At 64.9% G+C, this 57671-nt stretch carries 50 protein-coding genes and 1 tRNA gene (1 of these 51 running past the window's edge); 25 read left to right on the top strand and 26 right to left on the bottom strand.

Annotated elements, in window-relative coordinates:
* On the top strand, positions 1–204 hold the 3' portion of the coding sequence (locus ACDC67_RS03545) for a RibD family protein (protein ID WP_376690663.1). The gene continues 714 nt to the left of window position 1, outside the view; only the last 204 of its 918 coding nucleotides appear in the window; the start codon falls outside the window, past its left edge; it ends in the stop codon at positions 202–204.
* Here ACDC67_RS03545 and ACDC67_RS03540 read toward each other — a convergent pair.
* The 5 genes from ACDC67_RS03540 to ACDC67_RS03520 are packed head-to-tail and all read right to left on the bottom strand — an operon-like array spanning position 196 to position 4479.
* The gene (locus ACDC67_RS03540; protein WP_376690662.1) at positions 196–1137 is read right to left on the bottom strand and encodes a lysylphosphatidylglycerol synthase transmembrane domain-containing protein; all 942 of its coding nucleotides are present in this window, start codon (positions 1135–1137) and stop codon (positions 196–198) included. The two genes, ACDC67_RS03545 and ACDC67_RS03540, sit on opposite strands and share 9 nt — an antisense overlap.
* A complete protein-coding gene (locus ACDC67_RS03535; protein ID WP_376690660.1) occupies positions 1134–2003 on the bottom strand; it encodes a class I SAM-dependent methyltransferase in 870 nt (289 codons plus the stop codon). Before ACDC67_RS03535 ends, ACDC67_RS03540 begins: the two co-directional genes overlap by 4 nt.
* A complete protein-coding gene (locus ACDC67_RS03530; protein ID WP_376690658.1) occupies positions 2000–3076 on the bottom strand; it encodes a glycosyltransferase family 4 protein in 1077 nt (358 codons plus the stop codon). Before ACDC67_RS03530 ends, ACDC67_RS03535 begins: the two co-directional genes overlap by 4 nt.
* Positions 3073–3471: a 6-pyruvoyl trahydropterin synthase family protein gene (locus ACDC67_RS03525; RefSeq protein WP_376690656.1), complete on the bottom strand. Its 399-nt coding sequence runs from the start codon at positions 3469–3471 to the stop codon at positions 3073–3075. The genes ACDC67_RS03530 and ACDC67_RS03525 overlap by 4 nt, the downstream gene beginning before the upstream one ends.
* A 33-nt stretch (positions 3472–3504) precedes the next feature.
* A complete protein-coding gene (locus tag ACDC67_RS03520; RefSeq protein ID WP_376690655.1) occupies positions 3505–4479 on the bottom strand; it encodes a zinc-dependent alcohol dehydrogenase in 975 nt (324 codons plus the stop codon).
* A gap of 125 nt (positions 4480–4604) precedes the next feature.
* Between ACDC67_RS03520 and ACDC67_RS03515 the strand changes: the two genes are divergently transcribed.
* Positions 4605–5330, top strand: a complete 726-nt coding sequence (locus ACDC67_RS03515; RefSeq protein WP_376690653.1) for a CDP-alcohol phosphatidyltransferase family protein — start codon at positions 4605–4607, stop codon at positions 5328–5330.
* Entirely contained in the window at positions 5327–5926 is a 600-nt protein-coding gene (locus ACDC67_RS03510) for a YceI family protein (RefSeq protein ID WP_376690651.1), read from the top strand. Before ACDC67_RS03515 ends, ACDC67_RS03510 begins: the two co-directional genes overlap by 4 nt.
* A 34-nt stretch (positions 5927–5960) precedes the next feature.
* Here ACDC67_RS03510 and ACDC67_RS03505 read toward each other — a convergent pair whose 3' ends face one another.
* The 5 genes from ACDC67_RS03505 to ACDC67_RS03485 all read right to left on the bottom strand — a co-directional run bounded on the left by ACDC67_RS03505 (position 5961) and on the right by ACDC67_RS03485 (position 12632).
* Positions 5961–7151 carry a GGDEF domain-containing protein gene (locus ACDC67_RS03505; protein ID WP_376690650.1) on the bottom strand — a complete coding sequence of 397 codons (1191 nt, stop codon included), beginning with the start codon at positions 7149–7151 and terminating at the stop codon, positions 5961–5963.
* 166 nt (positions 7152–7317) lie between these two features.
* Positions 7318–7393 (bottom strand) — tRNA-Thr (locus ACDC67_RS03500).
* A 96-nt stretch (positions 7394–7489) separates the two neighbouring features.
* Complete coding sequence (ppc, locus tag ACDC67_RS03495) at positions 7490–10192, bottom strand: phosphoenolpyruvate carboxylase (protein WP_376690649.1); 2703 nt, start codon at positions 10190–10192, stop codon at positions 7490–7492.
* A gap of 51 nt (positions 10193–10243) precedes the next feature.
* Positions 10244–10813 carry a CIA30 family protein gene (locus tag ACDC67_RS03490; RefSeq protein ID WP_376690647.1) on the bottom strand — a complete coding sequence of 190 codons (570 nt, stop codon included), beginning with the start codon at positions 10811–10813 and terminating at the stop codon, positions 10244–10246.
* Positions 10814–10919: 106 nt separating this feature from the next.
* The gene (locus ACDC67_RS03485) at positions 10920–12632 is read right to left on the bottom strand and encodes a diguanylate cyclase (protein ID WP_376690645.1); all 1713 of its coding nucleotides are present in this window, start codon (positions 12630–12632) and stop codon (positions 10920–10922) included.
* Between the two features lie 217 nt (positions 12633–12849).
* Here ACDC67_RS03485 and ACDC67_RS03480 point away from each other — a divergent pair, with 217 nt between their 5' ends.
* The 3 genes from ACDC67_RS03480 to ACDC67_RS03470 all read left to right on the top strand — a co-directional run bounded on the left by ACDC67_RS03480 (position 12850) and on the right by ACDC67_RS03470 (position 16947).
* On the top strand, positions 12850–13983 hold the full coding sequence (locus tag ACDC67_RS03480; protein WP_376690643.1) for an alanine racemase: 1134 nt from the start codon (positions 12850–12852) through the stop codon (positions 13981–13983).
* Positions 13984–14436: 453 nt separating this feature from the next.
* Complete coding sequence (locus tag ACDC67_RS03475) at positions 14437–15642, top strand: right-handed parallel beta-helix repeat-containing protein (RefSeq protein ID WP_376690641.1); 1206 nt, start codon at positions 14437–14439, stop codon at positions 15640–15642.
* Between the two features lie 264 nt (positions 15643–15906).
* The gene (locus ACDC67_RS03470) at positions 15907–16947 is read left to right on the top strand and encodes a TIGR00341 family protein (RefSeq protein ID WP_376690639.1); all 1041 of its coding nucleotides are present in this window, start codon (positions 15907–15909) and stop codon (positions 16945–16947) included.
* A gap of 97 nt (positions 16948–17044) precedes the next feature.
* On the opposite strand, the gene ACDC67_RS03465 is transcribed toward ACDC67_RS03470, so the two are convergent.
* Positions 17045–18109: an OmpA family protein gene (locus ACDC67_RS03465; RefSeq protein ID WP_376690638.1), complete on the bottom strand. Its 1065-nt coding sequence runs from the start codon at positions 18107–18109 to the stop codon at positions 17045–17047.
* Positions 18106–18585, bottom strand: a complete 480-nt coding sequence (locus ACDC67_RS03460) for a DUF4398 domain-containing protein (RefSeq protein ID WP_376690636.1) — start codon at positions 18583–18585, stop codon at positions 18106–18108. Before ACDC67_RS03460 ends, ACDC67_RS03465 begins: the two co-directional genes overlap by 4 nt.
* Positions 18586–18756: 171 nt before the next feature.
* On the opposite strand from ACDC67_RS03460, the gene ACDC67_RS03455 reads away from it, so the two are divergent.
* Positions 18757–20220 (top strand): winged helix-turn-helix domain-containing protein, encoded by a 1464-nt coding sequence (locus tag ACDC67_RS03455; protein ID WP_376690635.1) that lies wholly within the window; start codon positions 18757–18759, stop codon positions 20218–20220.
* A gap of 9 nt (positions 20221–20229) precedes the next feature.
* Here ACDC67_RS03455 and ACDC67_RS03450 read toward each other — a convergent pair whose 3' ends face one another.
* The 3 genes from ACDC67_RS03450 to ACDC67_RS03440 form a co-directional block, all read right to left on the bottom strand.
* Complete coding sequence (locus ACDC67_RS03450; RefSeq protein ID WP_376690633.1) at positions 20230–21318, bottom strand: efflux RND transporter periplasmic adaptor subunit; 1089 nt, start codon at positions 21316–21318, stop codon at positions 20230–20232.
* Between the two features lie 17 nt (positions 21319–21335).
* Positions 21336–24416 (bottom strand): efflux RND transporter permease subunit, encoded by a 3081-nt coding sequence (locus tag ACDC67_RS03445; RefSeq protein WP_376690631.1) that lies wholly within the window; start codon positions 24414–24416, stop codon positions 21336–21338.
* Between the two features lie 212 nt (positions 24417–24628).
* A complete protein-coding gene (locus tag ACDC67_RS03440; protein ID WP_376690629.1) occupies positions 24629–25543 on the bottom strand; it encodes a hypothetical protein in 915 nt (304 codons plus the stop codon).
* A gap of 174 nt (positions 25544–25717) precedes the next feature.
* Here ACDC67_RS03440 and ACDC67_RS03435 point away from each other — a divergent pair, with 174 nt between their 5' ends.
* From ACDC67_RS03435 to ACDC67_RS03410, 6 genes are all read left to right on the top strand, one after another.
* Positions 25718–27466, top strand: coding sequence for a thiamine pyrophosphate-binding protein (locus ACDC67_RS03435; protein WP_376690627.1), 1749 nt, complete (start codon positions 25718–25720; stop codon positions 27464–27466).
* Positions 27467–27487: 21 nt separating this feature from the next.
* Complete coding sequence (locus ACDC67_RS03430; RefSeq protein ID WP_376690625.1) at positions 27488–28405, top strand: bile acid:sodium symporter family protein; 918 nt, start codon at positions 27488–27490, stop codon at positions 28403–28405.
* Positions 28402–29337 carry an SDR family oxidoreductase gene (locus ACDC67_RS03425; protein WP_376690623.1) on the top strand — a complete coding sequence of 312 codons (936 nt, stop codon included), beginning with the start codon at positions 28402–28404 and terminating at the stop codon, positions 29335–29337. Before ACDC67_RS03430 ends, ACDC67_RS03425 begins: the two co-directional genes overlap by 4 nt.
* Positions 29334–30119: an SDR family oxidoreductase gene (locus ACDC67_RS03420; RefSeq protein ID WP_376690622.1), complete on the top strand. Its 786-nt coding sequence runs from the start codon at positions 29334–29336 to the stop codon at positions 30117–30119. The genes ACDC67_RS03425 and ACDC67_RS03420 overlap by 4 nt, the downstream gene beginning before the upstream one ends.
* A complete protein-coding gene (locus ACDC67_RS03415; RefSeq protein ID WP_376690620.1) occupies positions 30119–30844 on the top strand; it encodes a sulfite exporter TauE/SafE family protein in 726 nt (241 codons plus the stop codon). The genes ACDC67_RS03420 and ACDC67_RS03415 overlap by 1 nt, the downstream gene beginning before the upstream one ends.
* A 147-nt stretch (positions 30845–30991) precedes the next feature.
* The gene (locus ACDC67_RS03410; protein ID WP_376690618.1) at positions 30992–31819 is read left to right on the top strand and encodes a MipA/OmpV family protein; all 828 of its coding nucleotides are present in this window, start codon (positions 30992–30994) and stop codon (positions 31817–31819) included.
* 48 nt (positions 31820–31867) lie between these two features.
* On the opposite strand, the gene ACDC67_RS03405 is transcribed toward ACDC67_RS03410, so the two are convergent.
* The 8 genes from ACDC67_RS03405 to ACDC67_RS03370 form a co-directional block, all read right to left on the bottom strand.
* Positions 31868–32131 carry a Txe/YoeB family addiction module toxin gene (locus ACDC67_RS03405; protein ID WP_376690616.1) on the bottom strand — a complete coding sequence of 88 codons (264 nt, stop codon included), beginning with the start codon at positions 32129–32131 and terminating at the stop codon, positions 31868–31870.
* On the bottom strand, positions 32128–32370 hold the full coding sequence (locus ACDC67_RS03400; RefSeq protein WP_376690615.1) for a type II toxin-antitoxin system Phd/YefM family antitoxin: 243 nt from the start codon (positions 32368–32370) through the stop codon (positions 32128–32130). Before ACDC67_RS03400 ends, ACDC67_RS03405 begins: the two co-directional genes overlap by 4 nt.
* Before the next feature lie 204 nt (positions 32371–32574).
* Entirely contained in the window at positions 32575–33084 is a 510-nt protein-coding gene (locus ACDC67_RS03395; RefSeq protein ID WP_376690614.1) for a DUF421 domain-containing protein, read from the bottom strand.
* 182 nt (positions 33085–33266) lie between these two features.
* Positions 33267–33854 carry a DUF2569 domain-containing protein gene (locus tag ACDC67_RS03390; RefSeq protein WP_376690613.1) on the bottom strand — a complete coding sequence of 196 codons (588 nt, stop codon included), beginning with the start codon at positions 33852–33854 and terminating at the stop codon, positions 33267–33269.
* Between the two features lie 461 nt (positions 33855–34315).
* The gene (locus ACDC67_RS03385) at positions 34316–34705 is read right to left on the bottom strand and encodes a hypothetical protein (protein ID WP_376690612.1); all 390 of its coding nucleotides are present in this window, start codon (positions 34703–34705) and stop codon (positions 34316–34318) included.
* Between the two features lie 26 nt (positions 34706–34731).
* Positions 34732–35313 carry a beta-class carbonic anhydrase gene (locus ACDC67_RS03380; RefSeq protein ID WP_376690611.1) on the bottom strand — a complete coding sequence of 194 codons (582 nt, stop codon included), beginning with the start codon at positions 35311–35313 and terminating at the stop codon, positions 34732–34734.
* 202 nt (positions 35314–35515) lie between these two features.
* Positions 35516–35860 carry a DUF6122 family protein gene (locus ACDC67_RS03375; RefSeq protein ID WP_376690610.1) on the bottom strand — a complete coding sequence of 115 codons (345 nt, stop codon included), beginning with the start codon at positions 35858–35860 and terminating at the stop codon, positions 35516–35518.
* A 6-nt stretch (positions 35861–35866) separates the two neighbouring features.
* Positions 35867–37306: a sensor domain-containing diguanylate cyclase gene (locus ACDC67_RS03370; RefSeq protein ID WP_376690608.1), complete on the bottom strand. Its 1440-nt coding sequence runs from the start codon at positions 37304–37306 to the stop codon at positions 35867–35869.
* A 93-nt stretch (positions 37307–37399) separates the two neighbouring features.
* Between ACDC67_RS03370 and arfB the strand changes: the two genes are divergently transcribed.
* The 3 genes from arfB (at position 37400) to ACDC67_RS03355 (ending at position 40464) form a co-directional block, all read left to right on the top strand.
* Positions 37400–37822 (top strand): alternative ribosome rescue aminoacyl-tRNA hydrolase ArfB, encoded by a 423-nt coding sequence (gene arfB, locus ACDC67_RS03365; protein WP_376690606.1) that lies wholly within the window; start codon positions 37400–37402, stop codon positions 37820–37822.
* A 102-nt stretch (positions 37823–37924) separates the two neighbouring features.
* Positions 37925–39238: an amidohydrolase family protein gene (locus ACDC67_RS03360; RefSeq protein ID WP_376690604.1), complete on the top strand. Its 1314-nt coding sequence runs from the start codon at positions 37925–37927 to the stop codon at positions 39236–39238.
* Positions 39239–39246: 8 nt separating this feature from the next.
* Entirely contained in the window at positions 39247–40464 is a 1218-nt protein-coding gene (locus ACDC67_RS03355) for an amidohydrolase family protein (RefSeq protein WP_376690602.1), read from the top strand.
* A gap of 9 nt (positions 40465–40473) precedes the next feature.
* Here ACDC67_RS03355 and ACDC67_RS03350 read toward each other — a convergent pair whose 3' ends face one another.
* The gene (locus ACDC67_RS03350; RefSeq protein ID WP_376690600.1) at positions 40474–41253 is read right to left on the bottom strand and encodes a PhzF family phenazine biosynthesis protein; all 780 of its coding nucleotides are present in this window, start codon (positions 41251–41253) and stop codon (positions 40474–40476) included.
* 84 nt (positions 41254–41337) lie between these two features.
* Here ACDC67_RS03350 and ACDC67_RS03345 point away from each other — a divergent pair, with 84 nt between their 5' ends.
* From ACDC67_RS03345 to ACDC67_RS03325, 5 genes are all read left to right on the top strand, one after another.
* Complete coding sequence (locus ACDC67_RS03345) at positions 41338–42588, top strand: threonine/serine exporter family protein (protein WP_376690598.1); 1251 nt, start codon at positions 41338–41340, stop codon at positions 42586–42588.
* A gap of 149 nt (positions 42589–42737) precedes the next feature.
* The gene (locus ACDC67_RS03340; RefSeq protein ID WP_376690596.1) at positions 42738–44813 is read left to right on the top strand and encodes a hybrid sensor histidine kinase/response regulator; all 2076 of its coding nucleotides are present in this window, start codon (positions 42738–42740) and stop codon (positions 44811–44813) included.
* Positions 44810–45184, top strand: a complete 375-nt coding sequence (locus ACDC67_RS03335; RefSeq protein WP_376690595.1) for a response regulator — start codon at positions 44810–44812, stop codon at positions 45182–45184. The genes ACDC67_RS03340 and ACDC67_RS03335 overlap by 4 nt, the downstream gene beginning before the upstream one ends.
* Positions 45181–47952 (top strand): two-component system response regulator, encoded by a 2772-nt coding sequence (locus ACDC67_RS03330; protein WP_376690593.1) that lies wholly within the window; start codon positions 45181–45183, stop codon positions 47950–47952. Before ACDC67_RS03335 ends, ACDC67_RS03330 begins: the two co-directional genes overlap by 4 nt.
* Positions 47949–48221 (top strand): polyhydroxyalkanoic acid system family protein, encoded by a 273-nt coding sequence (locus ACDC67_RS03325; protein WP_376690591.1) that lies wholly within the window; start codon positions 47949–47951, stop codon positions 48219–48221. Before ACDC67_RS03330 ends, ACDC67_RS03325 begins: the two co-directional genes overlap by 4 nt.
* Positions 48222–48308: 87 nt before the next feature.
* Here the strand turns inward: ACDC67_RS03325 and ACDC67_RS03320 are convergent, their stop codons facing one another.
* Both ACDC67_RS03320 and efpL read right to left on the bottom strand, forming a co-directional pair.
* Complete coding sequence (locus ACDC67_RS03320) at positions 48309–49418, bottom strand: prephenate dehydrogenase/arogenate dehydrogenase family protein (protein ID WP_376690590.1); 1110 nt, start codon at positions 49416–49418, stop codon at positions 48309–48311.
* Positions 49419–49421: 3 nt separating this feature from the next.
* A complete protein-coding gene (efpL, locus tag ACDC67_RS03315) occupies positions 49422–49988 on the bottom strand; it encodes an elongation factor P-like protein EfpL (protein WP_376690589.1) in 567 nt (188 codons plus the stop codon).
* A gap of 179 nt (positions 49989–50167) precedes the next feature.
* On the opposite strand from efpL, the gene ACDC67_RS03310 reads away from it, so the two are divergent.
* The 4 genes from ACDC67_RS03310 (at position 50168) to ACDC67_RS03295 (ending at position 57454) form a co-directional block, all read left to right on the top strand.
* Positions 50168–51502, top strand: coding sequence for a diguanylate cyclase (locus ACDC67_RS03310; RefSeq protein WP_376690587.1), 1335 nt, complete (start codon positions 50168–50170; stop codon positions 51500–51502).
* Positions 51503–51527: 25 nt separating this feature from the next.
* A complete protein-coding gene (locus ACDC67_RS03305; RefSeq protein ID WP_376690585.1) occupies positions 51528–53801 on the top strand; it encodes a penicillin acylase family protein in 2274 nt (757 codons plus the stop codon).
* Positions 53802–54767: 966 nt separating this feature from the next.
* The gene (locus ACDC67_RS03300) at positions 54768–55826 is read left to right on the top strand and encodes a DUF547 domain-containing protein (RefSeq protein ID WP_376690584.1); all 1059 of its coding nucleotides are present in this window, start codon (positions 54768–54770) and stop codon (positions 55824–55826) included.
* Between the two features lie 44 nt (positions 55827–55870).
* Positions 55871–57454: an FMN-binding glutamate synthase family protein gene (locus ACDC67_RS03295; protein WP_376690582.1), complete on the top strand. Its 1584-nt coding sequence runs from the start codon at positions 55871–55873 to the stop codon at positions 57452–57454.
* Positions 57455–57671 lie beyond the last annotated feature (217 nt).

Below are 57671 nucleotides of genomic sequence, written 5' to 3'. Positions count from 1 at the left end.
GACACGATCTCGCGTTTCCTGCACGCCGGCGCACTAGACCGCCTGCAGCTGCTGATCGCCCCGCTGATCATCGGCTCGGGCCGCAACGGCATCGACCTGCCCGCCATCGATCGTCTCGACGAAGCCCGCCGTCCGCGCATCCGCAGTTTCCGGCTCGAGGACGAACTGCTGGTCGACGTCATCCTGCGCGAGCCTTCAGCCTGACTGCCGGCAAGTCGGCGCGCCCGGCGGGCGCCGGGCCAGCACGACCGCCCCCGGCAGCGCCGCGACCAGGTTGACCGCACCGTAGGTCATCGCCACCGCCACGCCCTGTTCGCCCGGCAGGCCCAGCGCCAGCCACACGGCTGCGGCGGCCGCCTCGCGGAAACCCCAGCCGGCCACCGAAAAGGGAATCAGCATGGCCAGCAGGATCGGCAGGCCGACGGCCAGCAGCACGGCAAAGTCGAGACCGACACCGATGCCGCGCGCGGCCAGGGCAAACACCAGCGCATAGCTGCACACCACCGCCAGCGAAGCCGCGAGCTGCCGCGGCCAGGCCGACGGCGCCAGCAGGGCCCGATGCAGGTCGGCGCGAAGATCGCGCCAGGCCTGGGGAAAGCGCCGCGTGGCACCGTAGACGACGACGGCCGACAGCCCGATTACTGCCACCGGCGCCAACCAGGCGCCGACACGCTCGGGCCGAAGAGCGACCAGCACCTCGCGCCAGGCCGGCATCAGCAACAGCACGCCGACGGTGCCCAGCGCGACGACGAGCTGGCCGGAGAAGCGCTCGATCAAGACCGCCCGCCAGGCCGGTCCGACCGCGCCGCTGTGGTGCGCGTGGCGATGCGCCCGCAGGGCGTCGCCCAGCATGCCGCCGGGCAGGACCTGGTTGACGAACATCGCCAGGTAGTAGTCGGCCAGCGCCCGCGTTCGAGACAGCGCCAGGCCCAGCCGGCCCGCGGTGAACCGCCAGCGCCAGGCCGACAACAACACCTGGACGACCGTGACCGCCAGGGCGGCTGCCAGCCAGCCCGGCGACAGGGCCGTGACCTGGGCCGCCACCCGCGCGGGATCGAGCCACCAAAAAAGTGCGGCGAGCACCGCCAGGCTGATCGCCCAGCGCAGCGTGGGACCCGGCCGGCGCTTTTCTCTCACGGCACCTCCGGCAGGGCCAGAACGTCGACATGCCCGACGCAAAGACCGATTCGTCCCGCCTCGAGCCCGGCCAGGCGACGATCGCGCCAGGCCGCCACCCGCGCCGACGATTCGGGCGACTGCTCTCGTGCGGCCTTCGCCCAGTCGTTGATCAGGGCCGCGGCCAATGGCCCGGTTTGAGGCTCACCCGCTGCCAGTCGCCAGTCGGCGCGCTCGGTGAAGACCCGCAAGCCGGCCGCAGTCAGCGCTTCGGGCAGCGCCGCTGCGGCGGCCGGCCCCAGCGCCCTGCCCAGTCCCTTGGCGCGAAGCTGGTGGGCATTGAACTGCCGGACCATCCAGCGATCTTCCTCATCGATCAGCGCCCGACCGTCGGCGTCCACGAAACCGCGCCGGCCGTCGACGGTGAGCGCAAACAGGGCCGCCGCGCCACGCTCGGCGATCTGAGCGATCCGGGCGGCCAGCTGCTCCAGCCACAACGCCGAGACCAGGTCGAACAGGGCCGAGGCGGTCACCAGGTCGACCCCCTCGAAAAGCTCGGGCGACAGTTCGGCGAGGTCCGCGCATCGGGTCGCGACCCGGATCGGGCGATCGTCGAGTGAAACCGGGGCGGCCAGGGCGTGTGCGCGATCGAGCAGTTGCGCGTCGTGGTCGAGCAGCAGCCAGTCCTGCGGCCCGGGCAGTCGGGGAGCCAGCCAGCGCAGGTTGCTGCCCGTGCCGGCGCCGAGGTCGAGGACGCGCAGCGGCACGCGGCTCCCAAGGCGCTCAGCCACTAGACCGGCGAGCTCGTCCGAGCGCGCGGCGTGGTCGGCCGCCTCGCGCAGCGCCAGCCAGTCGCCGTCGAATCGTGAATCCGCGTCCGGCATCATGCCGGCGCCTCCCGCAACGCCGCCGAGAACGCGCTTCCCGCCGCAGGCCAGTCGCGCAACCCATTGCGCCGGGCGACCGCCGCGCGCGTGAGGCGCTGGCGAAGCCCGCCATCATCGAACCAGCTCTGCAAGGCCGCACGAAATCCTTCGACATCACCCGGCGCGCACCGAAGGCAGCAGTCGGCGGGCGCGGTATCGGCCAGCGCGCCGCCGGTGGTCGTGATCATCGGAAGGCCGCGCGCCAGGGCTTCGGAAACAACCATGCCGTAACCCTCGTAATGCGAGGGCAGCAGGCACAGGCCCGCGCGGTGGTACTCGGCCGACAGGGCCCGTTCCCCGCACTCCCCGACGCATTCGATCCGCGCGCCCAGGCCGGCCCCGTCGATGGCACGGCCCACCCGCCCGGCGAACTCGGCGTCACGGCGCGTCGAGCCGACGAGCACGCAGTGCCAGTCGCGGTCGGCCAGCGCGGCCAGCGCCTGCACCAGCATGTCCTGGCCCTTGCGCGGCGTCAGGCTGGCCACGCAGAGCAGTGTTTCGCGCCCGCCGGGCTCGCGGCCGGCCAGCCGATCGGCGACCGGTCCGGCCAGTGAAGCCGGCTCGACGCCCGGCTCGACCACGGCGGGTCGACGTGCATCCAGACCCAGCTCGCCCAGGCGCCGCGCGGTGAACGGGCTGGTCACGATGACCCGGCGGCAGGTCGCTAGCGCGCGCGCCTCGCTCTCCAACAGCCGTTCGCGCAAAGCCGGGCTCAGCCCGGTTTCATCGGCCAGGGGATGGTGCACCAGGGCGGTAAGATCGAGGCGCCTCGCCTCTGCGGAGACCGCCTCGGGTGCGCCGCCGAGCGCCAACCCGTCGATGACCACGGCCTGGCCGTCCGCGGCGGCTGCCAGGGCCCTTCCCATGGCCCTTCGGGCCGTCTCGTCGGCATCGGGAAAACGCCCCTCGAGCCCAATCACCTCGACCGACCATCCCAGCGCGCGCAGCGCGTCGACGATGCGGGCATCGTAGAGATAGCCGCCGGTGCGCTGGCCCGGATCACCGGGCACGATGACCATCAGGCGATCGCTCAAATGTCGGCCTCGTAGCTGGCACGGGCCAGGTGGGACTCGCTGAGTTCGACTTTCAGACGCGTCAGGCCCGGCCCGGTCGGACCCAGGCGCCCCTCGGCGATGGCTGCCGCCAGGCGGTCGAAGACCACGCGGGCCATGAACTCCGTCGTGGTGTTGCGCCCCTTGAACTGTGCGAGCTCGTCGAGGTTTTCGAAATTGAACTCCGACAGGATCCCCCCGAGCACCTCGCCGGCCAGCCCGATATCGACGACCAGGTCGTCGTCGTCGAGCTCGGGCCGCATGAAGCTGGCGTCGACCACGTAGGTGGCGCCGTGCAACTTCTGTGCGGGACCGAAGATCTCGCCGCTGAAGCTGTGGGCGATCATGAAGTGATCGCGAACGGTCAGTGTGTACATCCTGGATTCCTCGGGCTTTGAACGTTTAGCGGGTCAGTCGTAGTCGATGCGGTGGCACAACACCTCGCCCGATCGGGTGAGCAATCTGGGCAGGTCGTCGGGTAGCGATTCGAAAGCGCTCGAACCCGAAACCAGGCAATCGAGCGCGGGATCGGTCAACAGCGCCAGCGCGGTTTCCAGGCGGCGCCGGTGATCCCAACGCGGCTGCCTGTCGGGCGGCAACTGGCCGACCTGGCTGGCAACCAGCGACAGTCGGCGCGAATGGAAAGCCTCGCCCAGGGGCACGGCCGGGTGATCGTCGCCGTACCAGCTCATCTCGACCACCCGCGCCTGGTTGCCGGCCAGGCCGAGCGCCGTTGCCAGCCCCGATTCACTGCCGCTTGCATGCACCACCAGGTCGCAGTCGCCGCGCGCCGCCTCCGGCATGGCGAAACCCACGCCCAGGGCCTCGGCCACTTTCGATCGGTCGGGCTGCAGGTCGATCAGGGTCACCTCGGTGCCGGGTATACGCCCGGCCAGCCACGCAACGAGGCAGCCGACCACGCCACCACCGACCACGGCAAGACGGTCGCCGGGACCGATTCGCGCATCCCAGGCGCCGTTGAGCGCGGTTTCCATGTTGGCGGCCAGCACTGCGCGAGTCGCCGGCAGCCCCTCGGGTAACGGCATCACGGCCTCGGCCGGCACGACAAAGCGATCCTGGTGCGGGTGCAGGCAGAAAACCTCGCGGCCGAGCAGCCGATCCGGCCCTTCCTCGACCAAGCCGACCGCGCAATAGCCGTACTTGACCGGGGCCGGGAAATCGCCCTGCTGGAACGGCGCGCGCATGCGACGGTATTCCGATGCCGGTACGCGGCCGTTGAAGACCAGCGCCTCGGTGCCGCGGCTGACGCCGGAGTGCAGCGTGCGCACGCGAACACAGCCGTCGGCCAGGACCGGCAGGGTCTCGCTAAGGATCTCGCCGCGGCCAGGGTCGACGGTCCAGAAGGCGCGTGCGGTTTCAGTCATGAGTAAGCGTCAGTACCTGCATGGCAACATCATCACGATACCGCAGTGAGGGCAATGTTGACGCCGGCAGCAGCTCGAATATGCGAGCATAATCAATCAGACTTCCCCAGCGAGGGCGAACGTCGATGCGTACACCGATCATCCTGACCGACCTGGCCGGCGGCGCCCTGGTCACCGCAGCGTTCACCTTCTTCCTTGCCGGCATCCCGGCCGCGACGACAAGCCTGCTTGCCGCCGCCCTGCTCGCCTACGCCCTGCTCTGGGCCATTCTCTTTCTGGCCACGACCGACAGGCTCCGCCTGGGCTGGGCCGATCGCGTGACTCTCGTGCGCGCGACGATCGTATGCGCACTGGCCGGCGCCCTGCTCGATCCGGGCCTGTATGTCGAGCGCGCCGGGTGGATCGTGGGCCTGACCCTGGCGGCCCTGGCGGCCGACGGCCTGGACGGCTGGGTGGCCCGGCGCCTGGCCGCGACCAGCGACTTCGGCGCGCGCTTCGACATGGAAACCGACGCCGCGCTGATCCTGGTGCTATGCGCCGGCCTGTGGCTGTCCGGTCAGGCGCCGGCCTGGGTGCTGGCGATCGGACTGATGCGCCCGGTCTTCGTCGCCGCAGGCCTGGCGTGGCCCTGGCTTTCGCAACCGCTTCCCGAGCGCTGGCGCCGCAAGCTCGTCTGCGTCGTCCAGGTCGGTGCGCTGCCGGTCGCCCTGCTTCCCTTCCTGCCCGATGCGCTGCGGTTGACCCTGCTGGCTGCTGCCCTGCTGGCGCTGGGCATCTCCTTCGCCATCGATATCCGGTGGCTGTACCGCAAACGCAAGACAACGGGACCATCCCCACGGAGGGCAACATGAACCTGCCATCGACGATTCATATCACCTTCGCCGCGCTGCTGGCCGGCCTGACCACCGCCGCCGTCGCCGAACCGGCGAGCTACGAGATCGACGAAGACCACTTCTCGATCGGCTTCATGGTCGACCACATCGGCTACGCCGACACCCTCGGCCAGTTCCTCGAGGCGGAAGGCCGATTCGTCTATGACGAGGCCGCGAACGAACTGAACGAAGGCGAGGTCATCGTCCGGGCCGATAGCGTGTTCACCAATCACGAGCGCCGTGACGATCATCTTCGCGGCGACGATTTCCTCAACGCGTCCACCCACGCAACCATCCGCTTCGAAGCGACCGAGTGGATTCCCGACGACGACAGTTCCGGCACGCTCGAGGGTGAACTGAGCTTGCTCGGCCAAACCCGTCCGGTGTCGCTGCAGGTCACGGTCAACAAGTCCGCACCTTATCCCTTCGGACATGGGCAGCACACGCTCGGCATCTCCGCGCGAACCACGATCGAGCGCAGCGAGTGGGGCATGAGCTACGGCGTCGAGGACGGTCTCGTCGGTGACGAAGTCGAACTGATCTTCGAGTTCGAGGCGATCCGGCAACAGGACTGAGGCGCGCGGCGCTGCGCGCGGCGCGAACTTATCGTCAGGCCCCTTCCGCTGGCCGATCGACACTCGCCGCGGCAACGACCCGGTTTCTGCCCTGCTCCTTGGCCCGGTACAGCGCCGCATCGGCTCGCCGCAGCACTGCTTCGAGGGATTCGCCCTGGCGTCCGGCCGCGTAACCGATACTGACCGTTGCGCGGATGACGCCGTCCGGCAGCTCGACCCCAAAGCGGGCGATCGCCCGGCGCAGACCTTCGGCTCGACGAAAAACCACCTGTTCGTCGCTGTCGGGCAACAGCACGAGGAATTCTTCGCCGCCCATCCGTCCAACGACCGCGTCGGGGCCGGCCTGTCGGTTCAGTTCGCCGGCCAGCCGTTCCAGCACGAAATCGCCGACTTCGTGTCCGTAGCGGTCGTTGATCGACTTGAAGTGGTCGATATCCAGGGCCATGACCTTGAACGTCGGCCGCTGACCGTAGTCATCGGCCCAGCCTTCGACAACCTCCATGATTCCCCGGCGATTGAGCAGGCCGGTCAACCAGTCACGGCGCGCCTGGTCGGCGTGCCGGCACGCCAACAGCGAATACTGCAAAGCCAGAAAGCCGACAGCCAGGGCAAGCATGAACAGCATGGAGCCGACACTGAACGTGACGCCGTGGTAGGCCGCAGGAATCCGGGCCGTCGTCGGTAACAGTTCCATCGCACTGCCGTATGACCAGACGAGCAAAGGCAGGTAGGCGCCGGTGATCCAGCGGAGCGCGCCGTAGATGCCGGCCATTTCCCGTCGCGGAGGTTTGGCCAGAACGGCAAACAGGGCGATCAGGAAGATCACCTGGCCCGAGGCGGTCGTGACGATCCGCCAGCGAGCGTTTGGATACCACCACTCCCACGCCAACAGGCTGACGACGGGAATACCGATGATCAACACGATCAACCACCAGCGCACCGGTCGATCGGCAAACCGCCAGAACCCGAACAGGATGCACGCGGAGCTGAGGCCGAAGCTCAGGTGGTTGGCGGCCGTCATCAGGCTGTCGAGCAGGCCGTGTTCGATGATGACGGTAAAGATCAACAGGCCCAGCCCATGCAGGGCAAGCCCCCATGCCCACCAGTGCGTGCCCGATCGCTGCTCCTGACGATTGCCCGTCCAGACCACCAACCCGGCCAGGGTCAACTGGATAATGGCCCGGGCCACGGCGAGCGTCGGGATATCGATACTGGGAAGGATCATTAAACGCATGCCGTCCGGAAGTGGCCCGATCATGCTCAAACCCGCAGTCGACTGCAAGCGGCCCGAGGTCGCTCGGGCATGCCGAACCGATGGTGATGTTCGTCGGTTCGACTGGTGCGACCAGATACGAAAAAGCCCCGCATCGCTGCGGGGCTTCCTCTAAAAATGGTGCCGGTGGACGGAGTCGAACCGCCGACCCACGCATTACGAATGCGTTGCTCTACCTACTGAGCTACACCGGCGCCGGCAAAGCGGGGGATTATACCGATTCTGGACCGCTCGTGCTACGGATCGGGCCGCCGGGATCGTCGCCGCGGCGACTCTGCCGGGACGCAACACTACCCGGTGTTCTGCAGCCCCTGGGCGATACCGTGGACGCTGTCGATCAGGGCCTGCTCGAGGGCCTCGTCCTTCGATCCGCCGGCACGCCAGCGCTCCAGCAGTTCGACCTGGGTGAAGCTCATCGGGTCGACGTAGGGATTGCGCAGCAGGATCGAGCGCTTGAGCGTGGGGTCCTGGTCGAGCAGCGCATCCTGACCCTTGACGCGGCAGATCATCTCCCGGGTGCGGGCAAATTCGGCCTCGATGGTCGGGAAGTAGCGCTCGCCCAGTTCGCCGGCCAGGCCGGCATAGTGGCGGCCGATGCCGATGTCGGCCTTGGCCATCGCCATTTCGGCATCCGAAAGGAGATTGGAGAAAAACAGCCACTCGCGCGCCATCTCCTCGACCTGCTCGAAACCGACTTCGTCGATCAGCTGCTGCAATCCGCTGCCCAGCCCGTACCAGCCCGGAAGGCCCTGGCGCGACTGGCCCCAGGCAAACACCCAGGGAATGGCGCGCAGGCCCGAAATGCCGGTTTTCTTCGCGCGCGAGGCCGGGCGCGAGCCGATACGCATGCGCTCGATCACGTCGATGGGCGTGGCCAGGCGGAAGTAGTCGCTGAACGTCTCATCGCCGTAGACCAGCTCGCGATAGGCCTGTCGCGACAGTTCGGCCAGGCGGGCCATGGCCCGGCGCCAGGGACCTTCCTCGCTATCCGGATCGCGCTCGAGGAAACCGGCCTGGATCACCGCACCCGTGGCCTGTTCCAGGTTGCGTACGGCGATCGTTCGCAGCCCGTATTTGCGGTGGATGACTTCACCCTGCTCGGTCATGCGCAATCGCCCGCCCACCGAGCCCACCGGGGCGGCCAGCACCGCGCGCGGGGTCTTGCCGCCGCCGCGGCCGACGGTACCGCCGCGGCCATGGAAGAAGGTGACCTTGACGCCGTGCCGGGCGAACAGCGCCATCAGCTTGCGCTGTGCGTCCTGCAGCGACCAGCGCGAGGCGACCATGCCGCCGTCCTTGTTGGAATCGGAGTAGCCGAGCATCACGGTCTGGCGGTTGTCGCGCCGCTCGAGCAGATTGCGCCACAAGTCCTGCTCGAGCAGGCCTTCCATCACGCCCTCGGCGGCGATCAGGTCGTCGACCGTCTCGAACAAGGGCACGATGTCGAGCCGGTAGCGATCGACGCCGGCTGCGCGCGCCACGAACCAAGCCGCCAGGATGTCATCGGCGTTGCGGCTCATCGAAATGATCAGGGTCTTGATGGCGCGGGCACCGAACTTCTCGTGGGCGCGGGCGGCGGCCGAAAGGAGTTTGCTCACCGGGTGGCTGGCGCCGGCTTTTCGTCCATCGGGAACGTCATCCCGCCCCAGAACCCCGGTCAGGTATCGGGTTCGCTCTTCAGGACCGCGCTCGGGCCAGTCGGGGTCGTCGATCAGTTCACCGACGGCCTCGTGCAGGTCGCCGGAATCGATGCGCAGGTCCAGCGCGGCGAGGTGGAAGCCGAAGATATCGACCCGGCGCATCAGCCGCTCGACCGGAAACAGGCCCGCGCGGCGCCCGCGGTTGGCCTTGAGGCTGTCGGCGATCAGTTCGAGGTCGCCGGCGAACTCGTCAACGTGCCCGTAGCCGCCCTCGCCGTCGCCCAGCGTGGCCTTCAGGCGCGCCTCCACCAGGTAGAGCAACTCGCGATACGGCATATCGGCATGCCGGGTCGGGACGGCCTCGGCTTCCTGCGGCAGCAGCTTGCGATACCCGGCGATGCGCTCGCGCACCTCGGCGCTGATGTCGGCACGCCCGTCGGTCTGGCTGAGCAGCCGATTGAGGCCGCGAATCTCCTTGAGATAGTTGCCAATGACCTGTCGTCGCTGTTCGGTCAGGGTCTCCAACACCGTCTCGTCGGTGACGTTGGGATTGCCGTCCATGTCGCCGCCCACCCAGGAGCCGAATTGCAGCACCGAGGGCAGATCACCCGGCCACAGGTCCACGCCCCAGGCGCGCGTGGCGGCCTCGGCCAGATTCTCGTGCAGCACGGGGGCGACGCTGTAGAGGACGTTGGCCAGGTAGTAGTGAGCGTGCTCGGCCTCGTCGGCCACGCTCGGGCGCGAGCGCGACTGCTCGGCCGTCTGCCAGGCAATCGTCTGCTCCATTCGCACGCGATCGACCAGCCGGTTGGCGGCATTCTTCGACAGGCCCGGGTCGAGCCGCTCGACCAGGTAGCGCGCCATGCGCTGCTCCTTTTCCAGGATCGAGCGCCGCGTCGCCTCGGTCGGATGGGCCGTGAACACCGGCTCGACCAAAAGGTCGCTCAGCCGGTCCCGGACAGCTTCCCAGCCGTGACCCGCGTCGGAAAGCCTTTCGAACACGTCGGCCAGGGAATCCGGCTGCACGCCCGCCCCGGCCGCCATGTACTCGCGCCGGCGCCGAATGCGGTGCACCTGCTCGGCCAGGTTGACCATCCTGAACCAGGCGGCGAACGCGCGCACGAACGCGCTGGCCTCGGCCGAATCGTCGACGCGGCACTGCTCGAGCAGGGTCTCTCCGTCGTCATCCCCCACGCGCCGGGCGATGCCCGCCGAACGGGCGGTCTCCACGCGCTCGAACAGTTCGTCGCCGCACTGTTCACGCAGCAGCTCGCCGATCATCGCCCCCAGTTCGCTGACGTCGTCGCGCAGGGGCTGATGCTCGGTCGGAAAGTCGATATCTTGGCGTTTCATCTGGGAGATCGGGATTCGGGGAAGACCCCTATGGTAAACAATGCCCGATGATCAGTCCCGCGCGTAGGCTCGCACCCGATCCACCTCGAGCCAGAACGGCCCGTCGATGCCGTCAACGATGTAGAACCCGATGCGCGCCACCGCCGAAGCGTCGAGTGACGGCACGTCGACCTGCCGTCCGAATACCGTCGCGCGCAAGTCCTCGAAGGGCACGCGCACCAGCTGCCACTCTTCCCCGGTCGGAAACGCTGCGCGGCGGGAAACCGTACGCCGGCCGTAGCCTTGGCCGTCATTGATCTCGAGCTCGAAAGTCCGGCCGTTGCCGCGAACCCGCAATTCGAGCCCATCGAAGCCCGATAGATCGACTTGGGCCGATGTGCGAACCGACGTAAAACCGCCGCCCCGGGTAACCAGTTCGCCATGAAAGCGCAGCGCGCCGTCGGCGATTTCCACATGGCCTTTGGAGCGACCTCCCATGACGCCGTCATTGACCACTTCCCAGTCCCCGGACCGGGCGTGTTCGAAATCGAGAAGTTGCATCGTATCGCTCCTGTCGGTATCGGCATCGGCAGCCGCGGCGGTGGCCAAGAGGATCGCGGTCGCCAGGACGGTCAGAAGCATCCGGTTTCTGTAGGGGGGCACGGGGATTGGCGCTCTCGGTACGGGCCAACACTCTAGCGCCCCAACCGTGAAGACCGCATGGCGCTTCTCGACAAGCCAGCCTTGCTCAGTCCGCCACGACCACCCGGTCTCGACCGGCCCGCTTGGCCCGATACATCGCAGCATCGGCGCGCTCGAGCAACTGCTCCAGCGCCTCTTCTTTTCTGGCTTGGGCGACGCCCAGGCTGACGGTCACGGATAAACCTTCGGCGCCGTCGAAAGACAGGCGGGCGACCTCGCCGCGAATTCGCTCCGCCAGCTGATGCGCTTCGGCCGCGCCGGTCTCGGGCACGAGCACGATAAATTCCTCTCCACCCCACCGGCCCACTGCGTCGACGCCGCGAACCGTATCGCCGAGATGCCGGCCGACAACCTTCAGAACCTCATCGCCCACAAGGTGACCATGCTGATCGTTGACGGCCTTGAAGGAGTCGATATCGAGCAGGATCAGGGACACAGTCAGCGGATAGCGTGCTGCCCTGGCGAGCAGGTGCTCAGCCTGTTCCTGGAACTTGCGCCGGTTCCACAGCCCCGTGAGAAAATCCTGCTCGGCCTGCTTGACGGGCGTGAGGTCACGCACCACGGCGTAGACGCCACCGATATTGCCGGACGCGTCGAAACTGGGCTGGTACTGGGCGAGGACCGTGCGGTTACCCGCACCCCTGTAGGGAACCTCGGCCTCGTAGCTCACCTCTTCGCCGCTCAAGGCGGCATCGAGATTAGGGCGGATGGTCTCGTAGGCCGCATCGCCGACGACCTCCCACATGAATTTGCCGCGGATATCGCTGGCCTCGAGGTCGAACCAGTCCTCGTATGCGGCGTTGACTTCCTGGTAGCGCCGTTCGCGATCGATATACGACACCAGGATGGGGATGGCATCGACCAGCATGATGCGGCGATTGACCTCGGACTCAAAGCTGGCGGCGTTGAACAGCGCCGCCGCCAGGATGCCCGAGGCGATCTCGAGCAATTGACGGTCATCGTTGGAAAAGGCCGCCGGCCGCGACGCGTAGACCTTGAGCACGCCGTAACAGCGCTGCTCGTGAAGCAGGGGCACGAGCATTCCGGAGACAAAGCCCACCTTGAGCGCCGCTTCCCTGTGTACTCGAGGGTCGTCACTGGTGTCATCGGTACGCAAGAACTCGCGCTCGAAGAAGCAGCGGCCCGAAAGGCTGCCTTCGACCGGAATGCGCATCCCGAGCGACCCCTCGGCTTTTCCGGCCACGGCCCGGTAGACCATCTCATCGCCTTCGGCTTCCTCGACCACGGCGGCATCCGCGCCGCTGATCTGGAATGCGGCCTCGACAATCTTCTGTCGAACCCGTTGCAGGTCGAGGCCGCCGGTAACGACCTCCCTTTGCAGCGCCACGACCCGTTCGAGGTCCTCCCGCCGCCGGCGCCGCTTGCGCCGCTCGGTCACGTCCTGCTGCACGGCCACGAAATATTGCACGTCGTCGTCGGACTCGACCGGATCGAGCGCCCAGCACATGAGAAACGGCTCGCCGTTGTTGCGGTAGAACCAGGACTCACCGGAGAACGATCGATTGGCCGAGATTGCCGAATCGATGGCCTCGACAACCGACGCATCCGTGCGCTCCCCCTGCAGGAACCCGGGTGCACGGCCGAGCACGTCATTGCGATCGAAGCCTGTCATCACTTCGAAGGCGCGGTTGACATAGACGATCGTGGGCGCCGACGCTGCCGCGCGGCCCTCGAAGATCGTGACGGCATCGTGCGAACGCTCCAACGCCTGTTCCAGCAATTTCGGGGAAATCCGCATTCGTCGCTCTGGCGCTGAAATATTCATGCCTCATGCAACATCTTAACTCGCGTCAGTCTGATTCAGCGAGTTTCCGGGCAACCGGCAAGATTCGTGCGTGAACCGCGGGTAGGAGCCGCTACCGTACGATCTCTCCAGAGCTTCCCCGGGTACGCCGGCTGAAGCGGATAATGACCAGGAATTTCCATGCGGCCGTTCCCCCAGAGCGAAGGCGACCATGACACAAGACAGGCTCCAGACACCCGCCCTGCTGATCGACAACCAGCGCTTTGCGCGAAACACCGCGCGCATGAACCGGCAGCTTGCCCGGCTCGGCGTCCCGCTGCGCCCGCACCTGAAAACCGTCAAGAACCCCGAACTCGCCCGGCGCATGATGGCCGGCCACGCCGGTGGCGCAACCGTGTCGACGCTGGCCGAGGCCGACTACTTCTTCGCCGACGGCATCGATGACCTGCTCTATGCGGTAGGCATCGCGCCGGGCAAACTCGCCGGTGCCGCGCGCCGGATTGCCGACGGCATGAAGCTGACCCTGATCCTCGACCATACCGACGCGGCCCGCGCCGTGGCCGACGCGGCATCACGCTACGACACCCAGTTCCAGGTGCTGCTGGAAGTCGACGCCGACGGGCACCGGGCCGGTTTCCAGCCCGATGACGCGGCACTGGTCGACAGCGCCCGCATCCTTGAAAGCGGCGGCGCGTTAGCGGCCGGCGTCATGGTGCACGCCGGCGGCTCCTACGCCTGCCGCGATCGCGACTGTCTGGTGCGCATGGCCAGGCAGGAACGCGATGCGGCCGTCGTCGCCGCCCAAACGCTGCGGGCAGCCGGCCTTGAAGCGCCGATCGTCAGCGTGGGGTCGACACCGACCGCGATGTTCGCCGAGAACCTCACCGGCGTCACCGAGGTCCGTGCCGGCGTCTACGCCTTCATGGACCTGGTCATGGCCGGGCTGGGCGTGTGCACGATCGACGACATCGCGATCTCCGTATTGACCGAGGTTATCGGACATCGCAAAACCCACGGCCAGGTCATCGTCGATGCCGGCTGGATGGCGCTCTCGCGCGACCGTGGCACCGCAGACCAGGCCGTCGACCGGGGATACGGGGTAGTTTGCGACGAATCCGGCCGGGTGCTAGAACCGGAACTGATCGTGCAGGCCACCAACCAGGAGCACGGCATCATCGCGCGCCGCAGTGGCGAACCGCTGGACCTCACGGACTTCCCGATTGGCCGACGCTTGCGCGTCCTGCCCAATCACGCCTGCGCCACCGCCGGGCAGTTCGAACACATGTGGTTGTTGCACTCGGATGATGAGCCGATTGAATGCCTGACCCGATGTCGAGGCTGGTGAAATGATGCGTATCGCCGCTCACTGATACCAGTAGTCAAGCTCTTTCGGCCGTCGCCAACAACATCCGATTCAGCTGCAAGCCGTCTGGCGGAGCAGTCCACGTCTAGTGGGCCATGCGGCTAATTAGGTAACACTCAGCCGTCGCACAAGCGTTGTGGGCAAGGCGCGCGAGCGCAGGACTGGCCATCGCCAATTCAAGCGAGCGGAACACGGGCAACGGCTACGCCTGCCCTGCCACAGCGCTTGTGCGGCGGCTGAGTGTTACCTAATTAACCGCATGGCCCACTAGCACTTGACCAGGATCAAAACCCGTCCAATAAGAAGCTGCTTATATACATAGCCAGGCTCCACCAACCAAAAGGGGAAGGCAAGATGCGGATTTCTTCGAGTTGCGGGCTCAGCCTGCTGGTGTTTTCAGTGCTGGTGACCCGGGCTGCGTTCGGAGCGATCGATGTGAGCGGATCCATTTCGGTCGACACCACCTGGTCCGACCCCGTCTATCACGTCGTCGATTCGATCACGGTGGAACCGGATGTCACATTGACCATCTCACCCGGCGTTGTCGTCAAATTCGACTACGGCAAGTTCCTCAATGTTCGGGGCAGCCTGGATGTACAGGGCTCCGAGCAGGATGCCGTCTACTTCACGGATATCCGCGATGACAGCGTTGGTGGGGACAGCAATGGGGATGGAGGCGGTACCGTGCCCGGCGTACCCTGGTGGCAGGGGATCTACGTGCGCGACGGCGGCAGTGCCCTGCTCGACCGCGTTGAAGTGCGCTATGCGGGCCGCTACTACCAGTACAACGAACCCGGCGCCATCCACAAGGCCGGCAGCGGGACACTTACAGTGACCCGATCCGTAATCCGCCACAGCGACCGGCGCGCCATCGTTCTATTCGATACAGATAGCGCACATGCCATCGAGAACAACCTGATCGATGGCACCGCTCAGTACCAGGCCGTTTACCTGCGGGATGCTTCCGGCAACGTCACGATCACCGGCAACTCGATCATCGGCGCGGCCACCTTCGGTATTCACGGTCGCGATAACACCCGCGCCACAATAAGCGGCAACAGCATAAGAGCGAGTGGAAACTCCGGCATCTACCTTACTTCGATTACCAATGCCGACACCGTCACGATTGATGAGAACGCCGTCGAGAACAGCGGATATCACGGCATCTACGTCCAGAACACTCCAGGCGCGCTCACGATCGCGGGCAACACCATACGCGGCAACGGCAACAACGGCATCTATCTGTCCCAGAGCAGCCCGACCATTACCGACAACCGCATCTACGACAATGCACTTCGCGGTATCTACCTTGGTGGCGCAGAAAGCGTGCCCGAGATCTTCCGCAATGATATCCGCGGCAACGAAGTCGGCATCCTTGCCGTGAGTTCCGCCAACCCCCTCGTCGGCGGCTCCATGGACAACGCCAATGACATTCACCGCAACAGCGCTCTGGGCATTCAGAACGATACCGACTCGATCACCATCAATGCACGATTCAACTGGTGGGGCGCAGGCAGCGGACCTTACCATGCCGAGAACAATCCGGAGGGCCAGGGCAACGAGGCATCCGACTGGGTCGACTTCGGCAACTACCTGTCCGAGGGCACGCTGCAGCGGATCTTCAACGACCGGTTCCAGTAGGTATAAAGTGGCCAAGTTCTCGTTTCAAATGACCGAGGCGACGATCATCTTCCTGATAACACTCGCGATTGCCGGATCTGGGTTTGCTCGAAGCTAGATTATTACGGGGTCCACCGGCGCCTCAATTCTCGTGGTCGTCCGGTCCAGACCATGAAGCCTGACAGCGTGACCCTCCAGGCCTTATAGTCGATTCACGCAAGCAAGACCCGGTACATGCGGGGCATTGCTCATGCATAATCGAAAATTCTAGATCGAAGGCATCTTATGGCAACGCGCCTGATCGAACTTGCCGTGCCCGCCGACCGGCTGGCCGGCCTGAAAGAGAGAATCGATGCGCTGGATCCCGTGGCGACCGAGAGCCTCGCCAGCGACAACGGCGAACGTGCCGTGCTGCGCGTGCTGGTGCGCCAGGGTCAGGTTGAATCCTTTCTCGACAAGTTCGAATCCCTCAGCGAACGCTACGACGAGATCCGCATGAACGTCTACGCGGTCGAGGCGACCCTGCCGCCCCCACCCGAACGCGACGAGGAATCGGAGCCCGAGCGCGAGAAAGCGGAACGGGAAGAGACCAATCGACTCAGCCGCATCGAACTACACACTCGAATCGGCAAGAACGCGAAGCTCGATGCCGAGTACATGTTGATGGTGCTGTTCTCCTCTGTGGTCGCCGCCGTGGGGCTGATCCAGGGCAACGTGGCGGTAATTGTCGGCGCCATGGTGATCGCCCCCCTGCTCGGCCCGAACATGGCCCTGGCGCTTGCCGCGACCCTGGCCGATCGGGACCTCGGGATCCGTGCCGTCAAGACCGGCATGAGCGGCGTGACGCTTGCCGCCTTGCTGGGCGTGATCTGCGGATGGGCGCTCAAGGTCGACCCGGCCTTGCCGGAGATCGCCAGCCGAACTCGCATCAACCATCTCGACCTGATCCTGGCGCTGGCCGCCGGCGGGGCCGGGGCGCTGGCGACAACCAGCGGCATCGCCGCGGCCCTGGTCGGCGTGATGGTCGCCGTCGCACTGCTGCCACCGCTGTTGGTGGCGGCCCTGCTGGCCGGCTCCGGCAACTGGCAAGGCGCGGCCGGCGCCGCGCTGCTCTACAGCACCAATATCGCGGCGGTCAACGTGGCCGCCATGACGGTTTTCCTCAGCCGCGGCGTCACCCCGCGCAAGTGGTGGGAGAAAAGTCGTGCCAAGCGATCCGCCACGATCTTCATGGTGCTGTGGATCGTGATCCTCGCGGCCCTGGCCGCCGGCTTTATCTACTACAACCTGCAGCTCGAAACGCCTGTCTCGGAACAAGGCCCGTAAACTGAGTGGCCGACTACCTGGCCGCCGGATCCATTCCAACAAGCCCCAAAGCGCCCGCGGGGGGGGCCGCGGGCACCACAAGATTAGTCGGTTCTGCCTACTCTGTGCGCGCCGGCACATCCTCGTCATCGTCGGAGATGATGACTTCAACGCGACGATTGAGTTGGCGGCCGGCCTGCGTTCCATTGGTGGCAACCGGGTAGTCCAGCCCGTAGCCGCGAGTCCGAACGCGATCGGCGTCCACACCACGTTCAACCAGTGCATCACGAACCGAATTGGCGCGTCGCTCCGACAGGCGCAGGTTGTAGTCGCGCGCGCCGGTCGAGTCGGTAAACCCTTCGACCCGCACCTTTCGATCCTCGTATTCCATGAGGAACTCCGCGATGCGCTCGATCGTGCGCTCGGCACCTTCACGCAACTCGTACTTGTCGAGGTCGAACAGGACATCGGTGCCCAGTGTCAGCACCAGTCCACGCTCGGTAGGCCGCGCTTCCAGATCGGAGATCTGTGCCTGCAGCCGATCGGCCTGCTCGCGCATGCGCCGGGCTTCTTCTTCGAGCTCCTGCGTCCGCCGTTCGGCCGCCATGCGCTGTCGGCGCTCATCCTCGGCTTCGCTCTGCGCCATCTCGCGCTGTTGTGCCTCCTCCCGACGCGCCATCTCGGCTACGCGGGCATCCTGCTCGGCCCTGGCCCGCCGGGCGGCTTCCGCCATGCGCCGGGCTTCCGAGCGTGCGGCCTCGGCCTCGGCACGAGACTGCTCCGATTCGAGCCGCTGCGCTTCCCGCTCGGCCCGCGCAGCACGCGCCTCCAGGCTCAACACTTCGCGCTGGTTACTCAGTTCATCGGCGCGCGCCTCGAGTCGACTGAGCTCCGCCGATTCGCGCGCAATGCCGACCTGGGTTTCCGTCAACTGTGCCAGGTGCAATACATCGGACCGATCGGCGCCTTCGCGCCACTGATCCCGGGCCCGGTCGAGCAGTGTTTCGGCTTCCTGCATTTCGCCCGGGGCAAAACGGCGGACCTGGGGATCGGAAACCAGGGCCTCGACCGAGGCTTCGGCACGCTCCAGTTCAGACAACCGCTGCGGCGTGGTCGCGCAAGCGGCAAGCACTGCAACGACCATCAACAATACAAAAGGTAATTTGAGATTGATGCGTTTCATGACGAGCCTCCTTGCACACGGGCACGGGTGATTTCATCGCGCAATGCTTCGACGGTATCCTCGAGTTGTTCCACCTGGCGACGACTTCGGGCGGACCGAGACTTCCGGTCTGCCAGCCGCGCCATCTTCTCGGCTTCCAGGGCAAGCTGGCGGGCAATCTTGTTCTCGCCTTGTTCGATCGCCCTTTCTGCCTCCGCGAGATGCTCGCGAGCCTGCTGCAGGTCACCGGGGGCGTGATCACGCGCGCCCATTTCCACGGCGTAATCGATGGCGTTTCGCGCCACGGCGAGTTGATCGTTGGGAACAGGTGGCTGGGTGGCGCAGGCGGTCAGGAACAACGCCAGCAAGCCAATCAGTCCGCCATTCAGTATTCTATTCATCGGTTCTCTCCCGGTATGGACACTCGGTGAATGGCCGTCACTGACGAAAAATTTCGGCTTCATCACCGTAGTGCGATGCATGCTCTCAGCGGGCATGCTCACTTTCCGAGTCATTCTGGAGTGTTTCGCGCAGAGTGAATGTACGCCGGCGAACATAGCAGGGGCGCAATGGGCTAATGCCAGGCGAAATGACAAGCAGCACTGCACTATCATTACTTCCTTATGCATTGACGCGATCGCCCGCACCGCCAGGCCGCCTGCCATCCGATGGACAAGCCCGTTCGATACAGCTTTGAGCACGCGACTTTCGCCCCACACGAGGGCCGGCTGCGGCTGGGCGACGAAGACGTGATTCTCGAGCAGAAGGTTTCCGACCTGCTGCACGCGTTCTGTCGGCGACCGGGACAAGTGCTGACCAAGACCTGGCTGATGGAAGAGATCTGGCCGGGGCGCATCGTCAACGAAGACAGCCTGTCGGTGGCGGTGAGCAAACTCAGGCGGACACTCGGTGACCGCGCCGCTTCACCGAACTACATCCGCACCGTGACCGGTACGGGCTATATCTGGCTGCCGGAAACACGGCGCGTCTCCGTCGAGCCGGATCGGCCCTATTCAGCCGCCGGATCGCGAATGGGCTGGTGGCTGTCATCCGGCATCGTCGGCGCCGGACTGCTGGTGGCCGCCGTAGGCAGCTGGTGGGTCAGCCAGCGCCCCTCCCCGGAGCCTTCTTCGCCGCCGTCGAGTCAAGCCAGCGCCGAGATCGGCCAGATGCTGGAACGGGCCGAGGAGCGCCTGGCCGAAAACGAGCCCGAAGCCCTTCGCCAGGCCATTTCGGGCTTCAGGGAAGTGCTCGAGCAAAGCCCCGGCGATGCCGAAGCCTACCTCGGCATCGCCGCGGCCAAGCTGCGCCTGAGCGCGCTCAACGGCTTCCTCGACATCGAGCTCTACGCAGAAGAGGTCCACGCCCTGCTCGACCGCGTGCTGGAGATCGATCCCGACAACGCAGGGGCCTGGCTGCGCAAGGCCGAGCTGTACTGGCTGGCCGACTGGGATCTGCAGGCGGCCGAGCAAGCCTACCAGCGCGCGATCGAACTGGCGCCCGACGATCCGCAGAACTACCTGCCCTACAGCGAATTCCTGCTGTCGCTGGGCGAATTCGAACGCTCAGAGCAAGTCCTCCAGCGCATGCGCGAGGCTGACCCGGCCTGGTATCGCTTTATCAACATGAGTTTTGTCTACACGATGCGCGGCGAATTCGAGCGGGCGGTGGCCGAGACCCGGCGCCTGATGAACTCCGAATCGGAATCCGGCCACTACGGCAGGATGCTGCATCGCCTTGGCCTTCTTCTCGACGACGACGCAATGGCATTCGACCAACTCGTCATCCTCATGCGCGAGGCCGGTATCGCGGAAGAACGTATCGGCGAATATACCCGGCTGTATCGGCAGCAAGGCATTGAAGCCCTGTTCGGGCGGATGCTGGATGACCGGTTCGAAGCGAACGTGGGACACCATCGTCCGCCCATCGCCTGGGCACGCTACGCGGTGGTCGCGGGGCGGACCGACGAGGCCTTCCGCTGGCTCGACGAAGCGGTGAGCGAACGCCAGCCCCAGATCCTGCTGGTCAACGTCGATCCCCACTACCTGCCCCTGCGCAACGATCCGCGCTTCGCACAATTGCTCGATCGCCTGCCGCAGCGGGAAGGCGAATCGAAGCCTGGCTCCGACTGACCATAGCGCCTAACTGTTCAGCGTCGTCACCGGAAACTCTTCCTGCGACAAGACGGTCACGAGATCGCCGCTACGAATCGATTCCGCGCCGCGCACGATCACCCGCTGTCCGGCGGCGAGCGAACCCGCCACGCCGACGTAATCACCGTGATCGGCGCTGACTTCAACGGGAATCGCACGCGCCCGGCCTTCATCGTCGAGCACGAACACCCGGATCTGCTTCTCGCCCAGCACCAGTGCGTCGCGCGGCACGATGAACTGCTGCGACGGCAGGGCCGTGGGCACGGCCACGCTGATCAGCTGGCCGATCCGGAACTGCGAAGCCATCGACTCGGGCACGCTGAGAAAGCCCAGGAAGCTCTGCGACTGCTCGTCGCTGACCGGAACCGTGGCTCGCACGACCATCTCGGCGCTGCCCGAACCCCAGTGAACGCGCAACGCGCCCAATGCGGCCGGCAGCGCACTGTGGGCCAGCGGCCCGTGGAAACGGATCTCGAGCGCTTCAGTGCTGACCAGTTTCGCCACCGGCTGCGTGGCCGACACGCTCTCACCCTGCTGCTGGAATCGCCTGGTCACCATGCCGTCGAAGGGCGCGGCGATGCGGGTCCTCGCCAGGTCCTGGCGGGCCCGGTCGATTTCCACCTCGAGCAGCTCGGCGTCCGAGCGCGCCATCCCCAGATCGGCTTCGAGCGAGTCGACTTCGCGTGCCGAGATCGACTGTTGCTCCTGCAAGCGGCGGTAGCGGTCGAGATCCTTCTCGAGGCGGCGAATCTCGATGTGCTTCTTGTTCAGACGTGCTTCCAGTTCCCGCACCGCCAGTTCAAATGGGCGATCGTCAAGGCGCGCGACCGCCTCGCCTTGCGCGACCCACGTGCCGGGCTCGGCCACCCAGGTCAGTGCCCCGGCGATACCCGCCGAGACCGCCGAATCGTGGCGACTCTGCACCGTGCCGGTGACCATCAGGGTGGGACTGACCTCGTCGGACTCGACCGGCACGACCGAAACCACGGACCGTTCGGCGGCCAGGGCTGACCCGGCCAGGGCCAGGGCTGCCGGCACAAGGAAAATGACATGGGTAAAGCGTTGCATGAAATTCATTTCGTAAACTCCTGTTTTCAAGATGATTGAATAGCCGAGTCAATGGGCAATCCGACACGGCGGGCACGAAGCCTTGCGAGCAAGCGCAGGGTGGCCGCCATGAAGACGACGGTGAACAGGGTGCTGGTGAGCATGCCGCCGACGATGACCACGGCCAGGCCGCGGTAGATTTCGCTGCCCACGCCGGGCACGAGCACCAGGGGCAGCATGCCGACCACCGAGGTGAGCGTGCTCATCCAGATCGGGCGCACGCGGGTCTCGACGGCCATGCGGATGGATTCCTCGTCGGAAAGCCCTTCCTCCCGCCCGCGCCGGGCCCGGTCGATCAGCAGGATGGCGTTGTTGACCACCAGGCCCATGAGAATCACGAAACCGATCATTGTCAGCAGGTCGAGCGACTGGAAGGCGAACAGGTTGAGCGCGCACAGGCCCAGCACGCCACCGGCCAGCGCCATCGGCATGGAGGCGAGCACGACCAGGCTGTCGAGCGATGAACGAAAGAGGGCCGTCATGAGCAGGAACAGCACCAGCACGGCGAAGCCGAAATTCCGGCTCATGGTCTCGATCGTGTCGGCCAGGTCGTCGGAGCCGCCGTAGAAAAACAGGTGAACATCGGGGCTTACCTGCGACTGCGCCTCGGCCACGATCGGCTCGAGCGCCTCGAGCGCCGCCTCCAGCGACATGTCGGCCGGCGGCGTGATCGCCAGGGTCAGCGCGCGCTCGCCGTTGTAGCGGCGCAGCTGGGTCGGGCCTGCCCGGCGCTCGGCCACCGTAAGCTGGCCCAGGGTCTGCACACCGGCCAGTGGCGTGGCCATGGGCACGGCCTGGAGCTGTTCGGGACTGCTCCAGCGCGGCGCGCGAAGGATAATGTCCTGGCGCCGGCTGCCGTCGAAATGCTCGCCCAGGAAGAGCCCGCCGGTGACCGCGCGCACCATGCTGGCGACCTGTCCGCGATCAAGACCGGCCTGCGCAAAGGCGTGATCGTCGGGGGTGAGCATCAGCTGCGGCTGGGCGTCGCGCAGGCCCGGCAAGGGCCTCACTGCCGCACCGGGAATGATCTCGCCGATGCGCTGGATGGTCTGAGCCGCCACCTCTCGCGAGGCATCGTCAAGCTCGCCGCTGAAGTTCAGATACACCGAACGACTGCCGCCGATATTGAGGCTCAGCAGCGAGGACTGCCAGGAAACCGACTGCGTATCGGGCAGGTCGGCCAGAATCTCCGTGCGCAGCAGCTCGAGCACCCGTTGCACGTCGCGCGGATTTTCGGGGTAGACGAACAGGATCTTGCCGCCCTCGCTCATCGCCAGGTTGTAGGCGGCGATGGCGGGCGATTTCTCGCCGGTTCGGTAGGGCTCGATCCGGCGCATGATGGTGCGGCCGATCTCGTTTTCCAGGGTCTCGTAGCTGGCGCCGGGCGGAGTCAGGAACACCGTCATGATGCCTTCCCATTTGGCCTCGGGCAGAAAGTCCGTCTCGGGCGTGAGTGCCCAGATCAGGGCCGCCGCGCCGGGGCCCAGCACGATCAGCCACAGCAGCGCACGACGGTCACTGCCGGCCAGCGCCAGGTAGCGCCGCGCCAGGCGATGCCAGAAACGCGGCGGTTGGCCGCCATCGGCGTCGGTATTGAGAAAGATGCCGGCTACCACGGGCACCAGGAAGAAGGCGCCGAGCATCGAGATGCAGACGGCCACGGCCATGCTGACGGCAAGGTCGAAGAAGAGCTGGCCTTCCACCCCCTGCATGAAAACGATGGGGGTGAAGATCGCCACCGTGGTCAGGGTGGAAGCGAACAGAGCCGGCGCCACCTGGACCGTGCCTTTCACGACGGCCCGCTTCAGTGCCTCACCGTGCTGGAGCAGGCGCACGATATTTTCCTGCACCACGATCGCGGCGTCGAGCACCAGCCCCACGGAGAAGGCCAGGCCAGCCAGTGAGATGATGTTGAGGCTGCGGCCGAGCAGGTCGAGCATCAGCAGCGCGGCCAGCAGCGAAACCGGAATGGTCAGCGCAATCAGGATCGTCGCACGCCAGCCGCGCAGCATGAGGTACAGCAGCCCCATCGCCAGCGCGATGCCCAGGCCCAGGTTGCCCTGGACCAGGGCGACGGCGCGCTTGATGTGCTCGGAGGAATCGAAGCTGAGGATCAGCTCCAGATCGGCCGCGTCCAGGTGCTCGGCGTTGATCCTGGCCACGCGCTGCTTGAGCTCGGTCATGAGCTCGACGGTGTTGGCATCGGTGGTCGCAAAAAGCTGGATGTAGAAGGCCGGGTCGCCGTCGCGATAGGCGAAGCCCCGCATGGGCTGGTGGCCCTGGCGAATCTCGGCGACTTCGCCCAGGCGCACAGGCCGACCGTCGTTGTAGGCGACGATCATCTGCGCCCAATCGTCGAGTGGATACTGGCCGGCAAAGCGGACCGTGTACTCGCGCCGTCCGACCGGCGCGAAACCGCCCGACACATTGCCCGCGCTCTGGATGCGCGCAACCAGGCTGTCGAGTTGCAGGCCGAGTGCCGCCATTCGGTAGGGATCGAAGACGATCTCGAGCTGCGGCTCGCGGAAGCTGTTGAGCCCGACATCGGTCACGCCGGGAATCGAGCGCAGCGCCGGTTCAACGGTCTGTCGGATCAACTCCTGGTCGGCGGTGAAATCACCGTCGGCGCCTTCGGCGGTCTTGCGAATCAGCAGCGTGGCCAACGGCTGCTCGAGCCCGCCCAGGCTGATGATCGGCTCTTCGGCGTCGCGCGGACGCGCCGGTGCCTGGTTCATGGCGTTGATCACGTCCATGAGCTTCATCTGCATGTCCGTACCGACCTCGAACGAAAGGTTGGTGATGCTCATGCCGGAGCGGACCGAGGACAGGATGGTCTCCACACCGGAAATCGAACGCAGTACTTTCTCCTGCGGCTCGACCAGTTCGGCTTCCATTTCGGCCGGCGCGGCCGAGCGCCAGTAATTGAGAATGGTGATCTGCGGCCGCTCGAGATTGGGCGTGAGCTGCACCGGCAGCTTGACCAGCGCGGCCAGCCCCAGAATGCAAACGATCAGAAAGACCACGACCGTGGCGACCGGGTTGGCATGGGATAACTTGAACAGGTTCATGGCGCGATTCCGTTTCCGGCGTGATGAATGTGGGCTCCATCATTCGCCCGGCCGCCCGATCAGTCCTGAAATCGCGCCGAAGGATCCGGAATCATTCCGAAAACGCGCTTAAGAATCACTTCAAGCTATTGAATTAACAGACAAACCATGCGCAGCGTCAACAACCGCAACGCACTCCTGCCTTCCGCCTTCCGTCCTCCGACGTCCGTCCCTCAATCCAACTCGAACCGGTCCCGGAACACGACGCTCGCGGGCGAGGACTCGGCCAACCACTCGAAAAGATTGATCGCGTAGGTTCGATTGTCGAAGCGGTTGATGTCGGTGCCAGCGCCGTTGAGATTGAAAAAGGTGTTGCGATCGAAGTGGCCGGCAATCCGACCCAGGTCGACTTCGATGACCACCAGCGCACCGTCGAGCAGACCGACCGGGCGGCTCTCGCCTTGGTTCTGGCCGCTGAATGGCGGTTCGTTTACGCGCGTCTGATCCTTCGCTCCGACAACAACGGCAGCCTGTGACTGCGCGACGATCGGCGAAACGCCCTCACCGTCGAAAGCCTCCACACCATCGAGAACCGGGTGATCGGGTTGGTCGAAGTCCGACTGGCCGCGCTCGAGGACGTAGGTGCCCTGATCCTGGTTCATGACCAGCCCGAAGCGGTCGAGGAACTGTTGATCGCTGTTCGGCGCGTCGGCCCAGTCGCTGCCGAAGTTGGCATCCGAGATGAACAGCGCGCCGCCGCCGTCGCGAATCCAGCTTTCGGCCGCGTCGATGGCGGCCTGGTCGTAAACGGCGTTATTGGAGCCGAATACGATGACGTCGTAGTCCGACAAGGGAAGCTCATCGAGCGCGACGGCAATGCCGTCGGAAGGTCCGCTCGCGTTCTCCGCCGTTTCGGTGATCTGCTCGACTTCGAAGCCGGCATCCTCCAGCGCCAGGCGCAACTCCCCCCAGCCGTGGTTGCCGCCGAAGGTCTGCATATTGAAGATGTCGGCAAGGTGCTCGGTGCGCTCGTTGTCATTGCCTGCCTCGAGGAAGCCACCGGAGCGTTCGGCGCCGCGCAGGAAAAGCACCTTGGACTGGGCGAGGGCCGCCGCGGCGTTGGTCAAGAGAATCAAGATAGTGATCATGAGGAAGATCGATCGGGACATGTGTGTCCGGCTCCTTTCTGCATGGCGGCGCGAGTCAGGCCGCAGCCACACGACGAACCCCTTTGCTTGGAGTCTACTCCGACGCGTGCTTGAGTTCCTTGCGGTAAACGGATGCCCTACACTGGCCGTAGACTCCACAAGGTATTGAGCACCATGGCCGACCATTACGGTGGCGAACTGATCGCCCGCATGCTCCAGGCCGAAGGCGTCGAGAAGGTCTTCGGCATCATCGACGGCACCTACTTCGGGTTCTACGAGGCACTTCACCGGCTGGGCATCGAGATCGTCACCCCGCGCCACGAGACCTGCGCGGCGCACATGGCCGGTGCCTACGCGCGACTGACCGGGCGGCTCGGCGTGTGCATGGCCTCCAACGGTCCGGGCGTGGCCAACCTGCTGCCGGGCCTGGTCGTCGAACAGGCCGAAGGCAACCGCCTGCTGGCGATTACCAGCGCGCGCCGGCCCGAGATCATGTATCCCGACCGCGGCGGCGCCTACCAGTGCTTCAACCAGGCCGGCGTGATCGGGCAGATCGGCAAGTACTCGCAGGCGGTTTCTTCCTGGGAGCGCGCGCCCGAATTGATGCGCAAGGCCTTCCGCGCCTGTTGGGACGGTCGCCCGGGCGTGGTCCACGTCGACGTGCCCGAAACCATCATGAACGGCAAGTTCAAGGCACTGCCGTCGCTTTGGGAACCGAAAAAGTACCGCAACACCGAGCCGACCTCGCCCACGCCCGAACAGGTCGAGCAGGCCGCCGAGCTACTCTGCCGGGCCGAGGCACCCATGATCCACGCCGGCAGCGGCGTCATCCACGCGCAGGCCTTCGGCGCGCTCGAGCGCGTGGCCGAACAGCTCCACGCGCCGGTCACGACAAGCTGGGCCGCACGCGGCGTGATCGGCGAAGACTCGCCCCTGGCCATGCCGATGCCGCACGTCAAGCTCAACCACCAGGTGCGCAACGAGGCCGATACCGTGCTGATCCTGGGCTCGCGCGTGGGCGAGACCGACTGGTGGGGCAAGCCACCCTATTGGAGAAAACCAGGCGAGCAGACCACCATCCAGGTCGACCTCGACGCCAATATGCTGGGCCTCAACAAGCCGGCCGACCTGGCCATCCAGGCCGATATCGGCAAATTCCTCGATGCCCTGGCCCGGGCGCTGGCCGAGCGCAAGTCCACCAACATGGACGCGCGCCGTCAGCGGGTGTCCGGCTACGGCAAGACGATGGAATCCGACCGCGCCGACTGGAACAAGGCCCTGGAGCACAAAGAAGTCCCCATGCATCCGGCGCATGTAGCCAGCATCTGCAACAAGGTCTTCGACGCCGACTCCCCCATCGTGGCCGACGGCGGCAACACCGCCATCTGGGCGATGTTCTACCACCGCGCCCGGATACCCAACCGCGTGCTGTCGACCTTCAAATTCGGCATGCTCGGCGCCGGCGTGGCGCAGGCCATCGGCGCGGCCGTGGCCCGGCCCGACAAGCCGGTGTGCTGCATCATCGGCGACGGTGCCTTCGGCTTTCATCCACAGGAAATCGAAACCGCCGTACGCAACAAACTCAAGGTGGTCTACATCGTGCTGTGCGACAAGCAGTGGGGCATGGTGAAGATGAATCAACAGTTCTCGCTCAGGCCACTGAAAACCCTCATGTTCAAGTCGCTCAGACCCGAAGAAACCATCAAGGCCGACCTGGGCGAGATCGCCTTCGACAAGGTGGCCGAGGCGATGGGCGCACACGGCGAGCGCGTGGCCGACGCGGCCGACCTCGAGGGCGCGCTGAGGCGGGCCATCGAGTACGGCGGCTGCGCCGTCGTGCATGTCGACGTCGATCCGGTCAAGCATATGTGGGCACCGGGGCTCCTGCATTTCAAGAAAATGCACGAAGAACCCAAAGGCTGAGGAGAGGGGGAAATCAGTCCGGTGCGCTTCGATCCCGACAGCCTGATCCTGCTCAACGCCATTCTGGCGCTGATGATGTTCGGCGTGGCCCTTCGCCTGCGCCCGGCCGACTTCACCCGCGTGATCATCAAGCCGGTGGCGCCCGCGGCGGGGCTGGTGGCGCAATTCCTGCTCCTGCCGGCCGCAACCTGCGCGGTCACCTGGGCCTTGCGACTCGACCCCGAAATCGCCCTGGGCATGATCCTGATCGCCGCCTGCCCCGGCGGCAACTTCTCCAACATCATGACCTTCATGGCGCGCGGTTCGGTGGCCGTGTCGGTGTCGATGACGGCGGTGTCCAGCCTGGCGGCCATCCTGCTCACGCCGCTGAACTTCGCCTTCTACGGCTGGCTCAACCCCTACACGCGCGGCTACCTCACCGAGATTCACCTCGACCCCGGCAATATCCTGATGCTGGTCGTGCTGGTACTGGGCATTCCGCTGCTGCTGGGCATGCTCACCGGCCGGCGCTGGCCGAAGCTGGCCGAGAAGAGCGAGACGCCACTTCGGATCTTTTCCCTGCTGGTGCTGCTGGCTTTTGCCGGCATCGCTTTCGCCATGAATTTCAGTACCTTCCTGGCGAAATTTCACACCTTTGTGTGGCTGGTGGTCGGCCACAACCTGCTCGCCTTTTGCCTCGGCTTCGGCATGGCCACGCTGCTCAAGGTGCCGATCGCCGACCGGCGCGCGGTGACCATGGAAGTCGGCATCCAGAACTCCGCCCTGGGCCTGGTCATCCTGTTCACCTTCTTCCCCGAGGCTGGCGGCATGCTGCTCATCGCCGGCTTCTGGGGCGTGTGGCACCTTATCGCCGGCATCACCCTGGCGCAGATCTGGGCACGGCGCCCGCCGCCCGAGCCGACCGAAGCGCCCACAAGGTCCGCGGAGGAGGCAGCATGAGCAAGCGCATCCTGATCACCGGCGCGGCCGGTTATATCGGCCACCAGCTCGGCAACCGCCTGGCCCACGATTTCGAGGTCTACGGCACCGATATCCGCGAGCGCGACGACTTGAGATTTCCGCTGCAAGTACTTGATATCCGTTCGAGAAGCCTGGCCGACCTCATGCAACGTCGCGCTATCACCCACGTCGTGCACCTGGCCTCGGTGCTGCAGGCCTCCAGCGACCGCCAGCGCGATTTCGAGATCGACGTCGGCGGCACGCGCAATGTCGTGCAGGCCTGCATCGAAACCGGCGTGCAGCACCTGACCGTCACCAGCTCGGGCGCGGCCTACGGCTACCACGCCGACAACCCGGACTGGCTCGACGAGGACGATCCGCTCAGGGGCAACGAGACCTTTGCCTACGCCGACCACAAGCGCCAGGTCGAGGAACTGCTGGCCCGCCACCGCAAGCTCCACCCGGAACTGAAACAGCTCGTCCTGCGCCCCGGCACGGTGCTGGGTACGGACACCCGCAACCAGATCACCGCCCTGTTCACCGCCCGCCGCATCCTGGTCCTGAAAGGCCATGACTCGCCCTTCGTCTTCATCTGGGACGAGGACGTGCTCGAGATCCTCGAGAAAGGTATTCGCGAGGACGCAAATGGCATCTATAACCTGGCCGGCGACGGCGCGCTGAACATGCGCGAGATCGCCCGCCGCCTGGGCAAGCCCACGCTCACCCTGCCCGTCGGCCTGGTCAAGGCCGGGCTGCAAATCGCCAAGTGGCTGGGCAAGCCGACCGGCCCGGAGCAGATCGACTTCCTGCGTTACCGCCCGGTGCTGGCCAACCGCCGACTCAAGGAAGAATTCGGCTACACGCCGAAGAAAACCTCGGCGGAGACCTTCGACTACTTTGCCGAGCACGCCATGGGCAAACCCGCCGAATGAAGGTCGTGTTGATCACGGGTGCTGCCGGGGGCCTGGGACGCGCACTGGCACAACGCTATTTTGACGCTGGCGACCAACTGGTCCTGGCCGACCTGGACGAGAAACGGCTGAAGGCACTCGAGCACGCGCTGGCCGCACCCGAGCGCGTGGTTACCCGGGCCATGGATGTCACCGATGCCGAGGCCATCGCCGAACTGGCTGCAGCCACACGGGAAACATTCGGCCGACTCGATATCCTCATCAACAACGCCGGCATCACCCACCGCTCGCCCGCGCACCGCACCGATCCGGAAGTCTTCCGCAAGGTTATGGCCGTAGACTGGCAAGCGCCGATCGAGCTCACCCTGGCCGCCCTGCCCCTGCTGCGCGAATCGAAGGGCCAGATCGTCAACATCGGCTCGATGGCCGGCTGGATGCCCCTGCCCGGCCGCGCGGCTTACGGTGCGGCCAAGTCGGCGCTGACGCAGTTCTTCGAGGTGCTGCGCTTGGAACTGGCCGACGACGGCATCCACGTGCTGATGGTCTACCCCAGCTTCCTCAAGACCGACATCGAAGCCAACGCCCTGGGCGCCGACGGCCAACCGGCCCGCCACGCCCAGAGCCGCATCGGCAAACAGAAGGACGCCAACTGGATGGCCGAGCGCATTGTCCGCGCCGCCGAGAAACGCAAACCCTGGCTCTACCCCGACCGCCTGTCGAGAATCGGCAGTCTGCTGTGGCGACTCATGCCCGGCCTGTACCTGAAACTGATCCGCCGCAAATTCCAGGGAGACCTGCACTGATGCTCCCGTGGTTCTGGCTGGGCGTGTGCATCCTGCTCTCGTCGACCATCGAAGCCATCACCGGCTTCGGCTCGATCGTCATCGCCCTGTCCCTGGGCGCCCTGCTGCTACCGATTGCCAGCATGCTCCCCGTGCTGGTGCCCCTGAACATCTTCATGACCGGCACCATCGCCTGGAAAAACCGCCACCACATCGACAAGGCGTTTCTGCTGAAGCTCGTCCTGCCACTGATGGCCGCCGGAACACTGGCCGGCTACTTCCTGCGCCCCTGGCTGGGCGAGAGCCTGCTCAAGATGCTGCTCGGCGTGCTGATCATCTGGTTCGCCTCACGGGAACTCTGGCGCCTGGTCAAACACGTGCCGAGTCACCGCCATCCCCCGTGGCTGAGCCGAATCCTGACCTTCGCCGCCGGCATCACCCACGGACTGTTCGCTTCCGGCGGACCGCTGCTGGTCTACGCCATGGCGGGCAAGCATCTCGACAAAGGCAGCCTCAGGGCGACGCTGGTCACAGTATGGTTCAGCCTGAATCTCGGCCTGACCGTCGCCTTTGTGCTCGACGGGACGCTGATTCCAGCGTTACCGAAGGTAGCGATGTACCTGCCGGTACTCGCGACGGGCTATTTCCTGGGGGAATTCCTGCACCACCGACTGGATGAACGCCGGTTCAGGCAGGTGGTCTACGTGATGTTGATCGTTACCGGGGTCGCGCTGGTTGTTCGATAGCGCCTCGCCGCAGCGACAAGACCAGGTAGCAAAACGCATTCAGAATCGACCACGTAGATCGCAACATGATTGTGTGTGGCCCAATCACGAAAACCTCACAAACACTCTGGGAAATTACGCCACCTCATAGGTTAGAGCGTACTTCAAATGAAAAAGGTTTCAGGTCTTCTGTTGGTGGCATTCGTACAGACCCTCTTCTTTCAGACAGCATCAGCTCAGGACCAGGAAGCGGCCTTGGTGCCCTTGCCCTCCGTCGACGACTTCACAAGGGGTGAGGATGGCTGGGGCTTCGGGCTGGGCCTGGGTGTGGAATACGAATCGGCCTACGAAGGGTCGGATGAATTCGGCTTCGAAGTCCAGCCTGCCGGTGCAGCACAATGGCGCAGGGGTGATGACATTTTCTACTGGGCCGGTGAGGCGCTGGGGTGGCGTGGCCTTCGTGCTGATACGTGGTTTTTCGACGCCGCCGTGGCCTTCGATGAAGGTCGTGAAGAAAGCGATTCCGACGACGGTCGCCTGGATGGACTCGGCGACACGGATGAGGGGATTGAAGTCGTACTGCAAACCCGTCGCGCGTTCAATGCCGATTGGCGCTATTGGCTGGATGGTCGAGTTGTAACCGGCGAAAACGGAAACCTTGGTATCTTCGGTGTAGGGCGCCGCTTCGGCGAACGGAAGGACGGAAGCGGTTCAGAAATCGGTATCGTTGCCGTTTTTCACGATAGCGAGCGTGCCAATAGAGATTTTGGCATCAACGCATTGCAGTCAGCCGCATCGGGACTCAACGAGACCGATCTGAGCGGCGGATTCCGCTCGATTGGCGTCAACTACAGTTATCGCAACTACATCAACGAGAATTGGCAGATTTTCGGCGAGGCGCTGTATGAGCGCTATGGTAGCGACGTTGCGGATAGCCCAATCGCACGCAACAACTATGAAGCCGAGGTAGGCATCGGATTCATTTACGTATTCTAGTGTAGGTTGTCCACACGGACTGTCCAAGACAGACTGTTGGATGCCGAGCTATTCGTAGTGGCTCCATAGCCGCAGCACTTTGACGACTTTCTGATCCTCGAGCACCTGATATACCAGGCGGTGCTGGATATTGATGCGGCGCGAATAGGCGCCGGCAAGGTCACCGACGAGTTTTTCGAAGGGCGGCGGTCGTCGGAGCGGATCTTCAGCAATTAGCGCAAGCAACTCTTGGGCTTTGGGCTTCAAACCGCTGGATGCGAGTTTACTGGCGTCCTTCTGGGCCTGTCTGGTGTAGACAAGCTTCCAGGTCACCAGTCGAGTTCCTCATCGCACTCGTCAACGGGGGTGGCCATCCCCTCCCGGATGGATTCGCGCATTCCGGGAACGGATAGCAGAAAGAGCGTCTCCTGGATGGCCTCCCAGTCCTCCTCGGCGACGAGAACCGCCTTGTTTCGCTTGCCGGTAATCACGATCGGTTTGTGGGACTCGGCCGCTTCGTCGATCAGTCGATAGAGATTGCTGCGTGCCTCGGTGGCTGTAATACCCGCCATGTCAGGTGCCTCAGAGTGGTCGATCACCTAAATTGTACGCCATCACGTACGTGCGTCAATACGTACTTTCCTTTCACGCCATCGCCAACTCCGTTCTTCTAGAACGCGTCAACACCCGGCTAGCTGCGACTTTTCTGCTGATCGGAGGCTGCTCCAGTAGCAGCGTGCGGCCTGTAGCGCTGCTGCACGCTGCAAAGAGCGGCCCTACTTACCGGCGGCAACCACGCTGATGTTACCGCTTCGCTCCATCCGCGCCAGCTTGACGTTGTCGAGTCTGTCTATGCCGCCGTTCTCGCGTACCGCGCTCATCAGGTCGCGCTCGCTGATATGGCTCTTTCGCATTGCCTCCCACAGGACTTTGCCGTCCTCGACCAGAGTGCGACCCGAGCCCTTGACGATCCCGCCGAACCAATCGACGTGGTAGGACAGCACGGCAAACAGGTAGTGAAGTGTTACCAACACCAGCCCCGCACCCAGGCTGGCCAGGAAGGGTGCACCGCCGGTTATGGCTCGCGCCAGGATCGACCCGATGACGATGCCCATGATCACGTCGAAGGCCGTAATCTTGCCGATGAACCGCTTCTCGCCCAGGCGCACGAAGGCAATACCGACCGGATATGCGAGAACGGCCCGTGCGGCCATTTGATAGACGTTCAGATCATTGGCATCTAGCCCAAGAATCCACTTGATTCCTTCCACAATTTCATCGATCACGGTCGACCTCCTGAAGGTAGCGGGTATGAGGGAAGTCTACTCCCAAAAATTTGCAGCCCACTCGGGAAGATCGTGGGCGCGGCCGCCGCTAACGGGAATATTCTAGGGTCCGCTTTCCGGAGCGCGAAGCGACCAGCTCGATATTCGCATGGCCCCAGGCCTCGCTAGAGCGCCATAGTCGATTATCGTCCGGAGTCGGCGGGACTCACAGCACCGCCCGATCGTGCCGGTGCCGCTGGTTCAACCACATCGGCCCGGTCTTGTTCAAGCCGCACCTCTCCGCTGCCACCCGGGCCGTTCACGAAGGTGTTCTTGACCCGTTTGGACACCAGCATGTAGGGCACCCAGACGCAGACCTGGATGAGCGACCTACCCATCTCCCTTGCGGTTTCGGAATCCAGCAACGGCATGTCCGGAAGCATTGCCGAGACGACGATCGCATCGACAAGCACGAACACCAGGGAAAACACAGCGACGCCGATATACCACGCCGGAAGACTTCGGCGCTTTGTAAAGAAGAGATAAGCGACGTACACCGACGCCGCGAGAATAGCCAGGTTGACCACCATTTCGACGACGATCAGTGCCGCCAGCTCCGGGTAATAGAACCCGGAGCCCTGGGTTGTCAGGATTTCCCAAGTACCGTTTGCGCCGAGCTCCCGATAAGTCTCCAGCATGATGAAGGCCATGCGAAATGGCCCCACAACAATTCCGATTCCGACAAGAATCAGCCACCCACCAAGCCCCTCGGGCCCTCTGTTCTCTTGCATCTGACTACTCCCTCGATCCACCCAATGAATTCAAAACGCCCCTTCGCTCCCCGATCAGGAATGAGAACTTCCATTGCACACAGCTCGAGTCTCCCGGCCCGATCAATCGGAGTGAAGTCGGTAACGCAATGACTGCCGCGGTGAAGGACAAACGGGAACACCGTCAAACTTGCTGCCTGCCAGCGCCATGGAGACGATACTGCTTCAAGCGACCGAAGCTTGCAAGCCGGCCGGATTTTCAGGAACCTCTGCCAGCCGGTGGCGCAGAGTCGGGATTGCGCATTCCGGGTACTGGTAGCAGAAACAGCGTCTCCTGGATGGCCGCCCAGTCTTCCTCGGCGACGAGATCCGCCTTAATGCGCACTCTCCCTTCCAGCCATGCCAGACTCGGACTTCGAGATCCCGTCAACACCCGGTCAACTGCGGAAGCACCGACAGGAATACCGTTCAAGGCCCATGCTCTAACCCCTGCCACCCCGGCGCAGCCCGTAGAAGAAGCCCGCTACGGCACCCAGCACGATGCCGAGCGGTCCGGTAATGAAGATTCCGAGCAACGGGCCCTGGTTGGCCTCCGGGGCAAGGATCAATGGCCCGAAGAAGCCGATGACGAAGCCCAGCCCGCCGAGAACCGATGCGCCGATCAGCATGCTCGGCAGTGGGCCGCCTGCGCCTTCCGGGCCCAGTGAACGCCAGACGTATCGCCCCGCCGCGATCGCGCACAGCAGCGCCACGAATGGAGCCAGCCAGAGGTAACCTTCCCAGGCAACCAGCAGCAGCGGCAGCCAGTAGGCAAGAAAGTAAACCGCCACTGCGGCAAACGCGGTAACCAGTATTCGGATCGTGTTGTTCATGCGTTGCGGCCGCCGACGGGCAGGCTTCAGCTCACTTTGCCCGCGTCGGTCGCTTCAGGCACCTCAATCAGCTTGCCGGTCTTGCAATCGTAGATGTAGCCATGGATCGGAATGTCCGCGGGTACCATGGAATTGTTCCTGATTCGCGCCACGTCGTCGACCACGCTCCGGGCATTGTCGCTGATGGTCAGCCAGTTGACGAACTTGCCGCCTGTCGTCCCGCCACCGGCATTGCTGTCGTGCCAGCCGTTCTCATCCACGGTTGATGTCTTCAGGCTACCGGCCAGCAGTTCACCCATCGTCTCGTTGTCGAACGTCTCCATGCCGCAGTCGGTGTGGTGAATGACGAACCACTCCCGCGTACCCAGCAACTTGTAGGAAATCACCAGGGAACGGATGGCGTCGTCGCTCGCTCGGCCGCCGGCGTTGCGAATGACGTGAGCATCGCCTTCTGCCAGGCCGGCGTACTTGGCCGGATCCAGGCGCGCATCCATGCAGGTCAGGATGGCAAACTGCCTGGCCGGCGGCATCGGCAAATCACCCTTGTCGCCGAAGTTCTCTGCGTAGCCGGCATTGGCCGACAGGACTTGTTCAAGCACTTTGGTCATTTCATGGCTCCTGAGGAGTGACTTGCTGGCCCGGGATGGCGTTGTTGCTGCAACACTTGCATGTTAGACAGAACAGCCTTAATTCGCCGTGAAAGTCAGGGGCATCCTCCGGCTTGTCTTGAACCGAACCGGTTCTGTGGACCGGGCGCGCCACCCGAATTGCTCAAGTCGTTGCACAAGACACACCCCCATTCCACCTGAATCAAGTGAAACAATCCACCCAATCCAGTGCCATGTGAATCAGCAGGCCCAGGCCGACCAGGTGAATGACTCGGGCGCTGGGCTGCAGGTCCTCAGCGGCGTCCTTCCGGCGCCAGAACATCGGAAGCACGAACAGGGCCGCGTAGATGGCGATCGCGGGCAGCGTGTGGAGCGGGTGAAAACCGATGGAGCAACGCTCCGGATCGTAGACCGGATCGGCCAGCAGGTGGTCGATATCGACCAGCATGGTGGCGATCATGATCATGACAGCGCTTTGCCATCGCCCGCTGTAGAAAGTAACGGCCGCCAGCAGCGGCACGATGAAGTGCAGGGCGATGTGGATCATGCCCACCTAAAGACTGGCGACGCGATTTCGCCCGGCTTCCTTGGCCTGGTACAGCGCCTGGTCGGCGCGGGCAACAGCCGACTCCATGGCATCTTCCATGGCGACTTCGGTCACACCGATACTGATGGTGAGATCGACACTCTTGCCGTTGTACGTGAAGCTGCGTTCTTCGACGGTGCGGCGAATCTTTTCGGCAACACCCGCAGCCTGGCTGGCATTGCAGCCGGCCATGAGTACCAGGAACTCATCCCCGCCCCAGCGACACAGGGTGTCGGACTCGCGAAGGATGCTGTTGACCACACCGGCAAACTGGCGCAGCACCCCATCCCCGGCCTGGTGGCCATAGCGATCGTTGATGGGCTTGAAGCCGTCGAGATCGATGCACATCAAGGCAATGCCCTCGTTGCGCCGACGTGCATTGCCAACGACCTGGCTGAACAACATCTGAAAGACGTGGCGGTTGGCAGCGCCGGTGAGCTTGTCGGTGGTAGCCATCTGCTCGAGACGGCGCTGGTAGCGGTTGAGCGTGACATAGACCAGGCCGAGGATCAGGCCTGTAATCGTCAGGGCCAGGATGATGTTGACCCCGAGCGTACGCAGGAGCTGGCCCTCGGCTTCGTTCTTGCTCTGTTCGACGATCAGGTACCAGCCGAACTCGGGCACCAGCCGGCTGTTGAGAAACACAGTCTCGCCCTGATCGCTGTGGTACGTCAGGGACGTGCTGGGGTTGGCAAGGATCCGCGTGGCGAACTGCGCCAGTCCCGGCCGCTCCTGCAGGTCCGGGTGCGAGTCGTCCTGGTCGCTTGCCAGGGTAACGGCGCCGTCACGGTCGACGAAATAGATGTCGCGGCTGTAGCGCCGTTCGTAGGATTCGATCAGCTCGACGACCTGCTCGACGGCCAGTCCGATACCGGTCAGGCCCAGGAACTGGCCCTGACCGTCGACGACGCGGTAGTTGACGAAGATACTCAGGCGAGTGCGGTCTGCCGTGTCGTGGTCGATGTTGATCTCGTAGTCGTCGGTCATCCGGCGCGCCCGGAAATACCAGCCGTCGGCCGGATCGTCGGAAGCGACCTGCTTGATGATGCCTGTGGGGTGATAGTAGTTGTGCGTGTCCTCGGAGACGAAGAACGCCGTTGTCGTGCCGTACTCTCGCTGGATCTCGCGCAGGTAGCGAACGATGGCATCGGGGCTTTCCTCCCCGGCCGTGATCCAGTCCCGGACGAAGGTATCGTTGGCCATCAGGGAGGAAATGAGGATCGACCGCAGCAAATCACGCTCGATCTCGGAATAGACGTTGTCGCTGGTCAGCGGCAGGATTTCGCCGGCAATGCGCTCGTCCATCGAATGCTCGGCCACGAAGTAGCTGAGCACGCTGATCAGCAGGAAACCCGACCCCAGCAGGGCGAGCAGCGCGATGACGAAACGATTTCTAGCTGGCAGCATGATCAACCCGGCAGGCCCATGGAGGCGGGTTGCCGCTCCGGCCCACGGGCGGGTTCCCCTTACACTGGCGCCAGAATCTAAAGGAAATTACCGATGCCTGCAACGCCCAACCGATTCCTGCCCCCGGAAAAGGAACTGGAAGAACAGTTCATTCTGGCCGGCGGACCCGGCGGTCAACATGTCAATCGCACCGAAACCGGGGTACAACTGCGATACGACGTCGTCAATTCCGACTTCCTGCCCCAGCCGGTCAAGGTCCGCCTGCTCGACCTGGCGGGCCGGCGCGCCGATACCGACGGCGTAATCACGATCGAGGCCAAAAGCCACCGCAGCCAGCACCGCAATCGCGAGGAAGCGCGCGAGCGCCTGGCCGAGCTGATCGAGAAGGCCCACCACAAGCCGAAAAAGCGCATTCCGACCCGACCGAGCCGTTCGGCCAAGAAACGCTGGAAAAAGAAGAAGCAGCGACACAAGGAAATCAAGCGAGCGCGGAAACCGCCGAAGCTGGACGAGTAGGTCATTGACGCGGTGAATGCATTCATTCAGCGCCGTCAATTGCATTGCGCGGCCACCTCTGCCATTTTGTAGAACTTGCGCAATTACTTGAAGGAGTCCCCCTTGAGAAGCCTTTCACATGGGCTGGCGGCAATTTTGCTGCTGCTCGCAGTCCCGTCTGCCCTGCTGGCGGAAACACGCGCTTTCGTCGGCGCGACGATCATTCCGGTCGATGGTGATCCGATCGACGGCGGCACCCTGCTTGTCATCGACGGCGCGATCGGCGCCGTCGGTGCCCGCGACGAGATCACCATTCCGGATGAGGCCGAAGTCACCGAACTGGAAGCAGGTGCAGTGATCATGCCCGGCATCGTCGACACCCACAGCCATATCGGCGAGGTCTCAGGCGCCGACCGCTCCGGCCCGATCCAGCCCGAGGCCCGGGCGATGGATTCGGTCAACGTGCGCAGCTCCGGCATCAAGCGCGCGCTGTCCGGCGGCATCACGAGCGTCAACGTGATGCCCGGATCCGGTCACCTCATCAGCGGCCAGACGGTGTATTTGAAGCTGCGCGACGGCAACGCGATCACCGACCTGGCCTACCGTTTCGACGACGGCGGGATCATGGGCGGCATGAAGATGGCCAACGGTACCAACCCGATGCGCGATGCGCCCTTCCCCGGCACGCGGGCGAAATCCGCCGCCCTGGTGCGCGCGGCCTACATCAAGGCGCAGGAATACGTCGAGAAGGCCGATGCCGCCGAAGAAGGCGAAGCACCGCCGCGCGACCTGGGCATGGAAGCGCTCGGTGAAGTGCTCAGCGGCAAGCGCATGGTGCACTTCCACAGCCATCGCCACGACGATCTGATGACCGCCATGCGGCTGAAGGAAGAGTTCGGCTTCCGCATGGTGCTCCATCACACTTCCGAGGCCTACCGCGTCGCCGACGAGATCGCCGCCGCCGATGTGCCGGTCTCGCTGATCCTGATCGATAGCCCCGGCGGCAAGCTCGAAGCCAGAAACCTTCTGGCCGATTCGGCCCCCGCGCTCGAGCGCGCCGGCGCCAGCGTCGCGCTGCATACCGACGACTGGGTGACCGACTCGCGCTACTTCCTGCGCATGGCCGCGATGGCCATCCGTGCCGGCATGTCGCGCCAGGCCGCGTTGGAGTCGCTGACCATCCGCGGCGCCGAGATGCTCGACATGGCCGATCGGGTGGGCACGCTCACGCCCGGCAAGGACGCCGACTTCGTGATCCTCTCCGGCGACCCGTTCAGCGTCTACACCCGCGTGCTCGAAACCTGGGTGGAAGGCAAACGGCGCTTCGACCTCGACGATGCCGACGACCGCCGGGTCGCCGAAGGAGGCTTCAACGCGCTGTCGGACGACGACGGCAACGGTCATATTCACGGCCACGGCCATGGAGACGCGCAATGAGGACGATTATGAGAAACGCACTCGCCCTGCTCGTACTGGCCGCCGTCACCCTGCCCGCCACGGCGCAGGACATCGCCGTGCGCGCCGACACGCTCCACACCGCACCCGGGCAAATGATCGAAGACGGGGTCGTCGTGATCGAGGACGGCAAGATCACCGCCGTCGGCCCGGCCGACTCGACCGACATCCCCGACGGCATGCTGGTGCTCGAATCGGCCGTGGCCACGCCCGGCCTGATCGACGCGCGCTCGACGGTGGGCCTGTCGGGCTACCTCAACCAGCCGCACGACCAGGACCAGCTGGAACGCTCGGCCGCCATCCAGCCAGAACTGCGCGCCATCGACGCCTACAACCCGCGCGAGAAGCTCGTGAGCTGGCAGCGCGAGCACGGCGTGACCACCCTGCACACCGGCCACGGCCCCGGCGAGGTCATATCCGGCCAGATGTTGATCGCCAAGAGCGCCGGCGACACCGTCGACGCGGCAGTCGTGCGCCCCTACTCGGCGCTGGCGGCCACCCTGGGAGAAGGCGCCACGCGCCACGATCGCTCCTCTCCGGGCAACCGATCGAAGGCGGTGGCGATTCTGCGCGAGAAGCTCTACGCCGCGCAGGAATACCGCGACAAGCGCGAATCGGCCGAGGAAGGCAAGGCGCCGGGGCGCGACCTGGGCCTCGACGCCCTGGTCGAGGTGCTCTCCGGCGAAGTGCCGCTGATCATCGAAGCGCACCGCCATAGCGACATCATGACTGCGCTCAGGCTGGCCGAGGAGTTCGGCTTCCGCCTGATCCTGGCCGGGGCCAGCGACGCGCACCTGCTGGTCGACGAAATCAAGGCCGCCGACGTGCCGGTAATCGTCCACCCGACCATGGCGCGTGCGCGCGCCGGCGGCGACACGGCCCATATGGCGTTCACCACCGCCGCGGAGCTCAAGGATGCCGGCATCGAAGTGGCCCTTCAGTCGGGCTTCGAAGGCTATGTGCCCAAGACCCGCGTGGTGCTGTTCGAAGCGGCCATGACCATTCCCTATGGCGCCAGCTTCGACCAGGCGCTCGATTTGGTCACGATGGCGCCGGCCCGCATCCTCGGACTGGCCGACAAGGTCGGCTCGCTGGAAGTGGGCAAGGATGGCGACGTGGCCCTGTTCGACGGCGACCCGTTCGAATACACCACGCACGTGACTGGCACGATCATCGACGGCAGTCGCGTGAGCGAAACCCGCCGTTGACAGGGACTGTTACAGGCGAATCGTGCCCTTCATGAAATCCACCGCCGGGCCGGCGAGCATCACGCGCTCGCCGGCCACCCGGCAGCGCACGGTGCCGCCGCGGGCGGAAACCTGCCGGGCGACGAGAACATCCTTGTCGAGGCGCTCGGCCCAGTAGGGCGCCAACTGGCAATGGGCCGAACCGGTGACCGGGTCCTCGTCGACCCGCAGTCTCGGAAAGAAGCAGCGGCTGACAAAATCCACTTCGTCACCCGGTGCGGTGGCGATGACGCCGCGGCCGGGCATTCTCGCCAGCGCGCGAAAGTCGGGTGACAGCGCCCGGACCTCGGCCTCGCTGCCGAAAACGACCATGCAGTCGCCACCCTCGAAGGCCTGTCGGGGCCTGGCGCCCAGCGCTTCGGCCATGCCGGAAGGAATACCGATCTCGCGGCGACCGGCGGCGGGAAAATCGAGCTCAAGCCCCGCATCGCAGCGACGAACCCGCAGCGCCCCGCTACGGCTTTCGAACACGACCTCCTCTGCGGCAAACCCCAGGTGCTCGAACAGCACATGGGCGGTCGCCAGCGTGGCGTGACCGCAAAGGTCCACTTCGGAATGCGGGGTGAACCAGCGCAACCTGTAGCCGTCGCCCTCGGCCACGCAGAAGGCCGTCTCGGACAGGTTGTTCTCGTCGGCAATCGCGCGCAGAAGCTCGTCGTCGAGCCACTCGTCCAGCAGAACGACGGCGGCGGGATTGCCTTCGAAGACCTTGTCGGCAAAAGCGTCTACCTGGAAAAACTGGAGTTCCATGCCTGGGAGTCACCACGGATTGCATAAAGTCGAAACGGCATTATGCGACACTTCGGAAACGATCCGACAACGGCTTTGGGAAAAGTGACGCAAGAAGCCCCCGACGACACGCTCGGCAACGAACAACCCTACTCGTCCGACCGCTATGCGCGGCTGGTGCTCAATCTCGGCCGTGCCCTGCTGCACGTCGGTTCGCCGGCGCATCGGCTCGAGTCGTCGATGCAGATCATGGCCGAGCGCCTTGGTCTGCAGGCGGAGTTCTTCTCCACGCCGACCGCGCTGATCGTCTCCCTCGGCGACGGCGACAAGCAGCAGACCTTCCTCGCCCGTTCCGAGCCGGGCTCGGCCAACCTGTCCAAGCTGGCGGACCTGACCGAGGTGATGGAAGACCTGGCCGACGGGCGCATCGACCCACAGCAGGCCGACGAGCGCGTGCGCGCCATCGATGCCGCGCCACCGCTCTATGGCGCCTGGCTGCAGGTGCTGGCGTTCACGCTGATCGGAGGGGGCGTGGCCCCGCTGCTCGGCGGCGGCTGGCGTGAAGCCTTGATGTCGGCGCCGCTGGGCGCCGTCAGCGGGCTGACGATCTGGTGGATGCGCCAGCACGTGGAACGCTCGCGCCTGATCATGCCCATGGTGGCCGCACTGATCACCTTCCTGGGCTCGCTTTGGTGCGGATTCGACGGGCGAACGGCGCTGATGCCGGCCGTGCTCGCCGCCATGATTCCGCTGCTGCCGGGCATGGACCTGACCACGGCCGCACGCGAGCTGTCCACCGGGCACCTGGTATCGGGCTCGTCTCGCCTGGCCTTTTCGGTCACCGTCTTCGCGCTGCTGGCCTTCGGCCTGGTGCTCGGGGGCATGGCCGGGCAGGCCATCGTCGGCCCGGTGGAACTCACGGCCGCCTCGCCCAGCCCCGAATGGCTGCCCTTCGCCGGGCTCGTGGCCGCGGCCTTCGGCCTGATGATGCTCATCCAGGCGCATATGCGCGACTGGTTCTGGATCCTGATGGTCTCGCTCATCGCCTGGATCGGCACCGGGCTGGGCGGATGGCTCGAGGCCCCGATCGTCGGCGCCTTCGCCGGCGGCCTGGCCGTCGGCCTGGCGGGCAACCTGTTCGTGCTCCTGTCGCGACGACCGTCGTCGATCCTGCACATACCGGGGCTGATCCTGCTTGTTCCCGGCAGCATCGGACTGAGAAGCCTGGCCACGCTGCTGCAGGACGACGTGGTTGCGGGCGTGGAAACCGCCATTCTCGCCGGCATCATCGCGGTGGCGCTGACCACCGGCATGATCCTCGCCAGCGTGCTGATTCCGCCGCGAACCACCCTGTGACGCGCGATGGCGCCAGGCCGTCGTTTTCCGTATGCTGGCACTCGAAACCACCTCGACGCGGGAGGGCGTTAGTGGTGAATCAATCGGGCGGTCCGGGAAGCCGGTTCGGCGCAGCACGCGATCCGAACCGAAGATTCAGTCGGAGGGCTTTGAGCTCCCTCGCATTCCTGTTCGTCCCGTTCTGCCTGGCTGCATTGGCGCAGTCCCCGATCCAGCCGCTCTCCTCCGACACCGTTCGCGTCGGCGTCTACCAGAACAGCCCCAAGATCGGGCTCGACGAGTCCGGCAATCCGCAAGGGATCTTCATCGACCTGATCGAGGCCATCGCGGCGCGCGAGGGCTGGGGCCTCGAGTATGTGCCGGGCACCTGGCAAGAAGGCCTGCAGCGGCTGAGCCAAGGCGAGATCGACCTGATGCCGGACGTCGCCCGATCGTCCGAGCGAACCGAGCTGTTCTCCTTTCACAACGAACCCGCCCGTACGAGCTGGAATCAGGTGTACGCCCCGGCGGGCAGCCGTATCCGTTCCATCCTCGACCTGGACGGCCAGCGGGTCGCCGTACTGGCCGGCTCGATCCAGCGCGACCAGCTCTCTTCGATGGTCGAAGGCTTCGGCATCCGGATCGAGCTGCTGACCTTCCCGGACTTCGAGCGCGCCTTCTCGGCGGCCCGTTCGGGTCAGGCCGACGCGGTCATCACCAACCGCTTCTTCGGTGAACACAACGCCACACGGCACGGTCTCGAGGACACTTCGGTGATCTTCTCGCCCTCGCGGCTGTATTTCGCCGCCGCTCCCACCGGCCGGCAGCACCTGCTCGAAGCCATCGATCGTCACCTTGTCGCTTTCAAGCAGGACTCGCAGTCGCCCTGGTACCGGTCGCTGGAACGCTGGACCAGCGGGCCGCCGCTGACCACCTGGCCGCTGTGGCTGCCGTGGGCGCTCGCGGCCGTATCCGTCATGCTCCTCGGCGGCCTGATCATCGTGCTGATCCTGCGCAGCCAGGTGCGCGCACGCACTCGCCAGGTCTATGAGCAGGCGCGCCAGCACACGCGCGAGCTGGAACGACGAGTCGATGCACGAACGCGCGAGCTGGGCGAGACCTCCGCATTCTTCCAGTCCCTGATCGACCACATCCCCAGCCTGATCTACTACAAGGACATGAATCTCAGGTTCACGGGCTGCAACAAGGCCTACGAGCGCGCATTCGGTCTCAGCCGCGACGACATCGCCGGGCGCTGCGTCACCGAACTCGACTACCTCCCGCGCGCCCAGCGCGAGGCGTTCGAGGTCGAGCAACGCCAGCTGCTGGAGCTGGGCGGCTCCATCAATCGCGAAATCACGGTCGATTTCGCCGACGGCACCCGCCACGAGATGCTCTATACGGCCACCCGCATCCTCGGACCTCAGGACACGCCGATGGGAATCGTCGGGCTGCTGGTCGACATCACGGTGCAAAAGCGCGTCGAAAGCCAGCTGGCCGTCGCGCGCGATCGCGCCCAGGCCGCCGACCGGGTCAAGTCGGCCTTCCTGGCCACCATGAGCCACGAACTGCGCACCCCGTTGAACTCCATCATCGGCTTTACCGGCATCCTGCTGCAGGAACTGGCCGGCCCACTCAACGCCGAGCAGACCAAGCAGCTTGGCATGGTTCGAAACAGTTCCCAGCACCTGCTGACACTGATCAACGACGTGCTCGACATTTCGCGCATCGAAGCCGGCGAGATGACCTTGTCCGACGAGGCCTTCGACCTTGCCGACTCGGTCGACAAGGTGGTCGAGATCGTCCGCCCGCTGGCCGAGCGAAAGAACCTGGCGATCGAGGTCAAGCGTCACTGTCACCCGGGCCTTCGCCGCGGCGACGCGCGCAGGGTCGAGCAGATCCTGTTCAACCTCATCGGGAACGCGGTGAAGTTCACCGAATCCGGTTCGGTCGAAGTCGGAGTCGACACGATCCCCGATGAGGCGCACAATCCGGTGGTGATCACGATTCGCGACACCGGCATCGGCATCCGCGAAGAAGACATGCAGAACCTGTTTCAGCCGTTTCGCCAGATCGATTCGACGATGTCGCGCAAGCACGAGGGAACGGGGCTGGGCCTGGTCATCTGCAAGCGCCTGGCCGAGCTGATGCACGGAGAAATCGAAGTCGACAGCCAATGGGGCGTGGGGACGTCCTTCAAGTTGAAGCTGCCGCTGGCAACGGCCAAGACCGGAGAACCGGCATGAGGGGAAGGATCCTGCTGATCGAGGACAATGAACAGAACGCCTACCTGGTCAACTACCTGCTGGGCGCCCGAAACTGGGCGGTCACGGCAGAACTGGACGGGCCCTCCGGGTTGAAGCGGGCAGAACGCGAGCCCCCCGACCTGATCCTGCTCGATATCCAGTTGCCGGGGATGGACGGCTACGAAGTGGCCCGGCAACTGAGAAAAATGGAAAGCCTCGCGGACACCCCGATCGTTGCCGTGACCTCCTACGCCATGCCGGGTGACCGTGAGAACTGCCTGGCGGCCGGCTGCACCGGCTACATCGAAAAACCCATCGACCCGGCCACTTTCGCCGACCAGGTCGAGCAGTTTCTCGAGGAAGTTCGATGAGACACGTGCTGATCGTCGACGATCACGAGGAAAACCGCTACCTGCTGGAGTCACTGCTTTGCGCGCACGACTTCGAGGTCAGCGAGGCGGCGGACGGGTCCGCCGCGCTCGAGAAGGCCCGAGCGCGCCCACCCGACATCATCATCAGCGACCTGCTGATGCCCACCATGGACGGCTTCACGCTGCTGCGTGAATGGAAAGCGGACGAGCGGCTCGCGGCCATCCCGTTCATCGTCTACACCGCCACCTACACCCAGTCCGAGGACGAACGCCTGGCGCGCGATCTCGGCGCGGACGCTTTCCTGATCAAGCCGACCGAACCGCAGGTTTTCCTCAAGCGACTCGAGGCGGTGCTCGCCGAAGCCGGACGCCGGCCCGTGCACCCCAGGCAACCGCTGACCGCGGGGGCGGAAGCCGATCGTCGCTACAGCCAGGCCCTGGTGCGCAAACTCGAGGAGCGCAGCGCCGAACTGGCAAGACGCGTCCAGGAGTTGCAGTCGGCCAAGGGCCAGATCGAACGCCTCAACCGGCTTTATTCGGCGCTGAGCGCCATCAACCAGCTCATCGTCCACACCGGCTCCCGGGACGAATTGCTCGAGGGCGTGTGCCGGATCGCCGTCGAACGCGGCGGCTTCACCCTCGCCTGGATCGGGTTGCTGGCCGACGATGGCAAGACGGTCGAGGTCGTCGCCCGCCACGGCGGTAACCGGGACATGTTCGATCGTGTGGGGGCTTTCGTGGTCGAGCCCCCGTTTCGAACGCCGGTCGAAATCGCCATCGGTGAGAACCGTATCTTCCTGAGCAACGATCTCGGCGCCGAGCCCGCGCTGAAGGAGATCCGCGCCGTGTTCGAGGACAATGGCCTGCACTCGACGGCAGCCTGCCCGCTGGAAGCCGGCGGCCAGGTCATCGGCGCGCTGAGCCTGTTTTCCAACGAGTCGGGCTTTTTCGACTCCGCACTGACCGGCCTGGTCCAGGAAGTCGCCGGCGACATCTCCTACGCGCTTGAAAACTATCGGCGGGAGTCGCTGCGCCAGCAGGCCGAGGCCAGCCTCAAGTCGGCCGAAGAGTTCAATCGCCTCAGCCGCCGCGTGATCGAAGCTTCTCCCAACGGCGTGATGATCACTTCCGCCGAGCACCCGGACACACCCATCCTGTACGTCAACAGCGCCTTCGAACGGATCACCGGCTACACTCGCGCTGAAGTGATGGGTCGCGATCCTCGCTTTCTCAACGGCGACGACCGGGACCAACGCCAGCTCATCGACATCCGTGAGGCGATCACCAAGCAACAGGAAGGGGACGCCCTTTTGCGCAATTACCGCAAGGACGGCACGCCCTTCTGGAACGAGCTGACCATCGCGCCGGTATTCGACGAGTACGGGCGAGCCACTCACTTCGTCGGCATCATCAACGACATCACCGACAGAAAGCAGTACGAAGAGCAGCTCGAACGCCAGTACAGCCAGGACACGCTGACCGGGCTGGCCAGCCGCAACCTGCTCCAGGACCGCGTCAAGCAGGCAATGGCCGCCGCCCGGCACGACGGGCACGCCATCGCCCTGCTGTTCATCGACCTCAACCAGTTCAAGCGCATCAACGACAGCCTCGGCCGCGCCGCGGGCGACGGCGTACTGCGCGAAGTCGCCGATCGCCTGCGCAGCCAGGTACTGGCGCGAGACACCGTCGCGCGCATCAGCGGCGACGAGTTCGTGATCCTGCTGACCGATGTCGAGGACGCGGGCGACCTGCCCGGACGGGCCAACGCATTCCTCGAGTGCTTCGACCAGCCATTCGGCGTGGCCGGGCGAGAGATGAACATCACCGCCAGCATCGGCATCAGCGTCTTTCCCGGCAACGGCCAGGACTACAACACGCTGCTCCGTAACGCCGATATCGCCATGTATCGCGCCAAGCAGCTGGGCGCGAATCAGTTCCGCTTCTACACCGATGACATGAACGCCTCGGCTCTCAAGCGCGTCGACATGGAATCCAGGCTGCGTCGCGCCGTCGAGGATCGGCGCATGCTGCTCTACTTCCAGCCCATCATCGACCTCAAATCCAATCGAGTCGTCGGCGCCGAGGCGCTGCTTCGCTGGCACGACCAGGAACGATGGGTTCCACCCGACGAATTCATCCCGCTTGCCGAGGACATGGGCCTGATCATTCCACTCGGGCGCTGGGTGCTCGAGGAGGCCGCAGCCCAGGCGCGCCGATGGCGCGACAACGACATGGACCTGCGAATCGCGGTCAATCTATCGGCTCGGCAGTTCCGCGACCCCGAACTCGGCAACCATATCCGCCAGGCCCTCGAGCAGGCGGGTGTCCCGGCCGACCGCCTTCGCCTGGAAATAACCGAATCGGTCATCATGGACAGTGCCGATGCGGCCGCCCGCATCCTCGGTGAACTCCAGTCGCTGGGGGTGGGCATATCCATCGACGACTTCGGCACGGGCTACTCCTCGCTGGCTTACCTGAGACGTTTCCCGATCGACCAGTTCAAGATCGATCGATCGTTCATCCAGGAACTGGAGCAACACAACGAAAGCGAAGCCATCGTGATGGCCATCATCCGCCTGGCGCTCAGCCTGAGTCTTCGCACCGTGGCCGAGGGCGTTGAAACAACGGCCCAGCGCGACTATCTTGCGCAGGCCGGCTGCGACATGGTGCAAGGCTTCCTCTACAGCCAACCGCTGCCGCCGGAAGAGTTTGCCAGCTGGGTGACCGAATTCCACGACAACCACGACCACGACGACCGCAACGAATGAGTATCGATATCCGCAAGCCCCACTCGATGAAGCTGGAAGACGCCCAGCAAGTCGCCGACGACCTCGCCTTGGACCTGGCCGAGAAGTTCAGCATCGAATACGGCTGGGACGGCGATACCATCGTGTTCGAGCGATCGGGCGTGCACGGCGAGATCGACGTCGACGAAGAGGCCGTCCACGTCAAGGCCAAGCTGGCCTTTCTGTTCTCTTACCTGGAGCCGGCGGTCGAGAAGGAAATCAACCGCTACCTCGACGAGCATTTCGCGTAACGGGCGGCACGGTGGCTGTCGAGGCACCCGTCTCACCCGCCCCCCACGCGCAAAGCGCCGGCACGAGCGAACGAAGAACGTCCTGTCCTACCCCAGTTCGGAGAGGTAAGCCCGCCCGCTTGACATCAGGTACCGGAACGCCTCGGCGTCGTCGTTCTCGATGGCATGATTCAAGGTCTGCACGGCCTGCAGCATCACCTCACGCACACCGGCGCCGTGGCGGTTGAGCGACTGGATCTCGAAGTAGAGATCCGGGTTCTCGCCGGCAACCGCCCGCGCGATAGCCAGCTGGCGATCGAAGGTCGTGCTCGACAGCTTCGCCAGGCGCTCGGCCGGCACGCCGCTGTCGGCCAGGGCGGTGAAAAAGACAATGCTCAGAGCATGCGACAGGCCGAGAATCGGGGCCATGAGTCGATCGTGCTCCTCGAGATCGAGCACCACCAGTTCCGCCAGGGTATCGGCAAACAGCGCGCGCGCCGCTTCGACCGCCGCTTGATTGCCGACATCCATCAGCAAGACGTGCTTTTCCGACAGCAGCTGCGTATCGGGCCCGAACATGGGATGAATCGAGCACACTTGCAGGCCGGCCCCCGCCGCCGAACGCAGGGCCGCCTCGAGCGGCGACTTGAGCGACCCGACATCGAACACCAGGGCGTCGACCCGATCCCCGGCCAGCGCGGTGAGCACTTCGGCAGTGATCGCCAAGGGAGCGGCGATGGCAATCACGGCCACGTCGGTCGGAGCCTCGCGCCAGTCCTTGAAACGGGTCTCGCCGTCGGCCGCGGTTGCCGGGTCGGCAATGAGCACATCGAATCCCTGGCCGTCGAGGAAAGCCGCCAGCCAGCGGCCCATGCGACCGGCGCCGCCGACCACCAGTGCGCGACGCCCGTGACCGTGGCGACCCAGGCGCAGGCGTTCCTGCTCCTGGCGTGTCAAGGAAGCCTCGATCAGGCGCTTGAACAGGTCTTCGGCCAGCCCGGGATCGAGGGCCTTCGACACGGCGGCGCGCCGCACCCGATCGAGCACCTCGCGCTCTCGCCCGAAGTCCCGTAGCTGGCGCCCGTGCCGTTGTTTCAACTGGCCGATATCCGAAACCAGGCGCTGGCGCCGAGTCGCCAGCTCGATCAGATCCGCATCGACGCCGTCCAGTTCGTCGCGCAGCGCCTTGAGCCGATCCCGGAGTTCGCGCTCGCCCATAGTCTACGCGCGGCTCATGAATTCGCGGGATTCGGTGTTCACGCGAACTTTCTCCCCCGGCGTGATGTAGTCGGGCACCTGGATCTCGAGCCCCGTCTCGAGCGTGGCCGGCTTGCTGGACTTCGAAGCGGTCGCGCCCTTCATCACCGGCGCCGTGTCGCTGACCGCCAGCACGACCGATTGCGGCAGCTGAATGGCCACCGGCATCGAGTCGATAATCAGCACGTAGATGCCCTCCAGACCGTCGGTGATGTACTCGGCGCTGTCGCCGATGGCCTCCGCGTCGATCAGGTACTGGGTGAAGTCCTCGCTGTCCATGAACACGAACTGGTTGCCGTCGCGGTAGGAGAACTCGCTCTGGCGGCGCACCAGGTCCGCATCCTTGAGCACGTCATCGCCCTTGAGCGTCACTTCCCGGCGCTCGCCGCCGGGGATCGCCTCGAGCTTGAAACGATAGAGCGTGCCGCCGCCGCGGGCGGTCGGCGCCGAACGCTCGATATTGCGCACGGAAAAAACGGTACCGTCGTGCTCGACGACCTGGCCGCGCTTGATCTCACTTGCCCTGGGCATGCATTTCTCCGAGGTGGTTGGAATTCGGGGCAAAGCATACTGCATCTGCCGTCCGTCGGGACACGGCCGCCTTCCGCACCCCACGAGGCCCTGCGGAAGCCTTTCGTGCCAGGCAGCTGTGATAAGTTGCTCGCACCACGGGGACGACCGCCGCAAGCCGGTCGAACAAGGGAAGGACTTTGAAGATTCTCGTCGTCGATCACTCGAAAGTGTTTCGCGCCATCTGGCAGCGCCTGATGGCGCGTGCCGGGCACGAGGCCCTGGTCTGCGAGGACGGCCGCTCGGGCCTCGCCCGGGTCGAAGGCGAACGCGTCGACATGATCTGCGTGTCGCTGTCGCTACCCGACACCGACGGCATCGAGTTCACCCGACAGGTTCGCAGGATGCCGCACGGCCATGACGTGCCCATCATCCTGCTGACCTCCGTGGGCGAAAAACAGGTGCGGCGCCGCGCCTTCGAAGCCGGCGTGACCGACATTCACGCCAAGACCGAAGTCCAGCAACTGTTCCAGCGTGCCCAGGGCTTCATTCGCAACGGCGAAATGGACGGCGATCCGCCCTCCGGGCGCGTGCTCTACGTCGAGGACAGCCGTAGCGTCAGCCGCATCATGATTCACCTGCTCGGCAAGATGAACCTCGAAGTCGACCACTTCCGCAGCGCGGACGAGGCCTGGGAACATTTCGACGAAACCTGCCACGACCTGGTCATCAGCGACATCCTGGTCGAGGGCGGCATGAGCGGCGTGGCCCTGGTCAACCGCCTGCGCGAGCGCTACCCGGACAAGACGCGGCTGCCGATCCTGGCGATGTCGGGCATGGAAGACCCGGTACGCCGCGTCGAACTGTTCCGGCTGGGCGTCAACGACTTCATCAACAAGCCGGTCATCATGGAGGAGGCCCGGGCGCGCATCGGCAACCTGATCGTCAACAAGCAGCTGTTCGACCAGGTCCAGCAACAGCGCCGCCAGCTCTACGAACTGGCCATGACCGATCCGCTGACCGGTCTGAACAATCGCAACGTGCTCAGCGACTTCAGCCAAAGGCTCGAGTCATCGGGGCGCCGCGACGACACCGTGCTGAGCCTGATCCTCCTCGACATCGACCACTTCAAACGCATCAACGACCAGCATGGCCACCTGGTGGGCGACGAAGTCCTCACCCGGATCGGTGAGCTGCTGTCGCGCTCGTGCCGGGACGAAGACTTCGCGGTGCGCTTCGGGGGTGAAGAGCTGCTGCTGGTGTTGCCGGGCTGTCCGCTGGACGTGGCCGCGCGCCGCGCCGAGGAACTGAGGTCCGCGCTGGAAAGCCTGGAGCCGGCCGGCCTGCGCGTGACCGCCAGCCTCGGTGTGAGCGCCGTCTCCCCGACGAAGGAGGTCGAACTCGAAGCGGTCATCCGCCTGGCCGACCGGGCCGTCTACCAAGCCAAGTCCCGGGGGCGGAACCAGGTCGTGACCCTTGCACCCGACACCGCCTGCGGCGACGCCGGACCGCTACCGGCCACCGGCAGCGACTGACCGCACCTCGAAAGAGCGCATCGAAATGACCCAACACCGCAGCATCCTCAAGCGCAGCCTGATCGTCAGCATGGTGACCGTGATCGCCGTTGCCGCCGCTGCCTGGTACGGCGGCCCACGCTGGCTCGACGACTCGGTCATGGCCTACCGGGGCGAAGCCACGCTGACCGGCCTGGATGCGGAGGTCGAAATTCTTTTCGATGCGCGCGGCATCCCGCGCATCCACGCCGAGACCGATGCCGATGCCGTTCGTGCCCTGGGCTGGCTGCACGCCGGCGAGCGCCTGTTCCAGCTCGAACTGATCCGGCGCATGGCGCGCGGCGAGCTCTCCGCCCTGGTCGGTGAAGCCGCGCTGGAACTCGACATCCTGCACCGCAGCTTCGGCTTTGCCCGACGCGTCGAGGAAGAAAGACCGGAACCGGACCCGCAAACCGCCGCCCTGCTCGATGCCTACGTCGAGGGCATCAACCAGCAGATCGACGCGCTCGACCGGCTTCCGCCGGGGCTGCTCATGCTCGGCGCCGAGCCCGAACACTGGACGCGAGAAGACGTCCTGACGATTGCCTACTACCAGACCTTCTACCCGACCACGCTGGTGCAGCGCCTGAGCGAAGCCTGGCACGTGATGACCCGCGAGCACGGCCAGCCGGCAGCCGACTGGCTGAGCGAACTGCCCGACTGGACGCGCGCCACCATCCCCCGCCAGGCGATTACCCAGGCATCCAACACCTGGGCGGTCAGGCCGAACAATTCGCGCAGCGGCGCCGCGCTGCATGCCGCCGACCCGCACCTCGACATCGATCGCGCGCCGGGCACCTGGTATGCGGCGGGCCTGCACTCGGCCGAGACCCTGGACGTCGTGGGTGTTACAACACCCGGCCTGCCTTTCGTCGCCATGGGCCACAATGGCCGCATCGCCTGGGCTTTTACCGTCGCACCGGTCGACGTCTTCGAAATCTACCGCCAGCCGCGCGATCGGCAGAGTCCGGATCGCGTCGGCGGACCCCACGACTCGCAACCCCTGCGTTCGCGCAGCGAGACGATCGAGGTGCTCGGCCGCGAGGAACCGGTTGAGAGAACGTTTCACTACACGCCGCTGGGCCGGGTCATCCACCTGGCCGACGATCACGTCAAGGTCATGCGCTGGGCCGGCTTCGAGCTGCCCCTGGCCGACATCGTTGCCAACGGCCTGGCCCTCAACCGCGCCGCGGACTTCGACACCTTCCGGCAGGCGGCCAGCGACATGGGCGCCCTGTCGGTCAACTGGAGCTACTCCGACCGCGAAGGCAATATCGGCTACGTCCAGTCGACCCCCGTCCCGGTTCGCCGGCACACGCGTTTCTTCAGCGTGCTCGACGCCACCGACCCCGGCAACGACTGGGACGGATTCCATCCGCCCGACGAGCGTCCCTGGACTCTCAATCCCGAACAGGGCTGGCTGGCCAACGCCAACAACAACGCCGTCGATGACAGCTGGCCCTATCCGATACCCGGTTTCTACAAGCAGCTTCGCATGCGCCGCATCAGCGACCATCTCTCGAGCCGGGAAACCTTCGACCGCGACGACATGCATCGCTTCCAGCTCAGCCAGCACTCCGACCGCGCCCTGAGCTGGCGCGACTGGCTGGCCGAAGTGGCCGAGGACTCCGGCCGGACCGCGATCGCGGCGGAGCTGCGCGCCTGGGACGGCGAAATGCGCGCCGACAGCGACATGGCCGGCCTGTTCCAGCTGTGGTGGCACTACCTGGCTCGCGCGGTATTCAACGACGACAGCGAAAGCGGCCCGTCCGACTGGCGGACCCTGCGTCCCCTCCTCGACAACTGGATGCACTCGAGTCCGGACGAGGCCTTCCCGCCCGGCATCGACCGGCATGGCGCCGCGCTTGCGGCCCTCGAGGACGCATTGAAGATCGGCATTCACCCGCTCGGACGTCTCCAGACGCTGAGCATCCGTCACCCGCTCGCCAACAACGGCTTGCTCGACTCCTGGCTGAACCTGACCCGCGGGCCTGTCCCGCGCGGCGGCGATGCCGGCTCGCTCAACGTCAGCTACGTCGACTTCGATCCGGACACCGGCCAGCTCGGCGTCCGCGGCGGCGCGTCGATGCGCTTCGTCATGGACTGGTCCGACCGCGACGCCTTCACGCTCAACCTGACCTTCGGCCAGTCCGGCAACCCCTTCAGCCCGCATTTCGACGACTTTTTCGACGACTTTCTCACCGGAGAACCCTGGCCTGTGCCCTGGTCGCGCGAAGCCGTGGCAGAGCGCGCCACCAACCGGATACGGCTGACGCCCTGAGGGGCATGACGGCCGCAGGAGTCAGGACTTGCGCTTGCCCCTGCCCGTTTGGGCGATGGATGGGTTGGCGCCACCGGTCGCCGTGGTGGCCTCGACACGTCAAAGGCGTTTCGCCCGCCTGCTTCGCAGGCTGATGGCGAGTACCTTTTTTCCAAAGCGAAAAAAGGCACCAAAAATCGCTTTTCAACGTCAAAGTCCCACGCTCTGTTATCTCAGGAGCTTGCTCACTGCGGGGGCTGGCCCCTTCGGTGAGCGGGCTTCGCGATGGCCCGGCTGGTCGCGTGGTGCCCGGGATACTTTCCGAGAGTGGCCATGGGAGGGATCCCGGGCTTGCGCTCCGGATTGACCCCCGCGCGCTTTGCGCGCGCCATCTGCGCGGTTGCGGAGAATCGTAGGATGCGTGGAGCGAAGCGCAACGCATCGGCCGATGCGTTACGGCCCTACGGGCCTCCACGCATCCTACGCCACTGGATCAAGCCCCCGGCGCGCGCAGCGCGCCACTTTCGAAGCCGAGCCGTCCTCGTGCGGGCTTCGCTCCATTCCTGCTAGCGCCACCAGATCCTCCGACCGAGTCTTCGCGAAGCCCGCTCCGCGAAGGGGCCAGCCCCCTTCCGGTTCGAGTCCTGAAACCCCGGATCGTGGGACTTTGACGTTAAAAAGCGCTTTTTCGTATCTTTTTTCGCTTTGGAAAAAAGGTACTCGCCAAAAGAGCCTGCGAAGCAGGCCGGGCGAAACCGCCTTTGACTTGTCGAGGCCACCAAAGCGCCCGGCGGCGCCAGCCCACAAACTGCCCATGGAGTCAGGGCCCAGATCAGTAGGATGCGTGAAACGAAGCGCAACGCATCAACCCGACCTACGCATTACCCCTCAAGGCCCGGACCGGCCGCGGGCAGTAACATCCTCTCCATGCATTCACCCACCTTGCCGACAATGGCGGCTAAAGTGAATTTGGAACCGACGATGATAGTGAACAGACTTCGCGGACCGGCAGCGACGCTGGTACTGCTGCTCTTGGCTCCGGCGACGTACGGCCTCGATGTCGAGGACGTATTCGAGCCCTACGCCCAGCTGCTCGAGCGCCATGTCGTGGAGCACGATCTGGATTCCGGCGGCCTGGTCTCTTCGTTCGACTACGAAGCGGCCATCGCCGAGTCCGGCAGTCGCGCGTTGATCGAACGGCAGCGCCGGGACCTGGCCGAGCTCGAAAGCGTCGAGTTCGATAGCCGGGACACCGCCCTAGCCTTCTGGATCAATGCCTACAACTTCTTCATGATTGCCCATATCGTGGACAACTCCGAGGACTCCGCGCCGGTCGACTCGGTCAAGGACTTCGGCAGCCTGTTCAATCCCTTTCGCGTGTTCGGCCTCGAGGTATTCGACGTGGCCGGGGAGGAGCGCTCGCTCGATCAGATGGAAAAGGAAATTCTCCTCGGCGATGACTTCGCTCGCCGCGGCTGGAAGGACGCGCGCGTCCACTTCGCCGTCAACTGCGCCTCGGTCGGCTGCCCCCCGTTGAGAGCCACGCCCTACACGGCCGGCAACGTCGAGGGCCTGCTCGAGGAAAACACCCGCCGCGCCATGCTGACACCCCTGCACCTGCGCATCGAAGGCGACACGGCCTGGCTGACCAGCCTGTTCGACTGGTACAAGGGCGACTTCGAGGAGGCCGCCGGCAGCGTCGAAGCCTTTGTCGAGAACCATGTTGAGCCCACGCGTGCCGCGCGCTTCGAAGACGCCCGGCGAAAGCGCATCATCGACTACGACTGGCAGCTCAACTCGCCCGCCAACATCGCTCGATGGCTGGAAACCACGAATGTTGGCGAACAGTATTCCCTCGATACCGAGGCCCGCCACCGCGCCACGCCGGGCCGGCGGCTGAGCCTGGGCGCGAGCAACCTGACCGACCGCTATCCGGACCGCTCGGGCGAGGCCAAGGACTTCTTCGGCAACTTCGCCTACGACCCGATCAACCCAATCGGGATCAACGGTCGATTTGTCTACGCACGAAGCGAATTCATTTTTTGAATTCTGAACTTCAAATCGAGGGCCATCCGGGCTAGGCTTCGTGCATGGCAAGACAATCCGTTTTCGTATTCCTCCTGATCGGTTTCGCCGTGGTTGGCCTCATCGGCATGGCCTGGCCGCCGGCCTGGTACCTGCTGATCATCATCGTCCCGCTTCTGGCGCTGGGCATCCGCGACGCCACGCAGACCAAGCACACCGTGCTGCGCAACTTTCCGATCATCGGCCACTTCCGCTACCTGATCGAGCACTTTAGACCGGAGATCCAGCAGTACCTGATCGAAAGCAACCTCGACGCCTACCCGGTCGAGCGCGAGTACCGCGCCCTGATCTACCAGCGCGCCAAGGGTGAGCTCGAGACCCGCCCCTTCGGCACCCAGCGCGACGTCTACAGCCCGGGCTACGAGTGGGCCGCCCACGTGCTCTCGCCGGCACCCCTGCTGCAGGAGGAACCGCGCATCGACATCGGCGGCAAGGACTGCAGCAAGCCCTACTCCTCCTCGCCGCTGAACATCTCGGCGATGAGCTTCGGCTCCCTGTCGCCCAACGCCGTGCTCGCCCTCAACAAGGGCGCGGCCGAAGGCGGCTTTGCGCACAACACCGGCGAGGGCGGCGTGTCGCGCTATCACCTCGAAGGCGGCGGCGACTTGATCTGGCAGATCGGAAGCGGCTATTTCGGCTGTCGCACGGCCGCGGGCGAGTTCAACCCCGAGCGCTTCGAGGAAGTGGCCGGGCGCGACTGCATCAAGATGATCGAACTCAAGCTCTCCCAGGGCGCCAAGCCGGGCGCCGGAGGCATCCTGCCCGGCCCGAAAGTGAACCGAGAAATCGCCCGGGCACGCGAAGTCGAAGAAGGCGAAGCCTGCATTTCGCCGCCCTCGCACAGCGCGTTTTCCACGCCGGCGGAGATGATGGAGTTCGTCGCCCGGCTGCGCGAACTGTCGGGCGGCAAACCGGTCGGCATCAAATTCTGCATGGGCCGGGTGGGCGATTTCCTGGCGATGTGCCGGGCGATGATCGATACCGGCATACGACCGGACTTCATCACCGTCGACGGCGGCGAAGGCGGTACGGGTGCCGCACCGCTGGAGTTCACCAACTCCCTGGGCATGCCCAAGCGCGATGCCCTGGTCCTGGTCCACGACATCCTCACCGGGGCCAATCTGCGCGACGATGTTCGCGTCATCTGCAGCGGCAAGATTCTCAGCGGTTTTCACATGATTCGCGCCTTCGCCCTGGGCGCCGACGGCTGCAACAGCGCCCGCGCCATGATGTTCGCGCTGGGCTGCATCCAGTCGCTGAGTTGCAACAACAACAATTGCCCGACCGGCATCACCACCCAGAACCCATCGCTGGTACGCGGCCTGGTGGTCGAGGACAAGGCCCCGCGCGTGGCGCGCTACCACCGCAAGACCATCGACAGCCTGATCAAGATGCTCTCGGCCATGGGCCTTAACCATCCCAGCGAAATCACCCCGCATCACATCTACCGCCGCTCGAGCGAACTGCGCGTGGCCACCTTCGCGGACCTCTACGACTTTCACGAGCAGGGACAACTGCTCGACGAAAGCCACGGCAAAAGCCCCTTCAGCGAGGACTGGAAACGCGCGCGGGCCGATCGCTGGTCCTGAGGGCATCATTTCTGCCCTTGGGTTGGGGTGGTGTCACCGGTCGCTGTGGTGGCCTCGACACGTCAAAGGCGTTTCGCCCGCCTGCTTCGCAGGCTGATGGCGAGTACCTTTTTTCCAAAGCGCGACCAACGAGAACGGGGTTGGGCCGAGGCTCAGAGTTTCGGACGCGTTCGCCTGCAAGGCGAGACGGCGCCGGCGTAGTGGTGCTACGTCAAGC

The sequence above is a fragment of the Wenzhouxiangella indolica genome (genome assembly GCF_042310355.1).
In the GTDB taxonomy this organism is placed as follows: Bacteria; Pseudomonadota; Gammaproteobacteria; order Xanthomonadales; family Wenzhouxiangellaceae; genus Wenzhouxiangella.
Note: the sequence above shows the minus strand (reverse complement) of the source record. Positions and strands in the feature narration are given on the sequence as shown.

What these genes read in the sequence shown, in the direction of transcription:
- ACDC67_RS03425 (WP_376690623.1), top strand. Translation starts at nt 28,402, where the DNA reads ATGAGCAAGCGCATCCTGATCACCGGCGCGGCCGGTTATATCGGCCAC.
- ACDC67_RS03335 (WP_376690595.1), top strand. Translation starts at nt 44,810, where the DNA reads ATGAGGGGAAGGATCCTGCTGATCGAGGACAATGAACAGAACGCCTAC.
- ACDC67_RS03355 (WP_376690602.1), top strand. Translation starts at nt 39,247, where the DNA reads ATGAGAAACGCACTCGCCCTGCTCGTACTGGCCGCCGTCACCCTGCCC.
- ACDC67_RS03515 (WP_376690653.1), top strand. Translation starts at nt 4,605, where the DNA reads ATGCGTACACCGATCATCCTGACCGACCTGGCCGGCGGCGCCCTGGTC.
- ACDC67_RS03535 (WP_376690660.1), bottom strand. Translation starts at nt 2,003, where the DNA reads ATGATGCCGGACGCGGATTCACGATTCGACGGCGACTGGCTGGCGCTG.
- ACDC67_RS03320 (WP_376690590.1), bottom strand. Translation starts at nt 49,418, where the DNA reads ATGGGCGAGCGCGAACTCCGGGATCGGCTCAAGGCGCTGCGCGACGAA.
- ACDC67_RS03520 (WP_376690655.1), bottom strand. Translation starts at nt 4,479, where the DNA reads ATGACTGAAACCGCACGCGCCTTCTGGACCGTCGACCCTGGCCGCGGC.
- ACDC67_RS03295 (WP_376690582.1), top strand. Translation starts at nt 55,871, where the DNA reads ATGGCAAGACAATCCGTTTTCGTATTCCTCCTGATCGGTTTCGCCGTG.
- ACDC67_RS03380 (WP_376690611.1), bottom strand. Translation starts at nt 35,313, where the DNA reads ATGACCAAAGTGCTTGAACAAGTCCTGTCGGCCAATGCCGGCTACGCA.
- ACDC67_RS03385 (WP_376690612.1), bottom strand. Translation starts at nt 34,705, where the DNA reads ATGAACAACACGATCCGAATACTGGTTACCGCGTTTGCCGCAGTGGCG.
- ACDC67_RS03435 (WP_376690627.1), top strand. Translation starts at nt 25,718, where the DNA reads ATGGCCGACCATTACGGTGGCGAACTGATCGCCCGCATGCTCCAGGCC.
- ACDC67_RS03525 (WP_376690656.1), bottom strand. Translation starts at nt 3,471, where the DNA reads ATGTACACACTGACCGTTCGCGATCACTTCATGATCGCCCACAGCTTC.
- arfB (WP_376690606.1), top strand. Translation starts at nt 37,400, where the DNA reads ATGCCTGCAACGCCCAACCGATTCCTGCCCCCGGAAAAGGAACTGGAA.
- ACDC67_RS03440 (WP_376690629.1), bottom strand. Translation starts at nt 25,543, where the DNA reads ATGATCACTATCTTGATTCTCTTGACCAACGCCGCGGCGGCCCTCGCC.
- ACDC67_RS03470 (WP_376690639.1), top strand. Translation starts at nt 15,907, where the DNA reads ATGGCAACGCGCCTGATCGAACTTGCCGTGCCCGCCGACCGGCTGGCC.
- ACDC67_RS03460 (WP_376690636.1), bottom strand. Translation starts at nt 18,585, where the DNA reads ATGCCCGCTGAGAGCATGCATCGCACTACGGTGATGAAGCCGAAATTT.
- ACDC67_RS03330 (WP_376690593.1), top strand. Translation starts at nt 45,181, where the DNA reads ATGAGACACGTGCTGATCGTCGACGATCACGAGGAAAACCGCTACCTG.
- ACDC67_RS03390 (WP_376690613.1), bottom strand. Translation starts at nt 33,854, where the DNA reads ATGCAAGAGAACAGAGGGCCCGAGGGGCTTGGTGGGTGGCTGATTCTT.
- ACDC67_RS03450 (WP_376690633.1), bottom strand. Translation starts at nt 21,318, where the DNA reads ATGAATTTCATGCAACGCTTTACCCATGTCATTTTCCTTGTGCCGGCA.
- ACDC67_RS03510 (WP_376690651.1), top strand. Translation starts at nt 5,327, where the DNA reads ATGAACCTGCCATCGACGATTCATATCACCTTCGCCGCGCTGCTGGCC.
- ACDC67_RS03375 (WP_376690610.1), bottom strand. Translation starts at nt 35,860, where the DNA reads ATGATCCACATCGCCCTGCACTTCATCGTGCCGCTGCTGGCGGCCGTT.
- ACDC67_RS03400 (WP_376690615.1), bottom strand. Translation starts at nt 32,370, where the DNA reads ATGGCGGGTATTACAGCCACCGAGGCACGCAGCAATCTCTATCGACTG.
- ACDC67_RS03465 (WP_376690638.1), bottom strand. Translation starts at nt 18,109, where the DNA reads ATGAAACGCATCAATCTCAAATTACCTTTTGTATTGTTGATGGTCGTT.
- ACDC67_RS03325 (WP_376690591.1), top strand. Translation starts at nt 47,949, where the DNA reads ATGAGTATCGATATCCGCAAGCCCCACTCGATGAAGCTGGAAGACGCC.
- ACDC67_RS03485 (WP_376690645.1), bottom strand. Translation starts at nt 12,632, where the DNA reads ATGCGGATTTCCCCGAAATTGCTGGAACAGGCGTTGGAGCGTTCGCAC.
- efpL (WP_376690589.1), bottom strand. Translation starts at nt 49,988, where the DNA reads ATGCCCAGGGCAAGTGAGATCAAGCGCGGCCAGGTCGTCGAGCACGAC.
- ACDC67_RS03445 (WP_376690631.1), bottom strand. Translation starts at nt 24,416, where the DNA reads ATGAACCTGTTCAAGTTATCCCATGCCAACCCGGTCGCCACGGTCGTG.
- ACDC67_RS03410 (WP_376690618.1), top strand. Translation starts at nt 30,992, where the DNA reads ATGAAAAAGGTTTCAGGTCTTCTGTTGGTGGCATTCGTACAGACCCTC.
- ppc (WP_376690649.1), bottom strand. Translation starts at nt 10,192, where the DNA reads ATGAAACGCCAAGATATCGACTTTCCGACCGAGCATCAGCCCCTGCGC.
- ACDC67_RS03420 (WP_376690622.1), top strand. Translation starts at nt 29,334, where the DNA reads ATGAAGGTCGTGTTGATCACGGGTGCTGCCGGGGGCCTGGGACGCGCA.
- ACDC67_RS03505 (WP_376690650.1), bottom strand. Translation starts at nt 7,151, where the DNA reads ATGATCCTTCCCAGTATCGATATCCCGACGCTCGCCGTGGCCCGGGCC.
- ACDC67_RS03305 (WP_376690585.1), top strand. Translation starts at nt 51,528, where the DNA reads ATGACCCAACACCGCAGCATCCTCAAGCGCAGCCTGATCGTCAGCATG.
- ACDC67_RS03370 (WP_376690608.1), bottom strand. Translation starts at nt 37,306, where the DNA reads ATGCTGCCAGCTAGAAATCGTTTCGTCATCGCGCTGCTCGCCCTGCTG.
- ACDC67_RS03350 (WP_376690600.1), bottom strand. Translation starts at nt 41,253, where the DNA reads ATGGAACTCCAGTTTTTCCAGGTAGACGCTTTTGCCGACAAGGTCTTC.
- ACDC67_RS03455 (WP_376690635.1), top strand. Translation starts at nt 18,757, where the DNA reads ATGGACAAGCCCGTTCGATACAGCTTTGAGCACGCGACTTTCGCCCCA.
- ACDC67_RS03490 (WP_376690647.1), bottom strand. Translation starts at nt 10,813, where the DNA reads ATGCTTCTGACCGTCCTGGCGACCGCGATCCTCTTGGCCACCGCCGCG.
- ACDC67_RS03415 (WP_376690620.1), top strand. Translation starts at nt 30,119, where the DNA reads ATGCTCCCGTGGTTCTGGCTGGGCGTGTGCATCCTGCTCTCGTCGACC.
- ACDC67_RS03480 (WP_376690643.1), top strand. Translation starts at nt 12,850, where the DNA reads ATGACACAAGACAGGCTCCAGACACCCGCCCTGCTGATCGACAACCAG.